This window comes from Porphyrobacter sp. MBR-49, from assembly GCF_053628655.1.
Window position 1 is genome coordinate 1 of sequence record NZ_JBRJGU010000001.1, and the last position, 57671, is coordinate 57671.

Consider the following 57671-nt stretch of genomic DNA (forward strand, 5'->3'; position numbering starts at 1 on the left):
AGAAAGTGATACCATCGCGCATCCTCCCTGAATCGCACGTCGGCAAGCCTCTGGGAATCCCTAAATGGACTCTTTCGTTCCGGTCAATCCACTAGTTAACATTCCATAGGATAAATGACATGACGTGTGGACAGCAAACCGCCATTATCGTTAGCGTAATTCTCTCCTGCTTTTTCGTGCATCTTGGCTTTCTGATTCAAACCAGCGCCCGTCAGGTAAGCGAATATCCACATTGCGTGGGTTGGTTCGGGGTCGAGGACGAACGTTGTAAAACAGATCAAGTCTTTGACAGACTCAGGTCTTCGGTTGGTCTGCCGTGAAGACCTTAAGCGGGGTTTCCTATGGCGCACTTTGCGGCTGGCCCGACCAAGCTGTGTTTCGTGCTTGATGCCTAGCTAACAGCCGTCCCCATGCTTCGCCTTTAGCTTTCGCAGCACCAGCGCGCTTTGCGCCCATTGCGGGGTTTTCCCCGGCACAAGTGCCCGCCCATTGGCAGGCACGGAAATGGCGGCTGGCGCGCCCGCTGTAGCCCGCGCTTCGAAGGCTTCCCGCGTTTCGTCCGGTTCGCGTGAGATAGAACCGCCGCCGATGATGAGCGTGCTCATAGGTTCGCCGGTTTCCCCATCGCAAAGGGAAATGACGCTAGGCACCTCGCAATAACGAATTAGATGAGGATCGCTAATCCTTCGACATAGGTCGGGAATTGCGGTCGCCATCGCAGCACCCGCCTGGCCTTGCCGTTGGCGACGCGGCGGTTCTCCATGTAGAATCCGCGCGCCATTTCCGAGAGGTTTGCGTTCGCCAGCGTCTCCAGCGGGGGGGGCGCCACGCCCATCAAACGGCAGGCGTGTTCGGTCACTTCATTGCCGCTGCACGGCAGATCGTCGCCAATATTATAGGCACCCGGCGGTGCGTCCTGTGTCAGCGCGGCGACGACGGCGCTGGCAATGTCATCAACATGGACGCGGCTGAACACCTGCCCCTGCAAATCGATCCGCCGCGCCTTACCCTCCTTCACTCGGTCGAGCGCGCTGCGCCCCGGCCCGTAGATCCCCGGCAGCCGGAACACCCGCGCGCTCATGTTCAGCCATGCGAGGTCAGCCTCGGCGCGGGCGTTCCTTCGGCCCTCTCCCGATTGCGCAATTGTGGGCGTCGCCTCGTCCACCCATGCGCCTTGTCTGTCGCCGTAAACACCGGTCGACGAGAGGTAACCTAACCACTGCCCCTCGAACTGGTCATAGTAGAAATCCAGCACCGGATCGATCCCGGATGACCGGTCTGGCGGAACCGAAGATAGGATATGCGTCGCCTTGTCCATGCGCTCAAGCACGGCAATGGCATCCATCCATTCGAGGTTGCCATTGCGGCCCGTAGCATCGACTCGCCACCCGCGCTCCCGCATCGCAGCGGCAATGCGCGTAGCTGTGTAGCCGAGGCCAAAGATCAGGAGATTGCTCATGCCTCTCACCTTGCCGTTCGCCCCGAGCAAAGTCGAGAGGTCGGGCGAATGTGTCTCGACTACGCTCAACACGAACGGGTAAAGGGCACGGCATGGATATCGCAACCACCCCCACCACCCCAGACGGCAACCCCGAACTCGCGGATGCCGCGCCGACCCCGCACGATCCCCCGGTGATCCGCCGCGAGGATTACCGACCATACCCGTGGCGCGTGCCGACGACGCATCTCGACTTCCAGCTGGGGCTTGAGGCGACGCAGGTCACGGCGACCCTGACGGTCGAACGCAACCCCGCCGCCGAACCCAGCCGCGAACTGCGCCTCAACGGCGACAGCCTTTCCGCGCTCAACGCCACCATCGACGGCGCGCCTGCGGATTGGCAGATGGACGGCCCCGATCTCGTTCTCACCTTGCCCGGCGACAAGCACACGGTCGCAATCGTCACCACCATCGACCCTGCCGCGAACACCCAGCTGATGGGCCTCTATGCCTCGAACGGGATGCTCTGCACCCAGTGCGAGGCCGAGGGCTTCCGCCGCATCACGTTCTTCCCCGACCGGCCCGATGTGCTGTCGACCTATACCGTGCGGATGGCGGGCGACGCATCGGCATTCCCGGTGCTGCTGTGCAACGGCAACCGCGTGGCCGAGGGTGTGAACGGCGATGGCACCCATTGGGCTGAATGGCACGATCCCTGGCCCAAGCCGTCCTATCTGTTCGCGCTGGTGGCGGGCGATCTGGTGGCCAATTCCAGACCCTTTACCACACAATCGGGCCGCGTAGTCGAATGCAACATCTGGGTGCGGGCCGATGACCTCGCGCGCACCGACCATGCGCTCGAATCGCTCCATCGAGCGATGAAGTGGGACGAGGACGTGTTCGGGCGCGAATATGACCTTGATCTCTACAACATCGTCGCCGTGTCCGATTTCAACATGGGAGCGATGGAGAACAAGGGGCTCAACGTCTTCAACACCAAATACGTGCTGGCCGACCCCGATACCGCGACAGATGGCGACTTTGACGCAGTCGAAGGCGTGATTGCGCACGAATATTTCCACAACTGGTCGGGCAACCGCGTGACCTGCCGCGACTGGTTCCAGCTTTCGCTGAAAGAAGGCTTCACCGTGCTGCGCGACCAATTGTTCTCGCAGGATATGCAGGGTGAGGCGGTCAAGCGGATCGAGGATGTGCGCATCCTGCGCGGCGCGCAGTTCCCCGAAGATGCCGGGCCGCTTGCCCACCCGATCCGGCCCGACTCTTACCGCGAAATCAGCAATTTCTACACCGCCACCGTCTATAACAAGGGTGCCGAAGTCATCCGCATGATGCGGACGATGGCGGGGTTGGAGCGGTTCCGCCAAGGCACCGATCTCTACTTCGATCGCCACGATGGCGAGGCGGCGACCTGTGAGGATTTCGTGCGTGCGATCGAAGACGGAGCGGGGCTTGATCTCACCCAGTTCCGCCGGTGGTATTCACAGGCCGGCACGCCGCGTGTGGTAGTGTCGCAGGCGCTGAATGGTGACACGCTGACACTGACGCTCAGGCAGACCGTGCCCCCCACCCCCGGCCAGCCCGACAAGGCGCCGATGCCAATCCCGCTGCGGGTGGTCGTGCATTCGCGGGGCGGCATGCTGGGGGCAGAACAGTTGATCGTGCTCACCGACGCGGAGCAGACCTTCACCCTCCCGCTCGCCGGGCCCGATCCGGTGGTGTCGATCAACCGCGGCTTCACCGCCCCGGTGGTGATTGATCGAGCTTTGGTGCGCGAAGACCTCGTGTTCCTCGCCGCGCAGGATGACGATCCCTTCGCCCGTTCCGAAGCCTTGCAGGAACTCGCTGTCAGTCACCTCGTCGGAATCGCGAGCGGCGAATTGTCGGTCGACGAAAAGGCCGCAGGCGAGGCGGCGATCATCGGCGCGTTCCGGTCGAGCATCGCTGACACCGCGCTCGATGATGCGATGCGCGGTGAATTGATGGTGCTGCCGTCAGAAAACTACCTGTTCGAAGTCATGGCCACAGGCGACCGGTTGGCCGACCCCGGCGCGATCCACGCTGCACGCGAAGGGTTGAAGGCGGCCATCGGCGTCGCGCTGGCAGATGATCTGCTGGCGCTTCACGCGCGCGCTTCGGCGGTCACGCTCGATGATCCGGCGGGACGGGGTGCGCGCAAGGTCAAGACTGCGGCGCTCGCGCTGATCGCGGCCGCCGATCCGGCGCGCGCCGCCACGCTTGCCGCGCAGCAATATGACGCGGCGGACAACATGACCGACCGGCAAGGCGCGCTGATGGTACTGTGCGGGCTCGATCATCCCGCGCGCGAAGAGAAGCTGGCGGCGTTCTATGATCGCTACCAGCACAACCCGTTGGTGGTGGACAAGTGGTTCACTTTGCAAGCGCTCTCGCTCCACCCCGATGTGATCGCGCAGGTCCGCAAGTTGGCCGAACACCCGGACTTCACCATGAAGAACCCCAACCGGGTGCGTTCTCTGCACATGGCGTTCGCGGGCAATCCCAAGGGCTTCCATGCAGCCAGCGGCGAAGGCTATCGGATGGTGGCGGACGTGATCCTCGCGCTGGATCCGATCAACCCGCAAACGGCGGCGCGGTTTGTCCCGTCACTCGGGCGCTGGCGGCGGATCGAGTCGGTGCGCGCGGCGTTAATGAAGGGCGAGCTTGAGCGGATCGCGGCGGCAGGAAACCTCTCGCGCGATACGTTTGAACAGGTCAGCCGCAGCCTCGATGGCTGAGATGCCCCCCTTTGCCATCGAGCGTTCAGTGCTGCTGGAAGGCATCCCGCACGGCTTTTTCGGCAGTGCAGGCGGCGCGCATCAATTCGGCTTTGGCGGGCCGGGCGATGCTGCGGATGTGCGAAAGCTGCGAGCGGAAGCGGCAGATGCGATACTGCCTGGCGGGCGGCTGGCCGCGCCGCATCAGGTGCATTCGCCCGATGTTGTGGTAGTGGATTATGCTTGGGATGATGCTGCCGAAGGTCGCCCGGTGGTCGATGCGGTTGTAACTGCCAAGCCCGGCATCGTGCTAGGCATCGTTACCGCTGATTGTGCGCCCATCTTGCTGGCTGACCGCGCGGCAGGGGTGATTGGCGCGGCCCATGCCGGGTGGCGCGGCGCGGTGGGCGGAGTGATTGCAAATACCGTCGCCGCGATGGAGCGCCTTGGCGCGCGGCGAAATGCAATCGCAGCAGTGATCGGGCCGACCATCGCGCAGGCCAGCTACGAAGTTGACGCCGCTTTCCGCGCGCAATTCGATGTCGCCGCGAACCGCTTTTTTGCGCCCGCACCGGAGCGTGAAGGCATTGTGCGCTGGTATTTTGATCTTCCAGGCCACATCGTCACAAAATTGACCGATGCTGGCATTGATAAAATTGCTGATATCGGCCGAGATACGCTCTGCGACGTTGCGCATTACCATTCCTACCGCCGCGCGACCCAAGTGGGCGAAGGTAATTATGGAAGACAAATCAGCATGATAGCCCTTCCCTGATGCGAGTTTGCACACTGACGAACAGGCCTTGAATAAAACACAGTTGGATTTTTGAGCGATTGCCGTTAATTGCCCCCGCGAGTTCTGGGTGGGTTGGGTAGCAAACGCTCATGCTGTCCGGAGCAGGGACCAATTAAGCAGATCAAGCCGGAGGCGCCAGCTTTCGGATCTGGAACACCACGCTGCGCAAGGCATCACAACCGCGCGGCAACACGAGCAGGGTATTTGACGATGGCTGAAATGAGCGGTGCGACCACTCCCGCAGGTGCCTCGGAAATGACGGAAGGCGCAGATGGCATCCGCCGTCGCGACTGGATTCACATCGCTGCATTGAGCACAGCGGGCGTAGGCGGGGCATCGCTACTGTTTCCGCTGGTGAGCCAGATGAGCCCCTCGGCCGACGTGTTGGCGCAGGGCAGCACCGAAGTCGATGTGAGTGCGATCGAGGCGGGGCAGGCCATCAAGACGATGTTCCGCAAGCAGCCGCTGTTTGTTCGCCGCCTCACGGCGGAAGAGATAGACGAGGCCAACGCGGTTGATATTTCTACTCTGCGCGATCCGCAGAGCTTGGCTGAGCGAACCAAGGAAGGGCATGAAGACATGCTCATTACAATGGGCGTTTGCACCCATCTGGGCTGTGTGCCGTTGGGCGCAGGCGAAGGCGAGAACCGCGGCGAATATGGTGGCTACTTCTGCCCCTGCCATGGTTCGCATTACGACACCGCAGCGCGCATACGCAAAGGCCCGGCACCGCTCAATCTGGTAGTGCCTGAATACGAGTTCACGTCCGATACCGTAGTCCGCATCGGCTGATCCCGCATAACAGAATGACAATGAACACCTATCCGATCCGTAACATCGATCAATTCGAGAGAACGCTATGAGTTTCGCCTGGGCAAAGCAGTACGAGCCGCAATCCGCTTTCACCAAGTGGCTTGACGAGAAATTGCCGCTTCCGCGTCTCGTCTACAATGCGGTTGGCGCCGGTTATCCGGTGCCGCGCAATCTCAACTACATGTGGAATTTCGGCGTGCTCGCCGGGTTCTTCCTGGTAGTGCAGATTGTTACCGGGGTTGTTCTGGCGATGCATTATGCCGCCAATGCCGGGGTTGCTTTCAGCACGGTCGAACACATCATGCGCAACGTCAACTACGGCTGGATGCTGCGTTACGCCCACGCCAACGGTGCAAGCTTCTTCTTCATTGTGATCTATCTGCACATTTTCCGCGGGTTCTTCTATTCATCCTACAAGGCCCCGCGCGAGATGATCTGGCTGCTGGGCGTGGTGATCTTCCTGCTAATGATGGCAACCGCCTTCATGGGTTATGTGCTTCCGTGGGGCCAGATGAGCTTCTGGGGGGCGCAGGTGATCACCGGCCTGTTCAGCGCCATCCCGATCGTGGGTGAGCCGCTGCAGGTTTGGCTGCTGGGCGGGTTTGCTCCTGATAACGCAGCGCTCAACCGTTTCTTCTCGCTGCACTTCCTGCTGCCGTTTGTGATTGCTGGGGTTGTGATCTTGCACATCTGGGCGCTGCACATCCCCGGCTCGTCAAACCCGACCGGTGTGGAAGTGAAGCAGGAATCGGACACCGTGCCGTTCCACCCCTACTACACGGCGAAGGATGGTTTCGGGCTGGGCGTGATTCTCATCTTCTTCACGCTGATGGTATTTTTCCTGCCCAACGCACTCGGGCACCCGGACAATTATATCGAGGCCAACCCGCTCTCAACCCCGGCGTTGATCGTGCCGGAATGGTACTTCTACCCCTTCTACGCGATCTTGCGCGCCTTCACGGGCGATCTCACCATCCCGTTTACCGGCATTGTGTTGATCCCGGCGAAACTCCTCGGCGTGATCGCGATGTTCGGATCGATCCTGGTGTGGTTTATCCTGCCGTGGCTGGACAAGAGCCCGGTACGGTCGGGCCACTATCGCCCGCTGTTCCGCAAATTCTTCTGGTTCGGCTTGATCCCGACCATGGCAGCGCTGTTCTATCTTGGCGGTGCTCACGCGGAAGAGCCCTACATCATGTTCAGCCAGATATTCACGGCGTATTACTTCCTGCACTTCCTCGTGATCCTGCCGATTGTAAGCCAGATCGAAGTGCCTAAGCCGCTGCCCTTCTCGATCACCGAAGCGGTGACCGGCAAGGATAAGCCGGCCGAGTAATCGGTCGGGGCAGTTCTCACGCAATTTGATCCGATAACCAGAAAGAGTTCGGTCATGACTATTCGCCTCGGAGGTATCATCGCCGGCCTCGCCATCACTGCGGTGCTGGTGCTGTGGTCGCTGGTGCCAGGTTTCATGAACTTCGCATTCGGCCCTGCACCGGAACAGCAGCCTTCCTATGCCTTCTATGAACATGGCGTCGGGCCTGAAGACGGCTTCTCGTTTGACGGCCCGCTTGGCACTTGGGACGTTGCCCAACTGCAGCGCGGGTATCAGGTTTACAAAGAAGTCTGTTCGGCGTGCCACAGCCTGAAGTTCGTGGCGTTCCGCAACCTGCGGCAGCTCAGCTACACCGAAGCGGAAGTAGAAGCCGAAGCGAAAAGCTGGACGGTGCCGGGGATCGATCCGAACACTGGTGAAAACACCACCCGTCCGGGTAATCCGACCGATCATTTCCCGATGCCTTACCCCAATGCGATCGCCGCCGCAGCAGCCAACAACAATGCCATCCCGCCCGACCTTTCGCTGATTACCAAGGCCCGGCCTGACGGATCGAACTACGTCTATGACCTGTTGACCGGTTATGGAGAGCCTGATGCTGCAAAGGCCGCCAAGGTCGGTTTTGAAACCCCGGCTGGCCTGTATTTCAACAAGCACTTCCCCAACGTCAATATCGCGATGGCTCCGCCGCTCGCGATTGACGGCCAGGTAACCTATGCTGATGGAACCGAGGCGACCATTCCGCAGATGGCGACCGACGTTGCAGCGTTCCTGACCTGGACGGCAGAACCTTCGTTGGTCGAGCGCAAGCAGACCGGCTGGTTTGTGCTCGGCTTCCTGCTGTTCGCAACAGCGCTGGCATTCCTGTCGTACAAGCAGATCTGGGCCGGGATGAAGCCGAAGAAGAAGTAAGTCTTCCCGTTCAATGTAAACGCCAAGAACGCCCCATCGTCCCCTGCGGATGGTGGGGCGTTCTGCTTTTAACGTGCCGCAAAGGGGCCTTTTGACATGACACCTCCGCATCTCTCTCCCGCAGAGCTCAAGGCGCTGGTGCGCACGGTTCCCGATTTCCCCCAGCATGGCATCCAGTTCCGCGATATCACCCCGCTGATCGGCCACCCCCGGGGCATGGCGGCGAGCGTGCATCATCTTGCCGAGTGGGCTGATGTGGCAGGCGCGCACAAGATTGCGGGGATGGAAGCGCGCGGATTCATTTTCGGCGCGGCAGTGGCGGTGCAGCTTGGTGTCGGCTTCGTGCCTGTCCGAAAGCCGGGCAAACTGCCGATCGCGACCATCAGCATCGACTACGCGCTTGAATACGGCACCGATCGACTGGAAATGGACCCGGGCGCGATTGAGCCGGGGCAGAAAGTGGTGATTGTCGATGATCTGATCGCCACCGGAGGCACGGCGTTGGCCTCGGCGCAGCTGCTGCGCAAGGCGGGCGCGGTGATCGAAGCGGCGCTGTTCGTGATCGACCTGCCTGACCTTGGCGGTGCAGCGCGGCTACGCGATGCCGGGATAGCGGTCAGCGCGCTGATGGAATTCGAAGGCGATTGATCAGCTGAGCTTGGCGACTTCAGCCAGCACCTTCTGCGCCCATTCGGGGCGGCAGATCAACAGATCGGGCATGTAGGTATCGGCTTGATTGTAAACCGGCGGCGATCCGTCGATCCGCGAACAATGCAGCCCGTGTGCCAGCGCTACGGCAACCGGCGCGCAGCTGTCCCATTCGTACTGCCCGCCCGAATGCAGATAGACCTCGGCCTCGCCGCGCACCACCGCCATCGCCTTGGCCCCCGCGCTGCCCATCGGCACCAGCGTTCCGCCAAGCACATTAGCCACCGCCTCGGCTTCGCGCGCGGGCCGGGTGCGGCTGACGACAAAACGCGGTTGGGGGGCCATCGGAGCAAGCGGCGTCGGCGCGTCCGAGCGTAGCACCACCCCGCCATCCAGTCCGGGCAGCGCCACCGCACCCAGCACCGCGACCCCATCAACCGCAAGCGCGACATGGACCGCCCAATCGGCGCGGGCCTCGCCATATTCGCGGGTGCCGTCGACCGGATCGATAATCCACACCCGGCTTTGGGTCAGGCGTGCGGCGTTGTCCTTTTCCTCTTCCGACAGCAGGCCATCATCGGGCCGGGCGGCGCGGATCGCGTGGCACAAAAACTGGTTGGCCGTCGCATCGCCTGCCGCGCCAAGCGCTTTGCCGGCAAGCAGCCCGCTGTCCCGCACATCCACCAGCAAATGCCCCGCAGCCTGCGCCAACCGCGCTGCCAATTCGCCGTCGCTCAATCCTGCCCCACTGCTCATTTGAGCGGCAAGATCTGCTGAATGATGAACCGTGCCGCCTCCTCGGGTGTCATATCCACCGTATTGACCCGGATTTCGGGATTTTCGGGTGCTTCATAGGGACTGTCGATCCCGGTGAAGTTCTTGAGCTGCCCGGCGCGCGCTTTCTTGTAGAGGCCCTTCACATCGCGGCTTTCGGCCACTTCCAGCGGCGTATCGACGAAGATTTCGATGAACTCACCAGGCTCCAGCATGTCGCGCACCATCTGGCGTTCGGCGCGGAACGGCGAGATGAACGCGGTGAGCACAATCAGCCCAGCATCCGCCATTAACTTCGCCACTTCGCCCACGCGGCGGATATTTTCGATCCGGTCGGTCTCGGTAAAGCCCAGATCGCGGTTGAGACCATGGCGGACATTGTCGCCATCCAGAAGGAAGGTGTGGCGGTTCATCACGAACAGCTGTTTTTCGACTTCGTTGGCGATGGTCGATTTGCCGCTGCCCGAAAGCCCGGTGAACCACAGCACACGCGGCCGCTGGTTCTTCATGCTCGCGTGATCATCGCGGGTGATCGCGGTCGGCTGCCAATGGACATTATCGGCGCGGCGCAGGCTGAAGGCGATCATCCCCGCAGCGACGGTCGCGTTGGTGAACTTGTCGATCAGGATGAACCCACCCAGCTGGCGACTTTCCGCATAGGGCTCAAACACGATCGGGCGATCGGTGGCAAATTCAACCACGCCGATGGCGTTGAGGCCCAGCGTCTTGGCCGCCAGATGTTCGAGACTATTGACGTCTATCTCGTATTTGGGCGGCTGAACCGTCGCGGTGACGGTTTGCGTGCCAAGTTTGAGCCAATAGCCGCGTCCCGGCTTCAACGCCTCCTCGTCCATCCACACCAGAGTTGCGCTGAACTGATCGGATGCCTGCGGCGGATCGCCCGCAGCCGCGATCACATCGCCGCGGCTGCAATCGACCTCATCAGCCAGTGTCAGCGTGACCGACTGGCCCGCGACCGCTTCGTCCAGTTCGCCCGCAAAGGTGACGATTGATTTGACCGTGCTGGTCTTGCCCGACGGCACGATCCGCACCGCATCACCAGCGCGGATGGTTCCGCTGGCGATCAATCCGGCGAAACCGCGAAAATCGAGGTTGGGGCGGTTGACCCACTGCACCGGCATTCGGAACGTCTGACTTTGCGCGGCGGCGGCGTCCACCTCCACCGATTCAAGGTGCTCGATCAGCGCCGGGCCATCATACCATGGGGTGTTGGCCGAGGGCGAAGCCGTGATATTATCGCCCTTGAAACCCGAAATCGGGATCGCGGTGAAGGCGCCTATCCCGATGCTGGTCGCAAACGCTCGGTAATCAGCCACAATTGCGTCAAACACCGTCTGGTCATAGCTGACCAGATCCATCTTGTTCACCGCCAACACTACGTGCCGGATGCCGAGCAGGTGGACGAGAAAAGAGTGCCGCCGCGTTTGCTGCAACACCCCCTTGCGCGCATCGATCAGGATCACCGCAAGATCGGCGGTCGAAGCGCCGGTCACCATATTGCGAGTATATTGTTCATGCCCCGGCGTATCGGCGACGATGAACTTGCGCTTTTCGGTGGCGAAGAAGCGGTAGGCGACGTCGATGGTGATGCCCTGTTCGCGCTCCGCCGCAAGGCCATCGACCAGCAGCGCGAAGTCGATCTCTTCGCCTTGGGTACCGTGGCGTTTGCTGTCACTTTCGAGCGCGGCGAGCTGATCTTCGAAGATCATCTTGGAATCATACAGCAGACGCCCGATCAGGGTGGACTTGCCATCATCCACGCTGCCGCAGGTGATGAACCGCAGAAGGCTCTTGTTCTGATGCGCGGTGAGATAGGCGTCGATATCCTCTGCGATCAGTGCATCGGTCTGGAACGAAGAAGGCGTGGTCATCAGAAGTAGCCCTCCTGCTTTTTCTTCTCCATGCTGGCGTCGCCGCCGTCCTTGTCGATCACCCGGCCCTGGCGTTCGCTGGTGGTGGTGAGCAGCATTTCCTGCACGACTTCGGACAGGGTAGAGGCGGTGCTTTCAACCGCGCCGGTTAGCGGGAAGCAGCCGAGCGTGCGAAACCGGATGGATCGCGTGGTGATTTCGGGCTTGTGGCCCATCGCCTGCTCCAGCCGGGGCAGATCATCGGCCATGAACAGCCCGCCTTCATATTCGTAAGTCGGGCGCGGGGCGGCGAAATACAGCGGCACGATCTCGATATTTTCGGCCATGATATATTGCCAGATGTCGAGTTCGGTCCAGTTTGAGATCGGGAACACCCGGATGCTTTCGCCCTTCTTTTTGCGGGTGTTGTAAAGGTTCCAGAGTTCCGGGCGCTGATTTTTCGGATCCCAGCCGTGGTGTGCTGTGCGGAAACTGAACACGCGTTCTTTGGCGCGGCTTTTTTCCTCATCACGCCGCGCGCCGCCGAAGGCAACATCAAATCCGTGAAGGTCGAGCGCCTGTTTCAGCCCTTGCGTCTTCCACATATCCGTGTGCAGCGGGCCGTGTTCGAACGGGTTGATCCCGCGCGCTTTGGCTTCGGGGTTGTGATAGACCAGCAGCTCCATCCCGGCATCGCGCGCCGCCTTTTCGCGCAAGGCATACATGTCCTTGAACTTCCAGGTGGTGTCGACATGCAGCAGCGGAAACGGCGGAGGCGCTGGGTAGAACGCCTTTTTGGCTAGATGCAGCATCACCGCTGAATCCTTGCCTACCGAATAAAGCATAACCGGCTTTTCCGCCTCGGCCACGACTTCACGCAAGATATGGATGCTTTCGGCTTCGAGCCGTTCAAGATGGGTCAGGCTGCGCATAATTTGCAGCTACACGCAGAACCGCGCAAGACAAGCACAGTTTTGGTTGGGGCAGGCCAAGCGCAGGCATTGGATAGCGGGAACGCCAGAGGGCCGATAGGTGACAAACAAGATGGGTTGTCCTTGCGCCATGTTTGTCGCGGGGCTACGCGCATCAGACGCAATCGCGAACGCATTTTTCGGACGGAAGGACCACCGGGGCCGCCAATGGCGATACCATTGACGCTTATTACGCTGGTGGCGCTGCCGTTTCTTGCCGCGCTGGTGATTGCGCTGCTGCACGACGCTTCGCGCGCGGTGCATTCGGGCATTGCGGGCGGGGCCAGTGCGCTTGGCCTCGGCCTGTTGGTGATGCTGGCTGGGCCGGTGATCGGCGGCGATGTTCCGTCTGCATCGTGGCAATGGGTGCCTTCGCTGGGGCTGGATCTGACGCTGATGGTCGATCCGCTCGGCCTGCTGTTTGGCGGGTTGATCCTAGGCATTGGCCTCCTGGTGGTGATCTTCGCCCATTTCTATCTCTATGCGGGAGAGGCGACCGGTCGGTTCTTTGCCAGCCTAATGCTGTTCCAAGGCGCGATGCTGGGCATTGTGATCGCGGGCAATGTATTGTTGCTGCTGGTGTTCTGGGAACTAACCAGCCTGTCGTCGTTCCTGCTGATCGGGTTTTGGCAGCACAAAGCCGAAGCGCGGCAGGGCGCGCGCATGGCGCTGGCGATTACTGGCGGTGGGGGTTTGGCGCTGATTGGTGGCATGGTGCTGCTGGGGCTGATCGCGGGATCGTTTGATCTGGCAACAATCCTTGAGCGCGGCGATGTGGTGCGTGCTTCGCCACTTTACCCGGTGATGTTAGGGCTGATTTTGCTGGGCTGTTTCACCAAATCGGCGCAGTTCCCGTTTCATTTCTGGCTGCCCCACGCGATGGCAGCGCCCACCCCGGTCAGCGCTTACCTGCATTCTGCAACGATGGTGAAGGCAGGTGTGTTCCTGTTGGCGCGGTTGTGGCCGGTGCTGGCGGGGACCGAAGCTTTCACCGTGATCGTCAGTAGCGTCGGCCTCGCCACGATGGTGTTTGGCGCGGGCGTGGCGCTATTCCGGCATGATCTGAAAAGCATCCTTGCCTATTCCACCATCAGCCAATTGGGCCTGCTGGTGATGTTGCTGGGGTTCTCGCTGGAGATGGCGGCGATGGCTGCGGTATTGCACATCCTCAACCACGCCGCATTCAAAGCCGCGCTGTTCATGAGCGCCGGGATCGTCGAGCATGAAACCGGCACACGCAATATCCGGCGGCTGGGCGGACTCGCCAAGGTGATGCCGATTACCGCGCTGATCGCCACCCTTGCCGCCGCATCAATGGCCGGGCTGCCGCCGCTGGGCGGGTTCATATCGAAGGAGTTGATGCTGTATCAGACGCCCGATCTGGTGCTCCTAGGCCTGCCATGGCTGGTGCCGCTGCTGGCAACCATCGGGGCAACGCTTTCGGTCGGTTATTCACTGCGGTTGGCCGGACATCTGTTTTTCGGCCACCCACGCGAGGCCGAGCCTTACGCGCGCGCCCATGATCCGGGCTTTGGTATGTGGGCTGCACCTGCTGCCTTGACGCTGCTGGCAGTGCTGCTGGGGCTGGTCCCGATGTTGCTGGCCGGGCCGCTGGTGGGTGCAGTGACGGGCGCGGTGATCGGCGGCGCGGCGCCTGAATTTGATCTGGCGCTGTGGCATGGCGTCAACCTTGCGTTGATCCTCAGCCTCATCGCAGTGGCGGGCGGTGTGCTCCTGTTGTGGCAGCACGCGCGCCTGCTGGAAATGTGGGAACGCGCCCGCCTGCCCGATGCCAAGCGCATATTCGAAGCCACGCTAGACTTTGCCAACATCTGGGTGCGCAAGGCCATTGTCACGACGCACACACCTTCGTTGCAGCGGATGCTGCTGGCGATTTTCGTCGTGATTATCGCGCTGGTGATCGATGGGGCGATGGCCGGGGGCGGGGTGTTCACTGGCACGCGCCTAGGCCTGCCCGCCTCGGCCCCGGCAATCATTGCCTGGGTGCTGTTGATCGCGGCGACGGCCGCGGTGGTGAACGATTCGCGCAACCGTTTCCGGGTGTTGATCTACATCAGCGTGATCGGCCTGATCGTCAGCCTTGCCTTCGTGCGGTTTTCCGCGCCTGATCTCGCGCTGACGCAGATTTCGGTCGAGGTCGTTACCATCCTGCTGTTGTTGCTGGCGCTCAACCTGTTGCCCAAAGATCCGCCACTATTGTCGGCTGCGCCGCGCAAATGGCGCGATGGCGCATTGGCGATTGTGGGCGGTGTGCTGATCGGCGGGGTGGCATGGGCGATGCTGACCCGCGATCCGGGCGCGAGCATTGCGGCCTATCACCTCGCCAATGCCAAGCCCGGCGGGGGCGGCACCAATGTCGTCAACGTCATCCTTGTCGATTTCCGCGCGTTTGATACGCTGGGCGAGATCATTGTGCTCGGCATCGCTGGCTTGGGCATTTTTGCGCTTCTGGATACCACGGCAGTCGGCGCAGCAGGCGCGCGGTTGCGGCGCTGGCGCGAAGACATGCCGCATTCGCCCGAACGCCACCCGATGATGCTGCTCATGGCCAGCCGCATCGTCCTGCCTTTGACGCTGACGGTGGGGATATTCCTGTTCTTGCGTGGCCATAACCAGCCTGGCGGCGGCTTTATCGCGGCGCTGGTGGTGGCGATTGCGTTCCTGGTGCAATATCTTGCTGCCGGATTTGATTGGTCGGATGCACGGCGGCGGTTTAGCGAGCATCGCCTGATCGCGTGGGGCGTGCTGACTGCGATGGCGACCGGGTTGGGCGCAGTGGTGTTTGGAGCGAACTTCCTTACATCGACCTTCGATTATTTCACACTGCCGCTGATTGGCGAGTTTGAATTGGCCAGCGCGATGCTGTTTGATGTCGGCGTGTTCCTGACCGTATTCGGTGCGGTGATGCTGGCGCTCGCACAACTGAGCCATATCGCGCAGCGTGCCGCCCGGGCCCATGCCGCCACGTTGGCGGACGGAAAGGACGCGCCATGACCTATGAATTTCTGGTGGCGAGCGCGATTGGGGTGCTGGTGGCGGGTGGCATCTTTCTGGCTCTGCGTGCGCGCACGTTTCAGGTGGTGCTGGGCCTCACGCTGCTGTCCTATGCGGTCAACCTGTTCCTGTTTGCGTCAGGACGGCTGGTGCTGAACCGTCCACCGATCTGGGACAAGGCAGTGGCCGAATATACCGATCCGCTGCCACAAGCGCTGGCCCTAACCGCAATTGTCATAACCTTTGGCATGACCGCGTTCGTGGTGATCCTGGCGCTGCGCAGCTTCCTTGAAAGCGGCAGCGACCATGTTGATGGTGACACGGTGACAGGCGATGCGCAGGACGGCCTCGCCAGTGATGACACGCATGGGGAGCACCCGTGACGCTCGCCGATCATCTACCGATCCTGCCGGTTGCGATTCCAGCGCTTGCCGCGCCGTTCGCGCTGCTGGTGATGCGGCGGCGGCGATCGCTGGGCATCAACATTTCGCTGGTGTCGTGCATCGCCATGCTGGCATCCGCGATCGCCCTGATGACACAGGTCAGCGACGGGACCATCCTCGCCTACGAATTGGGCAATTGGCCCGCGCCGTTCGGCATTGTTCTGGTGGCAGACCGGCTGGCGGCGATGATGCTGGTGCTGGCGGCTACCCTCGCGCTGATCGCACTGCTGCACGCGGTGGTGACTCGCGCTGACCGTAAGGGCTGGCATTTCCACCCGCTATTCCAGTTCCAGCTGATGGGATTGAACGGCGCGTTCCTGACCGGCGACCTGTTCAACCTGTTTGTTTTTTTCGAAGTGCTGCTGATCGCCTCTTACGGGCTGATGTTGCACGGGCAAGGTCCGGCGCGGTTGAAGGCCGGGGTGCAATATGTGGTCGTCAACCTTGTCGGGTCATCGCTGTTCCTGATCGCGCTGGGGTTGCTCTATGCGCTGACCGGCACTCTCAACATGGCCGACATGGGGCTACGAGTGGCAGCACTGGCGCCCGAGGATCAGGGCCTGCTGCGCATTGCCGCGCTGCTACTGGTCAGCGTGTTTGCGCTGAAAGCGGCGGTCGCGCCGCTGCATCTGTGGCTGGTGCGGACCTACGCCGTATCTACCCCGGCGGTGGCGGCGCTGTTTGCGATTATGACCAAGGTCGGCGTCTATTCGCTGATCCGGGTTGTACCGCAGGTGTTTGGCGATGGCGCGGGCGCTGCGGCTTGGGTTCCGGCACCTTATCTGCTTCCGGCAGCGATGGTAAGCGCAGGTATCGGCTTTGCAGGCGTGTTCGTGGCCCGCAGCCTGTCCGAACAGGCTGCCTATCTGGTGATCGGATCAACCGGTACGTTATTGATCGCGGTGGCGGGCTGGCAGACGGCAACATTGGGAGCGGCGCTCTATTATCTCGTCCATTCGACAATCGCGGCGGCGGCGCTGTTTCTGGTAGCCGACGTGGTTGCGAGACGGCGAGGCGGGTTTGCTGATAATGCCAGTCCCGGCCCTGATTTTGCCGACCGTAGCGCAGTGGGCCTGATGTTCATGCTCGCTGCCATCGCGGCAACCGGTCTGCCGCCGTTATCAGGTTTCATCGGCAAACTGATGATCCTGAAATCGGTGACTGCCCTGCCCGATTGGGGTTGGGCGTGGGGGGTAATTCTGGTCACGACATTGTTCGGAATTATCGGCTTTGCCCGCGTGGGCAGCACGCTGTTCTGGAAACAGGGACAAAGTGGCGAGGCGACTGCGCCTGCCGCCACACGCGCCGATCTTGTCGCACCTGCGATTGCGCTGGCACTGCTGGCAGCGCTATCCGCCGGAGCGGGTTGGGCCAGCACCTATGCCAACGCCGCCGCGGCGCAGGCGCTCGACCCGGCATTATCCGCCCGCGCAGTGCTGGGTGAGGTTGCGCAATGAGCCGTCTGTTGCCGCATCCAGGCCTCAGCGTATTGCTGGTGGCGATGTGGATGGTGATGGTGGGCGACCTCACCTTTGGCGCATTGTTCCTGGGGTTGGTCCTGGGTTTTGTCATCCCGTTGTTCACCGCACCGTGGTGGCCGGGACGTCCCAAGGTGCGCTACCTGTCCGCACTTGTTTATTTCGGGCTTGTAGTGTGGGACATCATCATCGCCAATTTCGAGGTTGCGGCGATTATCCTGTTCAAACCCAATCGCGATTTGCGCCCGGCGTGGCTGGCGATACCGCTTGAACTGACCTCGCCTGAAGCGATTACAGTGTTCGCCGGGACGATCAGCCTCACCCCCGGAACGGTGTCGAGCGATGTGTCGGCTTGTGGCAAATATCTGCTCGTCCACGCGCTCCACGCGCCCGACCCGGCGAGCGAGATCACCAAGGTCAAATTGCGCTACGAGGCCCGGCTTATGAGGATCTTCGTATGATCGAATATGCCCTCGGCTTTGGTTTTGCGGCGCTCGGCCTGGCGCTGGCGCTGAACCTTTGGCGATTGCTCAAGGGGCCGGGCGTCACGGATCGCATCCTTGCGCTTGATACGATGGTGATCAACATCATCGGCATCATCGTGCTCGCCGGAATTGCAGGTGGCAGCGGCTCATCGTTCGAAGCCGCGCTGTTGCTGGCGATGGTCGGATTTGTCGGTACCGTCGCCTATGCCAAGTTTTTGCTGCGCGGGAATATCATCGAATGAGCGTGCCGCTGTCTCTCGCCGAGGTTATTGTCAGTTTGCTGATCGTAATCGGCGGCAGTTTTGCGTTGATTGGAAGCTGGGGGCTGGTGCGCCTGCCTTCGCTGATGGAGCGGCTGCACGGCCCGACCAAGGCGACAACTTTGGGCCTGGGCGGGATGCTGCTCGGTTCGGTGGCCTATTTCCAGTTGGTGCGCGGTGAGTGGACCACGCATGAATTTCTGGTTTCGGTATTCCTGTTCGTGACCGCGCCGATTTCAGCGAACTTGATCGCCAAGGTGCACCTCCACCGCCTGCGCTTGGGTGAAGCGTCCGAAGCGGCTGGCCCGGCCGGCCGGCCCGCACCACCGACAGCCGATACCGATTGGGCCACGCATGAAGCCCCCCATCTGGGCACGCCGGGTGATATGGCCGGGGATTGAGCTCGCTTATTTATACCGGCGCGCTGAGATGCTGACGCATCACGCGCTGGAATTGCTTAAGCGCCCGCAAATTGCCTTCGTCAATTCAGGGGGTCGATTGCCACTTCAGAGACTCTAACCTCGTAATGGAGGTGAGGGCCAGTTGACCGGCCCGTCGAACCGACAAATCCGATGATCTGCCCCTGCTTGACACTTTGACCCGGCGTTACTGACGTCGCTGAAAGGTGAGCATAGCGGGTCTGGATAGCTTTTCCGTGGTCGACCTGGATCGTCAGGCCATAGCCTCCCATCCAACCGGCCAACCCGACTATTCCGTCAGCCGTTGCGACCACCGGACTCCCCATCGGCGCAGCCAGATCAACCCCTGCATGGGGCTGATAACGTCCGGAAAGCGGATGGAACCGGTAGCCGAAACCGCTGGAAAGCCGACCATTGTTCAATGGGAGCCCTGCCGGATAGCCGATCAATGGCATTCCGCTGGCGTTCCGGCGCGGCCGAGTTCTTGAAAATGACACGACGCTTGCACCTGCCGCGGTACTCCTGGCCTCAAACCGTCGCTCACCCAGTTCGTCGCCAGCCTTTGCTAGGCTTATTTTCCCTACCGGTGTGGCAATGCTGATCGGTGAATAGGTTGGACTGATCGCGTCTGCTCGTTCGCTGTCGGCAGACGGCGCACTACTCACGGAGGCTGGAGCATCCTCTGCGGAAAGGTAAGCCGGGAACGACAGCGCGACGATCGCACCTGTCCGCGCCATCTGGCGCAATCCGTGAAAGAGGTGACGCTTTACCAAATCTGCTGCCCAAGCGCGACCAGCGCCCCCATGCCAATCGCAACGCCGTAGGGCACACCCTTTGTGTCCTTGCGAAACAGGCGCCCTCGGGATTTTATCAACATAACGATCAGCATTGCCAAACCAACCATCGAGATCGCGAAAATCAAATTGAAAAACAGGCTGATCGGGAACCATGCTGCGACCGCTGCATAGAACTTGCCGTCACCCCCGCCCCAGACACCCCCGGCAAACAGCGCTAGACCGATCGCCAAGGCGACGGCGAAATGCCCAAGATGGCTCAGGAAATCGGTAGGCGTTACGCCAATCGCGGCAAACACCAACCCGGCCACCAATGTCGCAAGGCTAAGCCAGTTGGAAAGGTGCCGGTTGGCAATATCAGTCCAGGCCCCAAACCCTGCGAGGCCGGCCAACAGCAGAAAGGCAAAGGTCTCGAAAGGAGGCACGGGTCAGCCGATCAACTTCAATTTTTGTTGAGGAAGATGCGGATTGGCAGCGATGCTGTGCCTTCGGTCTGCCGCGATGCGGCAGCAATCTTCCGGGTCGGCGTCACGTTGATCCGGATCGGATAATTGGATCGCGGCCTCGGCGCGGTTACCAAGATAGCTGATCTGACGATTGCGCCTTCCAGCTTCTTTTCCGGAACCTTGGCCCCCGAAGCCTGGCTGGCCGGGAGTGTGCGGATGAACACTTCCTTGGCCTTGGCCATTCTCAATGGGCGCGCCTGCGGCACATCATCTTCTTCCGCCGCCGCCGTAGCAGTTGGAGCAACCACCGTAGCTTCGACTGCGGGGGATACTGCTCGCGGAGTCTGCTTGGCCAGCATGATCCGCTCGTCCACCCGCGCAAGGTTCCGCCAATAGCGTTGATCGGTCGGGTCAAGCTCGGCCGCCCGTACAAAAAGATCCCGGGCGACATCGTCACGGCCCAGCGTGGAATAGGCCACTGCCATCCCATTGAATGCCTCGGGTGCCAGCGCATGATTGTAGGAAGCCTGCCGGAAGGCTTCGATCGCCTTGGTCGGGCGACCCGCCGCCAGATGGGCGCGGCCAACCTCAAGGCGTTCAGCAAAATATGCGCTCATATCGGTCTGCTGCGCGGTCTTGGATCGCGGGGTGAAATCGAGTGATGCACATCCCGCAGTTGCCAGACACAATGTCGCGCCGACTATAGCCCAAACTTTCATCGCTATCCTCCTGTCAATGCTGGAGCAAGTTCACGGACAACCCGTATGCCGGCGGGCAGCATCAGCACCCCGATCATCACCGGCAACATGAAAACCACCAGGGGTATTGAAATCAGAACTGGTAGCCGGTGCGCCTTTTCCTCGGCGCGCATTCTGCGCCTCTCGCGCATTTCTTCTGCATAGACGCGAAGTGTGCTGCCCAAGCTCGTACCGAGCTTGTCCGACTGAATCAGCAGCGTCGCAAACGACCGGATTTCATCCACGCCTGCGGTTTCGGAAAGGCTTCGGAAAGCCTCCGCGCGCGATGCCCCTGCGCGCAGCTGGAGCCCGGTGGCGGAAAGCAGTTCGGAAACCTGCGGATGCGCCTGCACGACCTCACGGCCAACGCGATCCATTGCCGCCTCAATCCCTAGCCCCGCCTCGACACAAACGAGCATCAGATCAAGGCAATCGGGAAAGCCATTCACAATGGCCTGTTTACGGCGATCGGCTTTGGCGCTGACGACGAGATTCGGCAGAAAAAGACCGACCAATCCCAATGCAGAACCAACTACATAAATTGCACCCAATCCTGGGCTTTCAACCGTGAAAAACATCACCGTCAGCACAATCGCGGGGAGCGCAAACACCAGTGTAAGCCGGATCAAGGTGAAGATACGGGGTGCCGAGGCGCTGCTATACCCTGCCTCCTTAAGCTTGGCGCTGAGGCGGTCATCCTTGGAGTCAGCGAGGCTCAGCCCGGCTTGTTCGATCCTCTGGGCCATGCGTGCCCAAGCACTGGTGTTCCGGTCGCTCCGCAGACTACCGGAAAAGCCCTGATCCGGCCGCACGGCAACCAGTTTTTCAAGGGCAATCCGCTCATCGCGCCGGCGGAGCGCGAGATTCAAACCGACAAAGGCAAAAAATGCAATGACCGCAAAGATGCCGAACAATACGGCAGTCTTTATGACGGGGCTGCTTGCTATAAGATCAATCATCGCCGTCAGACCTTGATGTTGATCATTATGCGGATCGTCGCAAACCCAATGGCATACATCACAATAAGGCCAACAAAGCCGATGATAAAGGCCGGGTCATCTGCAACATCGAGGTAGAAGGCTGGGTTTACAACAAATAACGACAGGAAAGCTCCGACCGGAAGGATCGTCAATATCCACCCTGTCATCCTGCCTTCCGAACTTAACGCACGAACCTTGAGGAACAGGCTGGCGCGGGCGCGAATGACAGACGCAAGATTTTCAAGGATTTCAGCCAGATTACCGCCGGTCTCATTCTGCACCGACAGTGAGACGACGAACATTCGTATATCTTCAAGCCCCCACCTTTCCGCCATATTCGAGAGTGAGTCAGCAAGCTCGGCTCCGTAGGACACCTCATCCGCCACCAGGCCATATTCACTGCCTATCGGATCGGGCATTTCCCGGGTGAGGAGATCGATGGCCGAAGCCACTGGGTGGCCTGCACGCAGCGCGCGGATGAAAACATCAAGGCTGATCGGGAACTGTTCTTCCATCCGCTTGCGACGCCTTTGCGCCAAGGCGTTCACCACCAGCACGGGCAGCAGCACGGCAGCACAAAAGGACAGCGTGACGATCAGCAGAACTGTGCCCGCCGACATGGTGAAACCGCTCATCGCCGCCGCGATTCCGATCACGGCAACCAGCAGTCCGAAAGCAACCGCCATTGCAAAAACGACCAGACTGGTTGCAAATGGCACTCCGGCGGCACGCAACGAACGTTCCAGCGCCGCCAACAAACTGGCCAACGGCTGCGGGAAAGCGGAAAAATCGCTACCTGTGTTCTTCCGAAGAACCGATATGATCTCGTCTCGGCTGCGGCCTTCACTGATCAACTTCAAGCGCTGATTGATGGTATTCAACCGCGAACGGCGGGCCCAGGCCACATTGAGAACCGCCTGCACCACGATAAAGGTTGTCGCGAACAGCGCGAGCAGGATTCCCAATCTCAGAAAGGCATCTGTCATGCTGTCTCTGCCCCGTGTTCAGGGCGGAACAGATCGGCGCTGAGGTTGATCCCGGCAGTCGCCGCATCGGCGGCAAACTTAGGCCTGATGCCAGTCGCTTCGAACCGACCCAGAACGTCGCCATTCTCGGTCCGCCCCGTCATCTTGAAGCGATAGATTTCCTGCATCGTGATGGTGTCGCCTTCCATGCCGGTCACTTCCGAGACACTCATCACCTTGCGCCGACCATCCGACAGGCGGCCGACCTGAACCACCACATCGACTGCCGATGCGATCTGTGCGCGGGCCGACCGGGCCGGCATGTCGATACCGCTCATGCCAATCATCTGCTCAACACGCGCCAGCGCATCGCGGGGTGTGTTGGCATGGACAGTGGTCATCGATCCATCATGGCCGGTGTTCATGGCCTGAAGCATATCGAATGCTTCGCCAGCCCGGACTTCGCCGACCACGATCCGGTCTGGGCGCATACGCAGCGCATTCTTCACGAGATCGCGCTGGGATATCTCACCCTTACCCTCGATATTGGAGGGTCGGGTTTCCAGCCTTGCCACATGTTCTTGCTGCAACTGCAGTTCGGCACTGTCTTCGATGGTGACGATGCGTTCGCTGCCATCAATGAATGATGACAGCGCATTGAGCAGGGTGGTCTTGCCCGAACCGGTGCCGCCGCTGATCAGGACATTACGGCGCATGGCGACCACCGCGCGCAGGATATCCGCCATTGCCGGGGTAAGGCTTCCGAATTCGACCAGGCGATCCATGCCGATCCGCTTCTTCGCGAACTTGCGGATGGAAAGCAGCGACCCATCAACCGCAAGCGGAGCGACAATCGCATTTACACGCGATCCGTCTGCCAGCCGGGCATCGACGAATGGCGAGGATTCATCGATCCGGCGACCGACCGCGCTGACGATTTTCTGGATGATCCGCATGAGATGGCGTTCATCCTGAAACATCGTCGCGGCGCGCTCCAGCTTGCCGAAACGCTCGACAAACACGGTCTTGGGGCCGTTCACCAGAATATCGGTGATCGATTCGTCCTGAAGCAGTGGTTCAAGCGGGCCAAGGCCAAGCAGTTCGTCCAGCACATCATCGACCAACGCTTCACGTTCGGCGCGGTTCAGCTTTTCCTTTTGATCGGCCAGAATCTCGCCAATGATTTCGGCGACTTCTGCGCGGATGGTCGGGCGCGGTAGCTTGTCCAGCGCGGAAAGGTTGATCTTGTCGAGCAGCGAACGGTGGATCGAAATCTTCAGCTCAAGCAAGGCGGCCTGCGCCTCATCGTGGAACAGCGCGGCCTCAGTAACCGGGGCGACATAAGGCTGTTCCGGATCAATCGGCTGTTCGGTCTGAATGCCAGTCTTCTTGACGGACCATTTCATGACTGTTCACCGTCCGAAAAATCAGTTTCGGCCAGCTGGGCAAAGGCTTTGGCAAAGGCGCTGCGGGGCTCCTCTTCGCTGAACAGGAAGCCGCGAACCTGCGCTTCTTGCAGGCCGGTTTTCACCAGCGGAATGACGGCGGCGATCTCCCGATCTAGCGTGTCACCGACGGCCTGCGCGCCGATAACCTGAAACAGGCGTTTTTCAGCGCAATTGACCACCAGTGTGACATTGCCTGGGGCGACATCCACGCTGTCGAGCAGCGCGATGGTCTTGCTTGCCCGGCTGATGCTGCGCACCGATTGATCCACGACCAGCAGCAGGCGGTTGCATGCACATGCGGCCGACAGACCGGCGTTCGTCCACCCGGCCGGGAAATCGAGCAGCACGTGATCGTAATTCTGCCGCAGCATCGTCAGCAGCCTGAGCAACTGGTCGGCATCGATCGTTTCCGGCGGCGGAATGTCGCGCGGGGCGGCCAGCAGGTCGATCCTGGGCCGGACGTTGGTCACGGCATTGGCAATGATGTCCCAATCGAGCCGGTCGCCGGCATCAAGGCAATCAACCACACTCGTGCTGGGCGAGACGCCGAACAGGCTGGCCTGCTCACCAAATTGGCAATCGAGATCGACAATGCAGCAGCGCGCGTCTTCGTTCTGTTCGGTTATCGCGGCCGCGAGATGCGAAACGACCGTGCTGGCCCCAATCCCTCCGGACGAGTGAACCACTGCCTGCATCGGGGCAAGACCGGCCGACTGATTAGCAAACTGGGTGCTAAGGTCGATGATGACCGGAAGCAGTTCATCGGCGTTGAAGGGCAGCGCGACCACATCCTTGATGCCCAGCCGCATCAGCGTGCGAACCTTACTGAGATCAAGGCTTTCGACCGCGGCGATGATCGGCAGGTCGGGATATCGGGAGCGCGCCCGTTCGATACGCCCGATCGAGCCGGGCAGCCCCGGATTGACCTCGATCACCAGAACGGTGCTTTGCGTTACGGGAAGCGCGGGGAGCGCAGCGTTGGTTGGCAAGGCAACGCTGGTGAAAATCTGCCGGAACTGTTCGGGGAATTGGCTTTCCAGATGCGCCAACTCATCCTCTGACGCCACCACGCAAGCGCACATTCGCGTTGGCAGGCGACGGAACAGGGTGAGAGTTTCAGACTTGGTCATGTGGTTATCCATTTCAGCTCTAGACGGGAGGGTCACCCTCTCCATCTTCGAGCGTCAAAGTATAGGAGAAGTCCGGTAAAGGAACTGTGGTGCCGAAAGGCGACAAGCTGATGGGCGTGTACGTCGCATCTACGATTCGTACGGTGACAAGCGGGGCAATTTCAGGCTTGTTGGGATCCCCTGCAAAACCCAGCCCTGATCCCTGATATACGACACGCACCGACCCTGGTGTTATGTCGGGTTGAATGGCCTGCATACGTGTAACCAGAGCGGTGAATGCGGCTGAATCAACAGCAAGGTTGCCCGGACAGTTGCCAACGCACTGGCACCCAGTGCTGCTGCATTCGAGCGCGCCCAATGCTTCCCGGCAAATCCGGTCGCCAGCCCGCAGGGGGAGGGTGCCGCAATACGGCTTACCGACATAGAGCTCGTCTCGAAGCCCCGGCGAAACCATATTGCTGACCACCGCATGACGGGTGCCCATCTGGGTCGCCTTTTCATACTCGTTGAGCGTCCATGCGTAATTGCCGACATCGATGATGCCGAACAGCAGCAGCAGCGCCACGGGCAGAACCAGCACGAATTCCGCTGCCGAGGCGGCTTGCCTGTCGCGCCACATGATCAAAAGGCGCTTCATATGCCCATCACCGCCGCGCTCGACCTGGCCGAGAGGTTGATCGTGTCATCGATAAAGCCCAGCCCGGAAAGGATCGAAGGATAGGCGACCGGGCCTGAATCGACAGTAACCATCGGGCCTCCCTCACCAAGATCGGCATAGATTCCGGTGTCAACGAATTCATCGCATTCTATAACAACTTGGACATCCGCTGACTCCCAGTCGGGGACTTTGGACGTGCCGCCTGTTGCGTATTGACCCGTTGCCGTGACGTTTTGAATTTCCGCCAGCAGCGTGGCATCGCCAGCGCACAGGCGTTCGACATCGAGCCGCGAGGCGAAGCGCGCGCCGTCGCGCACCGATTTGACGATTTTGTGCTGCGTCCAGAAAAAATGCCCGGCCTCCATCGATCCGAAAATCAGCGCCAGCATCAATGGCAACGTCAGCGCAAACTCGGTCGCGGCGGTTCCCACGCGGTTTCGGGTGAAACGGCGGATCATTGCACCAACACCGGTTTCTTGCGGCCAAAGTTCTGGAACCCGCTGCCACCGTCGGCGCGCCGTGCCGGGCCCATGATTTCCGCCTTGAGCTCTGACGAACCCGTTTGGCCAGTCATTGGGCCAAGCAAGAACATGTCCACAAATCTGAAGGTGTTGACATCAAACCGGCCACCTTGGCCTGCACAGTCGACCACCGCCACGGTCAGGATACGGCGATCCTTTTGCGTGGGCGAAGGCACAACCGGCGTTCCTTCGATCGGGCGCGGGGCAGAGCAATAGAGCGTGGTTCTGGTCGGCGATGTGGTGTTAACACGGGCCAGTTCACGCGGCGCGGTCCGCGACGCGACCTGGCGTTCCCACTGATAGACTTCAAAGCGCGAAATCTTCCCGTTCCCGTCCGCATCCAGACCGGGGATCGATGCCGATGTGGTGCCGTGGATATCGTTCAGATAGGTGTCCACCGGCCATGCACCATCCCCGAAACTGAGGCATCCGGCGAGGCCGAGCGTCTGGCACGTATCAAGCGGGAAGCCTTGCTTGGGCACAGCGCCGCCGGGGATATCTGTAAAGGGTATCAGATCGCCGCCAGCGGTATTCTCACAGGTCGCGTTGTTGCCATTGCCATTCACCGTCACCTGCCGCACCAAATCGTTGCGGGTCACGTCGCCGGGACAGAAATCCCCGTTGGCGCGACAAGCGAAGTTGTTGCCGTTCGGATATATGCCAAAGCGGGTGTTGATCGCAGTGTTCTGGGGAACGCGCCGGCCTGGCTCCGTTGTGATTTGCTCTCCGGTGCAACCGAGCAGATCCGAATTCAGCCCCAACGTCCGGTTTTGTTCGTTCTGTGACAGACTGTCATAGTCGATATCGAGAAGATCGAAGTTGCCGGGCGTGAAATTCTCAGCGTTTTGCGGGCCTTCGCGCATGTCGACCGCGCTGCCGATGTCACTGGCCGTCGGCCAGCCTGAATTGCCGGTAGGCGCGCAGACCATTAGCGGCGGGACGTTGCACGCGGAAGCTTCGAGCGTCGCCACCGCGCTGGCACCCATCAGGCCGGACGAAGCCAGCCCGCCAATCGCGGTCAGCGCGTAAAATGCCTCGCGTCCACCGACAGTCACCCTGACATAGCGCGCATTGGCATCGGTGGTCGCCGCCGGGCCGGGAACGTCGGTCGCGTGGTTCCAGCTCTGGAAAAATTCGAATGTCAGTCCTCCGACCGTCCGGCCACCTTCATCATTGGCCAGCTTGGTTTCGTTGGCCCAGGCGCTGCCCGCGGTGGCGAGGAAGTTTGTGGCAGCTGCCGTCGCATTGGCCCTAGCCCCCGTCACACCCGTCAGCTGCGTCGCAGCGGCCAGCGCGGCTTGATCTGCGGCGTTCTGCAGCTCGCTGTCCATCGTCGCCATGCGGCTATAGTCCCAGCCGACCCCGGCGATCATGATCAGCCCGAACAACGCGAGCGCATATAGCGGGGCAATCGCCGCATCGCGCGCCTTTGCAAAATCGATGAAGAGTCGCTTTGCAATCATGGACCTGCCCCTCTGCCTCATCCGCCTTCGGGAACTTCCGAAGTCGACAGGCGTTCGGGCAGCTTGACCGCATCTTCGCGATAACGATCAATCGCATCCGCCGCCTTTTCGCCGCTGTGGGTCGCGTCTTCGGTGTAAACCGGTTCGGGATTGACGACCATCGCGGCATAGGTCTGCCGGTTCGCCTCTCCAAACGCTTCGGGATCATAGGCCCCGTCAAGATTGCCGTAGGTCGCGCAGCCGGTCAGCAACACGCTGCCCGCGATGGCCAGAACAATGCGATCAGTATTCATAGCCGTCTCCCTGAGTGCGCGGTTGCCCCGCAGGCGCGCTTGGTGGCAGCGTCTGCGGCTTGTAATCCTGACCGAACAACAGCGTTTCAACCGCATCGGGATCGGCCACGCGATCGGTTGGCAGCCGCACCTGATCGGGGCGGATCGGCCGCACCAGACGCGGCGTGACCACGATCAGCAGTTCGGTTTCGCCCTTCTGGAACTGAGTTGACCGGAACAGCGAGCCGATGATCGGGATCGACCCGAGGATCGGCAGTTGCTGGACATTGGTCTGGAATTCGGTGCGCAGCAGCCCGCCAAGAACAAAGCTTTCCCCGTCGCGCAGTTCCAGCGTGGTCGACGCGCGCCGGGTTTGCAGGCCCGGAATGGTCAGGCCGTTGATCGTCACCGAAGCCGACGGGTCGAGCGAGCTGACTTCCGGCTCCACAATCAGGTTGATCAGATTGTCGCCCAGCACGGTCGGGGTGAAACCCAGACTGACGCCGAAGGATTTGAACTCCACCGTGATCGCCTGACCACCCGTGCCGCCGCCCCCGCCGCCGGAATTGCCGCCCTGCACAACCGGGATCGGGAATTCGCCGCCCGCAAGGAAGGATGCCTTTTCACCCGACAGCGCAACCAGTGTCGGTTCTGCCAGGGTTTTCGACATGCCCTGTTCTTCAAGCGCGTTGAGGAAGGCTTCGATATCGACATCGCCGATTGAAAACAGCGCGCTGAAAATGCCGAACTGGTCGAGGATCGGATCAATGCCGAGCTGATTGCCCCCCAACCCATCCGAGCGCGCAGAGGCACCGCCGCCGGTTACGCCGCGGAAACTGCCGCCGAGCGAGTTGGCAAAGCCGCTGACGCCGAGCTTTTCGCCGACCGTGCGGTTCACTTCGGCAAAGCGGACTTCCAGCATCACCTGCTGCGGGCTGCCGAGTGACAGCATATTGATCACGTCATCGCCCGCAAATGCGCTGGCAAGGCGGGCCACGCGGCTGGCGACGCCTGCATCCTTGACCGTGCCGGACAGCATCAGCTTGCCATTGGTCAGCCGCGCATCAATTGTCTGACCGGGAAACATTTGGCCCAACTGGTTGCGCAAGGCATCGACATCGGGGCCGACCGAGATATCCATCACCGCGATCACGCGATTGGCTTTGTCATACAGCGTCAGGCTGGTCGTGCCGACTGACTTGCCGAGGATATAGATTGACCGGTCGGACACCGGCAGGACATCGGCGATCGCTTCACTGCCGATCATTGCGCGATCAATCGCGCGGTCGGCGGTGACGATCTGGCTTTTATTGATCGCCACTTCGATTTCGCCGGCGTGAATGTCCGCGCCCGAAGATTGGGCCTGCGCAGGAACCGCGACCAGCGCGGCTGATGCCAGCAGGGCTGCTGCCAGAATATGCTTCATGATCCCTATCTCCCCCCCAGAAGGTTGACCGGGTAGGCCTGGCCTTCAACCCCGCGATAAATCGTCATGCTTGGCCCGCTGGGCATTGGCCGCGCCATCGGGCTGCCGGGCTGCGCCATCGCGGCGGGCCGGGCCATTGCCGATGCCTGCTGCGTCGGGCGTTTGCGGATATAAAGGCGTGAATTGCCGACATCGCGGTTGGTCAGGGTGCGGCCCTTGGCTTCTTCCAGCGATTCAACATTGCGCAGCGCCAGGCTTAACGTGCCCAGTTTGGTGCCGATGGCCAGTTGCTGGGCCTGCAGCGGATCGACTTCCAGCACGGCGGTTTTGCCCACCTGCGCTTCGGTTGCGCCTTCGTTGGCGATTTGATCGATGGCGAGCACTTTGACCCGTTCAAGGATGATGTCTGACATCAGATCGGCGGCCTCTGCCCCGTCACCGGGGATCTGGCGGGTCAGCAACACGTCCACCGTATCGCCGGGGCGCACGAATCCGGAAACCCCGGTCACGTCTGTTACCGGGATCGCGACAGCGCGCATGCCTTCGGGAAGTTTGGCGGCGAGCACGGCTCTGCCGCTGGCGCCGCTGACCTTGTCAGCCAGCACCGGTTCGCCCGGCACAATCGGGCGCAGCGCCACGCGGTTATCGGCGAGCGCGCCGCGGATGGTGGTAAACGCGCCCTGCGGCACCGAAGTGGCGGGGAAATTCTGGAGCCTGACATTTTCAGGCGTGAGCGGATCACCGAAATCGAGCGGCTGGGTCGCGACGACGATAGTCGTCAACTCCTGCGCCTCTGCCTGCTTTTCAACCCGCTGTTCAACGCCGGTCAGATAGGCATTGACCAGAAATACGGCAAAGGCGGCGATCACCAAAGCGCCGATGACGATAAAGATGTTCCGGTTTTGCAACTGCCGCCCCCCAATCAAAAAACAAATCGAATAAGGGTCCATGCAGCGGTTGCCGCATGGACCCTTATTTCATTATTCTCAGGGCGCAGGGGCTGCAGGGGGCTCTTTGATCAGCGTAGCAGCATCGTCCATTGCTTCGGCAATCGCATCCCCAAGGGTGACAGCGGCAAGAGCAATAGCACTGCCGACGATCGCCAGAATCAGAGCATATTCAGCAGCCGAAGCGCCGGCTTCGTCGTTAAGGAAATTCTTGATCAGGTTAGTCATGGTACAGTCCTTACGTATCAGTGGCCAACATGGCCGATTGAAAACACGCCAGACCGGTCTCGCCGGCGGGACGCCTGCCGAAGGAAACTTCCCGTTACGGGATACACGACCATTTTTTTGTTATGCAGGAGCACGTTGACCGTGATCCCGTGTGTTCAGTTCCCCCCGAACGCCCTTATAATGCTGCGGTTTGCGGCATGGGGTCAACGCTTTTTCAACCATAAAATGAAGTTGGTTAGTTAACAATAAGTTAACAAATCCCTTCGTTAACCCGCAAGGTTAATGTATCAATTAACCGTTCGGAAGGTGTTTCATTTTAAACCGGTTTTTGTCTCCCACCCCGAATCACCATCGGCCACCGCGCCGATTCGCGAATCGGGAACGGGGTGAAAAACCGGTCGGAGGAAACCTTGGCTAACGTGGACGCAATATCCCGTTCTTTTCGCAGCTGGTTTGCCGGGTGGAGCCACTCGCTCTATCAGCGCAGCATCGCCATCCCGCCGTTCCTGACGCGCAACATGGTGTGGCTCGCCGCCGGATGGGTGGCCTTTGCCGGCATCGCCGCCGCGCTGCGCATGACCTTTTCCGCCACCCCGGTGGATCACGCCGAAGACGCAGTGCCGATGCTGCTGGTCTATGGCGCGATCATCATCGCCCCGATTGCAGGCTATCTGATCGCCCGCAGCGCCTATTCCAGCGAATATGCGCGCCAACGGCCTGATTTCCACCTGTCCTTCATCGGCAAATGGCGGCGTGTCAGCCCGGCTGAAGCCAGCCAGCATCCGATGTTCGGCCCGGTCGGCTTCCTCGCATCGCTGCTGATCGGGTTGATGATCAACGTGGTGATCCGCAGCGGCGAATTTTTCTTCGCAATCCCCGCGATGAGCGCGCTGGCCCCCGATTGGGCGATGACGATGTTCGTGGTGATGGCGCTCGACGTGATCGTGATGAACTTCTTCTACATGGTCGCCTTTGTCATGGCGCTGCGCAACATCCCGCTGTTCCCGCGGATGCTGTTGTTCGTGTGGCTGACCGATATGGTCATGCAGATCATGATCGCGAACCAGATTTCGCAGATCGGGTCTTTGCCAGCGAATGTGGTGGAACCGCTGGTCAGCCTGTTAGAAGGCAACCTCCAGAAGGTGGCAATCAGCATCGCGGTGTGGATGCCCTTTATGCTGCTGTCCGATCGGGTAAACGTAACCTACCGCTGGCGCCTCGCCGCCTAGGGCGGGGGCGTATTTACCCCACAACCCCCGCGCCCGCCAGCACCGCCAGCGTCAGCACATCGGGCACAGTCGCGGTCATCGGCACGATCTGCACCGGCTTTTCCATGCCGATCATCATCGGGCCGATGGTGGCGTTGCTGCCCAGTTCGCGCAGCAGCTTGGCCGAAAGGTTGGCCGATTGCAGCCCCGGCATGATCAGCACATTGGCCGGGCCGGACAGGCGGCTGAACGGGTAGAGTTCCATCACCCTGGGGTTAAGCGCGGCATCGGGGGCCATTTCGCCTTCATATTCAAAGCCGGGCTCCTCACGATCAAGGATCGCCACCGCTTCACGGATATTGCCCAGCCATTGGCCCGACGGGTTGCCGAAGGTCGAATAGCTGAGGAACGCAACGCGCGGTTCATGCCCCATGCGCCGCGCAACCGCTGCGGTTTCGCGGGCGATATGGGCAAGTTCGGCTGCGTTGGGGCGTTCGTTGATGGTGGTATCGGCGAGGAAGGTGGTGTGGTTCTTGCCGATCATCATGTGAACGCCGAACGGCACCGCGCCGTCCTTGTGATCGAGCACCAGGTTCACCTCGCGCACGGTTTGCGCAAAGGTGCGGGTCATGCCGGTAATCATCCCGTCCCCGTGGCCCAGCGCCACCAGCAGCGAGGCAAACACGTTGCGTTCCTGATTGACCATCCGGCGCACGTCACGTTCGGTAAAGCCGCGCCGTTGCAGCCGCTTGTAGAGGAAATCGACCATCGCGGGCACGTGTTCGCTATCGGCCGAGTTCTGGATTTCAAAGCTGCCGGGATCGGACACCGAAAGCTGATGCAGCTTGTCGACCACCGCCTTGGTGCGGCCCACGAGGATCGGCGTGCCATAGCCGAAATCGCGGAACTGGATCGCGGCGCGCAGCACCACTTCTTCTTCCGCTTCGGCAAAAACCATGCGTTTGGGGTTGGCCTTGGCGACTTCGTAAACCCCGCTCAGCACCGAGGTGGTGGGGTTGAGGCGCGAACGCAGCTGGATGCGATAGGCGTCGAAATCGTCGATCCGCGCGCGGGCCACGCCCGAATCCATCGCTGCCTTGGCCACGGCGGACGACACGACTTCGATCAGGCGCGGGTCAAACGGGGCGGGGATGATGTAATCGGTGCCGAATTTCTGGTTCTTGCCATAGGCGGACGCGACCTCTTCGGGCACGCTGCGTCGGGCGAGTTCGGCAATCGCCTCGGCTGCAGCGACTTTCATCTCTTCGTTGATGGTGGTCGCCTGCACATCCAGCGCGCCGCGAAAGATGAACGGAAAGCCCAGCACATTATTGACCTGATTGGGAAAATCGCTGCGCCCGGTAGCGATGATCGCATCGGGGCGCACGGCCTTGGCAGCGTCAGGCATGATTTCGGGCACCGGGTTGGCCATCGCAAAGATGATCGGCCTGTCCGCCATCTTGCGCATCCATTCGGGCTTCAGCGCGTCGGCCGCTGACAGGCCGAGGAAGATGTCCGCGCCCACCAAGGCTTCTTCAAGGCTGGTGGCGGTGGTGGCGACCGCATGGGCGCTTTTCCACTGATCCACGTCTGCGCGGCCCGGCGTGATCGGGCCGGTGCGGTCACACATGATCACATTATCGTGGCGCACACCCATCGCCTTGATCAACGCGGTGCAGGCAATCGCCGCCGCGCCTGCACCATTGACCACCACCTTCACGTCCTTGAAGTCGCGCCCGGTCAGGTGGCAGGCATTAAGCAGGCCCGCCGCTGTGATGATCGCGGTGCCGTGCTGATCATCATGCATCACCGGGATCTTCATGCGTTCGCGCAGCGCGGCTTCGATGATGAAGCATTCGGGCGCTTTGATATCTTCAAGGTTGATGCCGCCAAAGGTCGGCTCCATCAGCGCGACCGCATTGACGAAGGCTTCGGGGTCTTCGGTATCGAGTTCGATGTCGATCGAATCCACATCGGCAAAGCGTTTGAACAACACCGCCTTGCCTTCCATCACCGGTTTGGCGGCAAGCGCGCCGAGATTGCCAAGGCCAAGGATCGCGGTGCCGTTGGTGATCACCGCGACCAGATTGGCCTTGGCGGTGTAGCGCGCGGCCAGCGCGGGATCGGCGGCGATGGCCTCAACCGGCGCAGCGACGCCCGGCGAATAGGCAAGGCTGAGATCGCGCTGCGAGGTCATCGGCTTGGTCGCGACGATCTCCAGCTTACCCGGCCGGATCGTCTCGTGATAGAACAATGCCTCGCGGGTGGTGAAGCCACCCTTGTTCTCTTCGGCCATGGTGCCTGATCCCTTTTTGTGTGCGCTTGGCGAAATCCGCGCCCCGCTTAGCGAGGAGGGCGGCACCGCGAAAGGGCGGAAATGACGCAACTCCGGGGACATCCGTAAGGGCAGACATTCCGAATCGCAACGCTGGTGTCTAGGCAATGCAGCTATGGCCGCGCCCACCGAATCCAAACCCACCCCGATGATGGCGCAATACCTCGCGCTGCGCGAGGACGCGGGCGACGCGCTGCTGTTCTACCGGATGGGCGATTTCTTCGAGCTGTTCTTCGAAGATGCGAAGGCCGCGGCGGCAATCCTCGATATCGCGCTGACCACGCGCGGCGAACATGATGGCCAGCCGATCCCGATGTGCGGCGTGCCGGTGCATTCGGCGGAAAGCTATCTTGCGCGGCTGATCCGGGCGGGTTGCCGGGTGGCGATTGCCGAACAGATCGAAACGCCCGACGAAGCCAAGGCGCGCGCCAAGCGCGAAGGCACGCCATCATCGAAGGTGCTGGTGGGCCGCGCGATTGTCAGGCTGGTGACAGCGGGCACGCTGACTGAAGAAGCCTTGCTCGAACCGCGCCGCGCCAATGTGCTGGTGGCGCTGACGGAACTGCGCGGATCAATCGGGATCGCCGCCTGCGATGTTTCAACCGGCGCAATGGTGCTGGAGGAATGCGCGCCCGAAATGCTCGGCGCGGCGCTGGCGCGGATTGGCCCAAGCGAAGTGGTGGTGCCCGAAGATTGGGCAAATGGGCCGGACGAGGCGATTTTCCGCCCGCGCGGCACCTTCGCCAGCGATGCCGGGGCAGATCGGCTCAAGGCGCTGCACGCGGTGGCGACGCTGGATGCCTTTGGAGACTTTTCGCGCGCGATGCTGGCGGCGGCAGGCGGATTGATCGCCTATCTCGACCATGTCGGGCGCGGGAACCTGCCCTTGCTGCTACCCCCGGTGCGGCGCACCGCCGAGGCTGGGATGGCGATGGATGAGGCGACGCGCGCCAGCCTCGAAATCCTCGAATCCACCTCGGGCGGGCGCAACGGCAGCCTGATCGGCGCGGTGGATCGCTGCGTTACCGGCGCAGGATCGCGCTTGCTGGCCGAAGACCTGTCCGCCCCGCTGCTCGACCATGCCGCGATCGAAGCGCGGCTGGCGCTGGTGCAATTCTGGCGTGATCGCCCGATTGAGCGCGCGCAATTGCGCGATGGCTTGCGCGCGATCCCCGATCTGGGCCGCGCGCTTGGCCGGGTGGTGGCGGGGCGCGGCTCCCCGCGCGATCTGGGTCAATTGCGCGATGGGCTGAGCGAGGCAATGCGGCTGCATCGCTGGCTTTCGGGCGCGCCTGATCGCCCCGCGCTGCTCGATGATATGCTCGCCCGCCTGACCGGCCACGGCGCTTTGACCGATTTGCTGGGCCGCGCGCTGGTGCCCTCGCCCCCGACCGAACGCAGCAATGGCGGCTATATCGCCGATGGCTATGACGCTGGGCTTGATGAATTGCGCGCCACATCGGGCGATGCGCGCCGCGCAATTGCCGCGATGGAGGCCCGCTACCGCGACGAAACCGGGATCGCCACGCTCAAGATTCGCCACAACGGCGTGCTCGGCTATTTCATCGAGGTTGCCGCGCGCCATGCCGACCGGTTGATGGCACCCGATAGCGGCTTCACCCATCGCCAGACGATGAAGGACGCAGTGCGGTTCAATTCATTGACATTGCACGAGGAAGCCGCACGCATCGCCGAAGCGGGCGGCCATGCGCTGGCTGCCGAAGAAGCGCATTTCGAAGCGCTGGTGGCCGAAATCACCGCTGCACGTGAAAGCATCGCCGCGACCGCTGCCGCACTCGCCCGGATCGATGTCGCTGCCGCCAATGCCGAACGCGCGGCCGAAAGCGACTGGTGCCGGCCGGAGATTGCCGAAGACACGGGCCTTACCATCACCGGCGGGCGGCATCCGGTGGTCGAAGCCGCGTTGGCGCAGGCGGGCGAGCGGTTTGTGGCCAACGACTGTGTTCTGGCTCAGGATAACCGCCTATGGCTGATCGGCGGGCCGAACATGGGCGGTAAATCAACCTTCCTGCGGCAGAACGCACTAATCGTGCTGCTGGCGCAGGCGGGGTGCTTTGTCCCGGCCACGGCGGCGCGCGTAGGGCTGGTCGACCGCCTGTTCAGCCGGGTTGGTGCGGCGGATAATCTGGCGCGCGGGCGATCCACCTTCATGGTCGAAATGGTCGAAACCGCCGCGATTCTGGCGCAGGCGACCCAGCGCAGTTTCGTGATCCTTGATGAAGTCGGGCGCGGCACATCGACCTATGATGGCCTGGCACTGGCATGGGCGGTGGCCGAAGCGGTGCATTCGCGCATCGCCTGCCGCTGCCTGTTCGCCACCCATTATCACGAACTCGCGCGGCTGGCGGAGACTTGTGAGGCGCTATCGCTGCACCATGTCCGCGCGCGTGAATGGCAGGGCGATCTGGTGTTGCTGCATGAACTTGCCGAAGGCCCTGCGGATCGTTCCTATGGCCTTGCGGTCGCACGGCTGGCCGGGGTGCCCGATGCTGTCGTGGAACGCGCCAAGGCGGTGCTTGAAAAGCTTGAGGCCACCCGCGAAGCCACCGGAGGGATTGCCGCCGGGCTGGGCGATCTGCCGCTGTTCGCCGCGCTGCGCCCCGAACCGCAGGCGTCGCCCGAACAACGGCTGGCAGAGCAATTGCGCGCCGCCGATCTGGATGCACTAACCCCGCGAGAGGCGCTCGACCTGCTGTATCAATGGAAGCGCGCACTGCCCGCCAACAAGCGCTGACCAAGCGCGGGCATCACCGCGTGGGAACCGGCGCCTCACCCGTGTAATCGTAAAACCCGCGCCCGGTCTTGCGGCCCAGCCATCCGGCTTCGACATATTTTACCAGCAGCGGCGCGGGGCGATATTTGGTGTCGCGGGTGGTCATGTAGAGCACGTTGATAATATCGAGGCAGGTGTCCAGGCCCACGAAATCCGCCAGTTGCAGCGGCCCCATCGGGTGGTTGAGGCCGAGCCGGCAGCCCTTGTCGATATCCTCGATCCCCGCGGTCGACTGGCCGAGCACAAACACTGCCTCGTTGATCATCGGCAGAAGGATGCGGTTGACGACGAAGCCGGGTTCATCCTGGCTCAGCACCACTTCCTTGCCCAGTTCGCGCGCGAATTCGGTCACGCGATCGGTGGTGGCCTGCGCAGTGGCAAGGCCGGGGATCACCTCGATCAGCCCCATCACCGGCACCGGGTTGAAGAAATGCAGCCCGATAAAGCGCGCCGGATCGGGCGAATGATTGGCCATACGGGTGATCGGGATCGATGATGTGTTCGATGCCATGATCGCATCGGCTGAAAGCACCTTGCCCGCCGCCTGAAAAATCGCGTTCTTGATTTCCTCGCGCTCGGTCGCGGCTTCGATGATCAGATCGGCCTCGGCCATCGGTGCGTAATCGGCAACCGGGGTGATGCGGGCGAGCAGCGCCTCGGCCTCGCCCGCTTCGATCTTGCCGCGCCCCATCAGCTTGACCAGCGCCTTTTCGACAGTGGCCTTGCCCGCTTCAGCGCGGGCGAGGTCAACGTCCGACAGCATGACTTTCATGCCTTGGGCGGCGACAGTCTGAGCGATGCCGGTTCCCATCTGACCGGCGCCGATGACGGCGATATTGCGCATGGTGTATTCCTTCGCAAGTGCAGCAAAGCGCTCGCCCTAGCGGGGAAGGTGCGGCCTGACTAGCTGCGTTCTCAATCGCGATTGGCGCCGGGAACCCACTTTATGTCCGCCTTACCATCATTATTGGCGGCGCGGCCCAACACGAACAGATAGTCCGAAAGCCGGTTGATATAACGCAGCGCCGCCGGATTGGTCGGCTCTGTTGCGGCCAGCGCGGTCATCGCGCGTTCGGCGCGGCGCGTCGCGGTGCGCGCCAGATGCAACCGCGCAGCCGCCTCTGTCCCGCCGGGGAGAATAAAGCTGGTGAGCGGCGCAAGCACTGCGGTGAGCGCGTCGATCCGTTCTTCAAGCCATGCAACCTGCGATGGCACAATCCGCAGCACCATGTCTGTTGGCGAAAAATCGTCATTTTCCGCAGGGGTCGCCAGATCGGCGCCCAGATCGAACAGATCGTTCTGGATGCGAAACACGCTATCGGCAGGCGCACCGCTCAATTTGCGCAAGGCGAAACCCAGCGCCGCATTCGCCTCGTCAACGGCGCCGATCGCTTCCATGCGCGCTGCATGTTTGGGCAGGCGCGATCCATCGACCAGCCCGGTCGTTCCATCATCCCCGGTGCGGGTGTAAATCTTGTTGAGCTTGACCATAGGCCTCAGCGCGCGACGGCAAGGATGATCACCACCACCACGATTGCCAGTGCCTGATATTTGATCCGCGCAAACATCGCCTTGTTCTGGGCGAGCTGCATATCAGTGGCGGTTTTACCCTCGCCGGTTTCAAGATCGATCCTGGTCGTCTTGAGGAAGGCAATGATCCCACGGATCAGCGAAAAGACGACAAGCCCCATCAGGACGAGCAGCACGGGCACAAGGACATAGTTCATGGGTGCATAATGGCCGTTTGCGCGTCAGGTTCCAAGCCGCAAATGCTGCAAGCGCAATTGCGCGGCAAGCACCAGCCCATCCTCGCCTGCCAACCGCCGTTCGGCCAAGGCTGGCGAACCGCGCCGCTTGGCGAGTTTCAGGCCCTCCCCGTCAGTCAACAGCGCATGGTGGTGCCAGCGCGGCACGGGCAGGCCGAGCAGCGCCTGAAGCGTGCGGTGGACGTGGCTCGCCGCGAACAGATCGGCCCCGCGCGTCACCAGCGTCACGCCGTCCGCCGCATCGTCGAGCGTGACGGCAAGGTGATAGCTGGCGGGCAGATCCTTGCGCACCAGCACCACGTCGCCCAGCCCGGACAGATCGACCGGGATTGTCCCGGCAAAATCATCCTCCCACACCAGCGCGCCGGTTTGCGCCAGCGCCCCGTCTGCATCGAGCCGCCACGCCGAAGGCAGCTCCGGGTCAGGCGGGTTATGCTTGCAGATTCCGGGATATATCAGGCCATCTGTCCCCGCCTGCGCCCCGGCATCGACGATCTGCTTGCGGGTGCAGGTGCAGCGATACAGCAGTCCGCGCGCGCGCAACGTTTCGGCGGCGGCGGCGTAGCTTTCCAGCCGGGTCGATTGCGCGGACACTTCTTCCCATTCCAGCCCCAGCCATGCCAGATCGCGGCGAAATTCCTCCGCCAGTTCAGGGCGTGAACGCGGCCCGTCAATATCCTCGATCCTGAGCAGGAACCGCCCGCCACTGGCCCTCGCCAGATCATGCGCGATGATCGCGGACAGCGCATGGCCCAGATGCAGCCGCCCATTGGGGCTTGGCGCAAACCGGGTCACCAAAGGGGCGCAATTCTGCATCGCGCCAGCCATGCCACAGGACATAACCTTGCGTCATCCACAGATTTGCCCACCGCCTGTCCACAGGAGGCCACTGTGGATAGTCATCCTGTCATGGGTTTGACTCTTTAGATTGGCACGCCATGATCCAGTCAATCAGGGAGGAACGCGCACCGTGTTCAATGCCGAACTGATCGAAAAGGCGGCCCAGTTCCGCAGCGCGGACGGCGATCCGGCGCGCAACCTGTCGGCGTGCCCGGCGCTGGTGCTGAATGCCGATTACACCCCGCTGTCCTATTACCCGCTCAGCCTGTGGCCGTGGCAGACGGCGATCAAGGCGGTGTTTCTCGACCGGGTGGATATTGTCGCCAGCTACGAACGCGAGGTGCATTCGCCCAACCTCGACATGAAAATCCCGAGCGTTATCGCGCTCAGACAATATGTGAAGCACAGCGAATTTCCCGCCTTCACGCGCTTCAACGTGTTCCTGCGTGATCGCTTTCAGTGCCAGTATTGCGGCAGCCACGATCATCTGACCTTTGATCACGTGATGCCGCGCCGATTGGGCGGGCGCACCACGTGGGAAAACATCATCACCGCCTGCGCGCCGTGCAACATGAAAAAGGGCGGGCGCACCCCGAAACAGGCGGCGATGCCCGTGCACCGCACCCCGATCCGCCCGACCAGCTGGCAATTGCAGCAGCACGGCAAGCTGTTCCCGCCCAATTACCTCCACGAAACCTGGCGCGACTGGTTGTATTGGGACATCGAGCTGGAGGCGTAATACCAGCGCGCTGAAATGCTTACGGAAAACGGCGCGGGAGTCGCCCCCCGCGCCGCTCTTTATTCTTGCTGAGAAACCCTTCCCTCAGAAAACTTCGAACAGGCCTGCCGCGCCCATGCCGCCGCCGATGCACATGGTGACGACGACATATTTCACACCGCGACGCTTGCCTTCGATCAGCGCGTGACCGGTGCAGCGTGCGCCAGTCATGCCATAGGGGTGGCCGATCGAGATCGAGCCGCCATTGACGTTGAGGATATCGTTATTGATGCCGAGCTTGTCGCGGCAATAGAGCACCTGCACCGCGAAGGCCTCGTTCAACTCCCACAGGCCGATGTCGTCCATTTTCAGGCCGGTGGCTTTCAACAGTTTGGGGATCGCGAAGACCGGGCCGATGCCCATTTCGTCAGGTTCGGTGCCCGCCACCGCCATGCCGACATAGCGGCCCAAGGGCTGAAGCCCCTTTTGTTCGGCCAGCTTGGCTTCCATCAGCACTGAGGCCGACGAACCATCCGACAATTGCGAGGCATTGCCTGCGGTAATGCACATCCCCGGCCCCATCACCGGCTGAAGCGATTGCAGCCCTTCGAGCGTGGTCGACGGGCGGTTGCCTTCGTCCTTGGTCAGGGTGAATTCGACATGGCTGACTTCGCCGGTTTCCTTGTCCTTCACCGCCATGGTGGTGGTGACGGGAACGACTTCAGCATCGAGATATCCGGCAGCCTGCGCGGCGGCCGTGCGCTGCTGCGATTGGAGCGCGTATTCGTCCTGCGATTCGCGGCTGATGCCGTAACGTTTGGCGACGGTTTCCGCCGTGCCAAGCATCGGCATATACACATCCTTGTGCATCGCGATCAGCGAACGGTCGGGCGACACCCGCATTTCCGGCGTCTGCACCATCGAGATCGAGTCCTGCCCGCCGCCGACGACGATATCCATGTTGTCGACGATGATCTGCTTGGCAGCCGTGGCAATCGCCATCAGGCCCGATGAACACTGGCGGTCGATGGTCTGGGCCGACACCGTCACCGGGCAACCGGCGCGCAGCGCGACCTGGCGGCCAATATTGCCCGCCTGCGTGCCCTGGGTCAGCACCGTGCCCCACACCACATCATCAATCGCGCCCGCTTCGATCCCGGCGCGTTCAATCGCGGGGGCGAGGCTGTAGGCGCCAAGCGTGGCGCCGGGCGTGGCATTGAAGGCGCCCTTGTATGCGCGGCCAATCGGCGTGCGGGCGGTGGAAACGATAACAGCTTCACGTGACATGGGAGGTATTCCTTTATTCTAGAGGGTGTGCCTCCGCGTGGGCGGAGGCCTCTGGCGTCTGCGCCGTCCCGAATGAAGTTCCCGCTCTCGCGGGAACACACATCGGGCTCACACAGGCCTTAAACGAAGAACTGCGTGATCCATTCGCAGATCAGCGCAGGCTTTTCCTCGCCTTCGATCTCGATGGTGATTTCGGCGGTCTGCTGCCACTGGCCGGGGCGCTTTTCGACCATTTCCAGAAGTTTCCAGTGGCCGCGAATGCGCTTGCCCGATCGCACAGGGGCGATGAAGCGGGTTTTGTTGCCGCCGTAATTCACACCCATCTTGATCCCGTCAATGCGCGGCATATCGCTGTTCGCGCTGAGGTAGGGGATCATCGACAGCGTGAGGAAGCCGTGGGCGATGGTGCCGCCGAACGGGGTCATCTTCGCCATGTCTTCGTTCACATGGATGAACTGGTGATCACCGGTCGCCTCGGCGAACTGGTTGATGCGTTCCTGGCTCATTTCGGCCCATTGGCTGGTGCCGATATTCTCGCCAACCTTGGCGGCCAATTCCTGCGGGGTCATCGGGCTCCTCCTTCGCGTTTGCGCCGACGAGATCCCGTGCCCGCCGCGCTGCTTGTGCGGCAGTGTCATGGCGCATCATCGGGGGGAGCGCAACGGCGGCGATTATGCCGTTACGGCACCGCGCATCTTGCCGCCGGCCGCCTGCTTGCACGCGGTGCTGCGATCCAGCAACGCCCGCGCCGAATCGATCCGCTGGCAATAGGAATGCAGCCCGATCTGCAAACCGACCAGCATCAGCATCACCGGCTGATAGGCAATCCCCTGAAACAGCGCGCCGACAAGATAGATTACCGCGCCCATCTGCAAGGCCGCCGCAAACGGCGCGATCCAGCGTTCCGCCTCATCCTCACGCCCGCGCCAGCGGCGCTGGATGCGCTCCATCTGCCACAGCCCCAGCCCGTGCAGCGCCAGCCAGATAGCAAGCCCCGGCCAGCCCTGTTCGCCCAGCATCTCGAACACCGAAGAATGGAACGCGCGGCCTTCATCGACCACTTCCTTGTATTCCAAGGTGGTGGTGTTTCCGGCGACCTCTTTAACCGGCATGACATAGGAAAAGCGGTTGCCGCGATAGGCATCGAACCCGCCGCCAAATGGCTTTTCATCGACGTAATCGAGCGTCCATTGCCACACCGCCACGCGGGTCGATGCGCTTTCATCGCCGCCCGGCGCGGTGATGGTGGCCATGCGTTCGTAATAGCTTTGCGGCAGGAACGGCAGCGCGGTGAGGCCCAGCACCCCTGCCCCGGCGATGAACAGCAGGCGGTGGCGGGTATAACGCAGCATCAGCACACCCAGCGCGGCGATGCACAGCAATCCGGTGCGCGCTTCGGTTCCGATGGGCACCAGCAGGCAGGCAAAGGTCAGCGCCGCCGCGAACGCCGTCACCGCCCAGTGCGGGCGAAACACCGTCCCATGCCGCACAAACCACCAGATCATCGGGATCAGCCCGATCGCAACCGTCGCCAGGGTTGAGCTTTCATAGATGCCGCTATTGTCGTTGACGAAGAATTTGAGGTTTTCATACCCGCCCCCGCCCAGCACGGTCTTCATCCCCGTGCCGATCACGATGGTGGCAATCGCCAGCACCAGCACCAGCGCCAGCCCTTCGATCCGGGCGCGAGTGGTGAGCGTTAACGGCAGGAAGATCGCAAACAGCAAGGCCTTCCACACCCAATCCCACTTGGTTGCGGCCTCGGCGGGAAAATCGGCGTTTCCGGTGGTCCACCAGCAATAGGCGAGCAGCGCCAGCATCAGCCCCTGCCGGGTGGTAAAGCGCGCGCCTTGTTTGCGATCCAGCGCCAGCCATCCGCCAAACGCAGCGGCAAACGCGATCAGCGAAACCGGCAGGCTGGCAATGATCGAATAGCCGATCCGCTGCGGGGCGAGGATGTCGATATAGACATACAGAAGCACCCACAGAAACGGGCGCCGGATGCCGAGCACCAGCACATATCCAATGAAAGCAAGGAAGGCGAGGTCGAGCATGGGTTACGCGCTATCGCCGTGCTGCTGCGTCGCGGGGTCATCAGGCTTGCGCGCGCGGCGCGCGGCGTTGCGGGCCGTCCCGCTATTCGCCTTGCGATTGGCCTTGGTGTCGGATGTCATCTGTTCGATCAGCGGATCGGTATCCAGCCCATCGCGCAGCACCAGCCGCAGCAACGCAATGGCAATCAGACCATGACCCAGCGCTAGCGCAAAATAATCGATCATCTCAGGTGGCTCCGGGCCGCGATACCCCTCATCCTTATACCGATGCAGTTGACGCGGCGTTAAGCACAGCTGCGGTAAGCGCTGGGGCCATGACCCGCGTGCTCCATGTCCTTGACCACTCGCTGCCGCTCCACAGCGGCTACACGTTCCGCACCCGCGCGATTTTGAAGGCGCAGCAAGGGCTGGGGCTGGAGGTGCGGGGGATTACCGGGCAGCGGCATAATCTTGAGGCTGCTGGCGGCGGATCGCCCGAGATTGCCGATGGCCTCACCTTCCATCGCACCGCAGGCCTTCCCGCAGGCCCGCCGGCACTGCGCGAGCTGGGCGAAATCAATGCGCTTGACCGCGCAATCCGCGCGTTGGCGGCAGACTGGCGGCCCGATATCATCCACGCCCATTCGCCCGCGCTATGCGGCGCGGCGGCGCAACGTGCTGCGCGCGCGCTGGGGATCCCGTTCGTCTATGAAATCCGCGCCTTCTGGGAAGATGCCGCGGTCGGCAACCTGACCGGCAGCGAAGGCAGCATCAAATACCGCCTCACCCGCGCGCTGGAAACGCGGGTGGCGAAAACCGCCGATGCGCTGTTCACCATCTGCGAAGGGTTGAAAGATGATCTGGCGCGGCGCGGCATTGCGCCGGGCAAGATCACAGTGATGCGCAACGGCGTTGACCTGTCGCTGTTCGGCCAGCCAATTCCGCACGACAATGCGCTGGCCGGGACGCTCGAACTTGACCCGGAAGCCCCGGTGATCGGCTATATAGGCAGCTTTTATGCCTATGAAGGCGTCGATGATCTGATCGCCGCGATGCCGCTGCTCAGGCAATCGCACCCGCAGGCCCGGTTGCTGCTGGTGGGCGCGGGGCCGATGGACGCCGCGTGGCGCGCGGCGGCGGCGGCCCTGCCCGATCCACAAGTGGTAATCTTCACCGGACGCGTTCCGCATGGTGAGGTGGAACGCTATTATTCGCTGGTGGATGTGCTCGCCTATCCGAGGAAGGCGCAGCGGCTGACCGATCTGGTCACCCCGTTAAAGCCATTGGAAGCGATGGCGCAGCGGCGGCTGGTGGCCGCATCAAGCGTGGGGGGGCACCGCGAATTGATCAACGATGGCGATACCGGCACCTTGTTCGCGCCCGATGATCCCGCCGCCTGCGCTGCGGCGCTCGCAGGCCTGCTGGATGCGCGCGAAGGATGGGACGCAATGCGCAATCGCGCCGAGGCCCATGTGCGCGCTCACCATGATTGGGCCGCCAATGCGCATAATTATCTTTCTGTTTACCATCTTTTGTTAGCCCGGAGCCTAAACAACAGCACGTCCGGCGCACGCGCCGCATCGCAAGCAGCGGGATGACACGCAAATGACCACGGGGCAGCAGGATCAACCGACGCAGCGCAGGCCGCGCAAGCTGTCGTCGCATCCGGCCTTTGCACCAATGCTTGGTGTCTGGGGGGCGGCGCTGGCCGGACTTTCGATTATGGTCATGCCCCCTGTCCTGATCGCACAGTTCAGCAAAGGCACTGTTCTGATGCTGCTTGGACAGCAGGCGCAGATCGTGCTGGCTATCGGCGGCGCATTGCTGCTTGGCGGCGCGCTGTTCATGATTGCCAGCCGCGCCAGCCGTGCGGAACGGGCCGGCGCCGATGCGCCCTCGCTCGTCGCGCGCGCGGCAAGCCATGTCCGCGCGATTGATCCCAAGCACGAACTTGGCAGCGCCAGCCTGGACGAACCGCTGGAGACCATGCCCTTTGCCCCGCCTGTGCCTGCGCCCTCTCCTGTCGCAGACGCGCCGGTGTTAGCACTGCCGCCGCCGCGCGCGCTTGATCTGGCGGAATTCGCGCAACTGCCGGGCCGTAACGCGGTGTGGGTTGAAGAATCGCCCGCACCGATCGCGGATGACGCGGCCACGCTTGCACCCCACGTCGAAACGGAACCTGTCCAGCCCTCACCCAAGTCGGAGGTGGCCACACTCCCATCTCCAGCCGCGAACCCCGGCACCACCGCGCTAACGCGTCTGCGCGCGATGCCAGTGCAGGAATTGAGCGTTATCCAGATGGTTGAACGCTTTGCTGGCGCACTGCACGAACACCGCACCACTGCCCCCGGCACAGCGGGCAACCGCCACGACATCGCCGCCCGCGAAGCCGCATTGGCCGAAGCGATGAAGGCGCTGGCGGCGCTGAGCGGGGAGCGCGGCGCGGCCCCTGAGGGTGAGCCGCTGCGCGATGCTATCGCCCGGCTGCAAGGACTGCGCGGCGCGGCCTGAACCGGGTAATAGGCGCAAAAGCTGCAAGCAATCCGGCGAGCTGATGCAGGTTACGCAATCTAATGATAGTTTGAATACCTCTGCGAGAAATAATACTTCACGCAAAGCCATTGCCAAACCCGCTTCGCGTCGGCATGAGAAGCCCGAAATCGGGTGAGGTAGGCCGCCTGCGGTAAATCTTGTCCGGAATAATCGTCGCCAAGCGTGCGTCAGGCGTTTCGCCACCATACGCACCTGTCGACATCTGACAGATCGGACTTTGCCATGGGATACCCCTCCTCCCAGGGTCTCTATGACCCCGCCAACGAACATGACGCCTGCGGCGTCGGCATGGTTGCGCATATCAAGGGCGAAAAAAGTCAGGCCATCATCGCGCAGGCGCTGGAGATTCTCGAAAAGCTCGATCATCGCGGCGCGGTGGGCGCCGATCCGCTGCTGGGGGACGGCGCGGGGCTGCTGATCCAGATTCCCGATCCGCTGATTCGCAAATGGGCCGACGCGCAGGGACACGATCTGCCCGCGCCGGGCGAATACGGGATCGCCATGTGCTTCCTGCCGCAGGACGATGCGGCGCGCGCCTTCGTCAAGGCGCGGATGGAAACCTTCACCGCCAAGGAAGGCCAGCGCTTTGTCGGCTGGCGCGCTGTGCCAACCACGATAGATGGCCTCGGCGCGGCGGTGATCGCATCAATGCCGGTGATCGAAATGGCGGTGATCGCACGCGGGCCGGACTGTGCCGATCAGGACGCCATTGAACGCAAGCTGCTGACCATCCGCAAACAGGTGCAGAACCCGCTCGCCCAGCTCGCCGAAAAGCACGGCCTGCCCGGTCTGACCGATACCTATCTCCCCAGCTGTTCCACCCGCACGGTGGTGTACAAGGGCCTGCTGCTGGCAACGCAGGTCGGCAGTTTCTACGATGATCTGCGCGATCCAGATTGCGTATCGGCGCTGGGGCTGGTGCATCAGCGGTTCAGCACCAACACCTTCCCCAGCTGGCGGTTGGCCCACCCGTATAGGTTCATCGCCCATAATGGCGAAATCAACACCGTGCGCGGCAACGTCAACTGGATGAACGCGCGCCGCCGCACGATGGAAAGCGACCTGCTCGGCCCCGATCTCGACAAAATGTGGCCGATCATCCCGCACGGGCAATCCGACACGGCCTGCCTCGATAATGCGCTCGAACTGCTGATCGCGGGCGGATATTCGCTTGCCCACGCGATGATGATGCTGATCCCCGAAGCGTGGAGCGGCAACGCATTGATGACGCCTGCGCGCCGGGCGTTCTACGAATATCACGCCGCGCTGATGGAACCATGGGACGGCCCGGCCGCAGTATGCTTTACCGATGGCCGCCAGATCGGCGCGACGCTGGATCGCAACGGCCTTCGGCCTGCGCGGTTCTGCGTGACCAAGGATGACATCGTCTGCCTCGCATCGGAAAGCGGCGTGTTGCCATTTGCTGAAGAAGACATCGTGCGCAAATGGCGGCTGCAACCCGGCAAGATGCTGCTGATCGATCTGGAACAGGGCCGCATCATCGAAGATGACGAGCTGAAGGCCGACCTCGCCAATGCCCAGCCCTATGCCAAGTGGCTGGCACAGGCGCAGTACAAGCTGGAAGACATCACCGATATCGTCCCCGAACTTGCCGCCATCCCACCCGAAGAAACGACGCTGATGGAGCGCCAGCAGGCGTTCGGCTACACGCAGGAAGACATCAGCCGCTTCCTTGAGCCGATGGCGGTGAACGGCGATGATCCGATTGGGTCAATGGGCACCGACACGCCGATCGCGGTGCTGTCGAACCGTGCGCGCTTGCTGTATGATTATTTCAAGCAGAACTTTGCGCAAGTCACCAACCCGCCGATCGATCCGATCCGTGAAGAACTGGTGACCAGCCTCACCAGCATGATCGGCCCGCGCCCCAATCTGCTAGGCCGCGACGCCGGGACGCATAAGCGGCTGGAGGTCGATCAACCGATCCTCACCAACGAAGATCTGGCCAAGATCCGCTCGGTCGAAGAGGCGCTCGACGGCGCGTTCCGCTGCGCCACCATCGACATCACCTGGGATGCCGCGAGCGGGGCTGATGGCCTCGAACTGGCGATCAAGGAAATGTGCTGGGCCGCGACAGAAGCGGTGCTGCAGGATCACAATATCCTGGTGCTGTCCGACCGCGCGCAGAGCGAGGCCCGCGTGCCGATGCCCGCATTGCTGGCAACCGCAGCGGTGCATCATCACTTGGTGCGCCAAGGCCTGCGGATGCAGACCGGGCTGGTGGTCGAAACCGGCGAAGCGCGCGAAGTGCATCATTTCTGCGTGCTGGCAGGCTACGGCGCGGAAGCGATCAACCCCTACCTCGCCTTTGAAACGCTCGAAGCGCTGCGCGCCAAGCGGCACCCTGATCTGACGCCCGCCAAGGTGCAGCAGAACTACATCAAGGGCGTGGGCAAGGGCATCCGCAAGGTCATGTCCAAGATGGGCATTTCAACCTATCAGTCATATTGCGGGGCACAGATTTTCGATGCGGTGGGGCTGTCATCCGCCTTCATCGAAAAGTTCTTCACCGGCACCGCCACCACCATCGAAGGCATCGGCTTGGCCGAAGTCGCCGAAGAATCGCTGCGCCGCCATGCGCAGGCTTACGGCGACAACCCGCTGTATGACGGGATGCTCGATGCTGGCGGGATTTACCAATACCGCCTGCGCGGCGAAGAACACGCCTGGACCCCGCAAAACGTCGCGCAATTGCAGCATGCAGTGCGCGGCAATGACCCGAAAAATTACGCAGAATTTGCCGCCAGCATCAATGAACAATCCGAACGCCTGCTGACAATCCGCGGCTTGCTCGAATTCAAGAAAGCCGACCAGCCAATCCCGCTTGATGAGGTTGAACCGGCAGCTGAAATCGTCAAGCGCTTCGCCACCGGGGCGATGAGCTTCGGATCGATCAGCCACGAGGCGCATTCAACCCTTGCCATCGCGATGAACCGTATCGGCGGGCGCTCAAATACCGGCGAAGGCGGGGAGGAACCATTCCGCTTTACCCCGCTGGCCAATGGCGATTCGATGCGCAGCCGGATCAAGCAGGTCGCCTCTGGCCGGTTCGGCGTGACCACCGAATATCTCGTCAATTCGGACGATATCCAGATCAAGATGGCGCAGGGCGCAAAGCCCGGTGAAGGCGGGCAATTGCCCGGCCACAAGGTGGACAAGCGCATTGGCGCGGTGCGCCATTCGACCCCGGGCGTGGGCCTGATTTCGCCTCCGCCGCACCACGACATCTATTCGATCGAGGATCTGGCGCAGTTGATCCACGATCTGAAAAACGTGAACCCCGTCGCACGGATTTCGGTGAAGCTGGTGTCCGAAGTCGGCGTGGGAACGGTCGCGGCGGGCGTGTCAAAAGCGCGCGCGGATCATGTCACCATTTCGGGCTTTGACGGCGGGACGGGCGCATCGCCGCTGACCAGCCTGACCCACGCGGGCAGTCCGTGGGAAATCGGCCTTGCCGAAACCCAGCAAACGCTTCTGCTCAATGACCTGCGCAGCCGCATTGCGGTGCAGGTCGATGGGGGGCTGCGCACCGGCCGCGATGTCGCCATTGGCGCGCTGCTCGGCGCGGACGAGTTTGGCTTTGCCACCGCGCCGCTGATCGCCGCCGGGTGCATCATGATGCGCAAATGCCACCTCAACACCTGCCCGGTCGGCGTTGCCACGCAAGACCCGGTGCTGCGCGCGCGCTTTACCGGTCAGCCCGAACACGTGGTCAATTACATGTTCTTCGTCGCTGAAGAACTGCGCGCGATCATGGCCGAAATGGGGTTCCGCACGGTGGCCGAGATGGTGGGCCGGGTCGACCGGCTCGACACCAGCCGGATGCAGCGCCACTGGAAGGCGCGCGGGATCGACCTTAGCCGCATCCTCCACCAGGTGGAACTGAAGAACGGCGCGTCGCTGCGCAACGTGGCGACGCAGGATCACGGGCTGAAAGGCGCGCTCGATAATCAATTGATCGCCGATTGCCGCAGCGCGATTGATACCAAAACCCCGGTGCAGATCACCCGCACCGTGCGCAACGTCCACCGCACGGTTGGCGCAATGCTATCGGGCGAAATTGCCAAGGCATATGGCCATGAAGGCCTGCCGATCGACACCATCCGCATCAATCTGACCGGGGTGGCCGGGCAAAGCTTCGGCGCGTGGCTCGCCCACGGGGTAACGCTCGATCTGGTTGGCGATGCCAATGACTATGTTGGCAAGGGGCTATCGGGCGGACGCATCATCGTGCGCCAACCCGAAACCGCGCCGCGCGCCGCGCAGGACAACATCATCGTCGGCAACACAGTGCTTTATGGCGCGGTGGCAGGCGAGGCATATTTCAACGGCGTCGCGGGTGAACGTTTTGCCGTGCGCAATTCGGGCGCGCTGGCCGTGGTCGAAGGCGCAGGCGATCACGCCTGCGAATACATGACCGGCGGCGTGGTGGTTGTGCTGGGCAAGACCGGACGCAATTTCGCTGCGGGGATGAGCGGCGGGGTCGCCTATGTCTATGATCCGGACGGCGACTTCTCCAGCCTCGTCAATCACGCACAGGTCGATCTGCTGCCGATTTCGGCGGCTCCCGATGCCGAGGAAGGAACGGGCCGCCCCACGCAGCGTCCGCGCTCGGTCAATGATTTCGGCATGGGCGACATGCTGCGTCACGATGCCGAACGCCTGCGCATTCTGGTCGAGCGCCATCAACTCCACACCGGCAGCAAGCTGGCGGGTGAATTGCTGGCCAATTGGGATGCGGCGCTGACGCGCTTCGTCAAGGTCATGCCGCGCGACTATGCGGCAGCGCTGAAGCGGCTGGAAGCGGAACGCCACGAAGCCGCCAGCGTCGCGGCAGAATAGATTTCAGGAACGAGACATTACAATGGGCAAGGAAACCGGATTTCTCGAGCTGGACCGCCGCGAGCGGGATTATCTCGATCCGCAGGAGCGGTTGAAGAACTACCGCGAATTCATCATCCAGCCGGATGAAGGCACGCTGGCGGGCCAGGCCTCGCGCTGCATGAATTGCGGGATTCCTTATTGTCACAACGGCTGTCCGGTGAACAACCTGATCCCCGACTGGAACCACCTTGTTTACGAAGCGGACTGGAAGCGCGCGCTGGCGATGCTCCATTCTACCAACAATTTTCCCGAGTTTACCGGGCGCATCTGCCCCGCCCCGTGCGAGGCGGCCTGCACGCTCAACATCGTCGATCAGCCAGTGACGATCAAATCGATCGAATGCGCAATCATCGATCGCGGGTGGAAAGAAGGCTGGGTCAGCCCGCAGGTACCCGCGCACAAGACCGGCAAATCGGTGGCGGTGGTCGGCTCCGGCCCGGCGGGGCTGGCCTGTGCGCAGCAACTCGCGCGCGCCGGGCACAGCGTCACGGTGTTCGAAAAGAACGACCGCATCGGCGGCTTGCTGCGTTACGGCATCCCCGACTTCAAGATGGAAAAGCACCTCATCAACCGGCGGTGCCAGCAGATGGAAGCCGAGGGGGTGACGTTCAAAACCTCCAAGGAAGTCGGCGTCGACATCTCGTTCAAGAGCTTGCAGGAAAACTTTGATGCAGTGGTGCTGTCCGGCGGCGCGGAAGATGCGCGCCCGCTGACCATCCCCGGCGCGGAAATGACCGGCGTGCGGCTGGCGATGGAGTTCCTGACCCAGCAGAACAAGCGCGTTGCGGGCGACGATGAGCTGCGCGCTGCCCCGCGCGGAAGCCTGCTCGCCACTGGTAAGCACGTGGTGGTGCTGGGCGGCGGTGATACCGGGAGCGACTGTGTGGGCACATCAAACCGGCAGGGCGCCGCCAGCGTCACCCAGCTGGAAATCATGCCCAAGCCCCCGGAAAAGGAAGACAAGGCGCTGACCTGGCCCGATTGGCCAATGAAACTGCGCACCTCGTCAAGCCATCAGGAAGGCGTGGAGCGCGATTGGGCGGTGCTGGCCAAACGCGTGATCGGCGACGGCGAAGCGGTGACCGGGCTGGAATGCGTCCGCGTTGAATGGGCGGGCGGCCAGATGCAGGAAATTGCGGGTAGTGAATTCACGATTCCCGCCGATCTGATCCTGCTGGCGATGGGCTTCGTCGGGCCGAAGAAGGCCGGGCTGCTCGAACAGGCAGGCGTGGCGCTCAGCCCGCGCGGCAATGTCGATGCCGATACTGATAGCTATGCCACCAGCGTTCCCGGCGTCTTCGCCTGCGGCGATATGCGGCGCGGGCAAAGCCTGGTGGTATGGGCCATCCGCGAAGGCCGCCAATGCGCACGCAGCGTCGATGAAGCGTTGATGGGGGTCAGCGAACTGCCGCGCTGATGGAACGAAGGCAGCTTTCGTGATTTGAGCACCGAAAGCTGCCTTCGGGTGCTACCCCGTTGCGGAAATCGTGGAACAAGGTAAATTCGTGCGATGACACTCATCCGCGGTTACAACCTGGTGCTGGGCGTCACGCTGTGTCTTGCTGCGCTCCTCGCAATCGGTTCAATGGCGCATGGAATGAGCCGTTACGCCGAAGAGCCGGAAGATGTTTGGCTCTTGGCCTTCTGGGCTGCATTTCTCACGCCGCTCGCAGCCTTGTGTCTCGCGAACGGACTTTGTCGCAGGTTGGCTGGCTCGATCTGGCTTAGGGCCGGCAACCTGCTCGCCGTATCGGCAATCTGGTTGTTCGTAATTATCGGACAACCCGATCCTGTCATCGTTGTTGTGAGTGCTTTAGCTGTTCTCGGGCCGCTACCTGCTTTGTTTCTGTCACAAACTCGGGCTGCTGCTGAGCAAGGCAGCTAACCACCCTTTCCTGGTCATTCCAATCAACACGGCGCGATGCCAAAATCTGCTACCATCAGTCATCCCAGCGGAAGCTGGGTTCTCACGCGGCGAGCACTGTCACTTGCGGCCCTGGGCCCCAGCTTTCGCTGGGGTGACGATGACAGCTTCTCCCCAGCCCCGGTCAATCGCCAGCGGCGGGACGCAGTAGTCGCTGATTGCTTGGCGCGGCGGTGGTTTTCGATGTATTGATAGGGAAGGGAAAAACAGGGGCGGCGCAATGGTGGGCAGGATTGACGCTGATGAGACGCGGAACGGGCAGCGCCCGTCGGTTTTCGTCAGCTATTCGCGCGTCGATCTCGACCGGTCGCGTCCGGTCATCACGCTGCTTGAGGCTGCGGGTTTCGACGTGTGGTGGGATGGCAAGCTCGAAGGCGGCGAAAACTACCTTGTCACCACTGAAACGGCACTGGAATCCGCTGATTGCGTAGTGGTGCTGTGGTCGCAACAGTCGGTTGTCTCGCACTGGGTCCGCGACGAGGCCCAGCGCGGACGCGAGCGCGGATGCCTCGTGCCGCTATCGCTCGATGGCACCATGGCACCGCTGGGCTTTCGCCAGTTCCAATTGCTTGACATCGCGGGTTGGTCGGGCGATCCGGCGGCGCAAGAAGCGCAGCGTATCCTTGCGGCGGTGCGTTCCAAGGCAGGCCAAACCGCACCCGGCCCCGCGCCCGTATCCCCGCTGGCGGCCGCGGCCATTCCCGTCAGCGGCCCTGTGCTGTCGCGGCGGGCCGCACTGATCGGCGGAACGGGACTTGCCGGAGCGGCGGCAATCACCGCAGGTTGGGCCATAGGCCTGTTCACCCCGGCTGCGGCTGGCGCGGTGTCGATGGTGGTTCTGCCCTTTTCCAATCTGACCGGAGACAAGAGCAAGGCGTGGTTTTCCGACGGCCTGTCGAATGAACTGCGCGCGGTGCTGGTTCGCAACCCGCGGCTCAAGGTCGCTGCGCCAACGTCCTCCAGCGCGATCGCGGGCGAGGACGAATTCGCCATCGGCCGCAAACTGGGCGTCGATCACATCCTGCGCGGCAGCGTGCAGCGCGATTCGGAACAGATGCGCGTTTCGGCCGAGCTGGTCGAGATCAATGGCGGGCTGGTGCGCTGGGCCGAAAGCTATGACCGCGCGGTGGAGGATGTTTTCGCGCTCCAGTCGGAAATCGCCGAAACCGTGGCCACATCGCTGGTGGCAACGGTGGCTTCGGACGATGAACTGAAGACCAGTATCGCGGCCCAGCGCGATGTCGGCGGAACCGAGAATATTGCCGCTTTCGAAGCGTTCCTGCGGGGTCATGCACTTTATGATCTGTCTGCCGGGGCAGCGACCGACCGGGCGGCGCTGATCCAGTTCGAAGCGGCGATCGCCGAAGATCCAAACTTTGCCGCAGCCCACGCCATGCGATCGACGATGCTTGCGGCGATCGCCAATAATGCCGCCAGCGATGGCGAGGAATCGCGCAAGCTGTTTTCCGATGCCATTGCCGCGGCCGAACGGTCGCTTGCGCTCGAACAGCGCCTCGCGCGGGGGCATCTCGCGCTTGGCTTTGCGCTCGCCAATGGCCAGCTCAAACCGGGAGCGGCATTGCCGCACTATCAGGCCGCCCAGCGCCTTGCTCCCGGCGATGCCGATGTGCTGCGCTCAGCGGCGAGTTTTCATGCCTATGGCACCGACCGGGCGCTCGCCGTGCGGATGATCGCGCAGGTGCTCGAACTCGATCCCCTCAATGCGCGGGCGTTCCGCACGGCCGGGTATATTGCCCTGTTTGCACGCGATTATGCTAGCGTGATCAAGCATATGCAGGGCGCGGTCGAACTCAATCCCAGCATTGCAAGCGCGCAGTTCGCCATGGCCATCGCGCGCCTGTTGCAGGGCGATGCAGCGGGCGCGCTGGTCGCTGCGAAGGCGGAGCAGGGGAAGGCCTATGCTCTCACCGCTATCGCGATTGCCTCGCACCGGGTTGGCGATGCGGCAGGTTCGGACGCGGCGCTTGCATCGCTGGTGGCCGAATACGAGGACAGCCGATACCAGCGGGCGCAGGTGCATGCGCAGCGCGGTGAGGCGGATAAGGCGCTGGCGCTTCTGGAAAAAGCCTTGAGTGCGACCGATCCGGGTCTGTTGTGGGCACCGAACGACCCGCTGCTTGATCCACTGAGGGGAGAGCGACGGTTTGATGAATTGCTTTTGCAACTAACCTCGTGATAGCTCTCTGCCGCCCATCCGGGGCAATCGAGGGGGAAATACCATGAAGAAGATCATGACTGCCGCCGTTCTGGCCGGCGCGGCGTTGGGGCTGGCTGCATGCAACGGCGAAACGACCGAGCCCGTGTCCGAAGATGTGGCCGAAGAAACCGGCACGGCCGAAGGTGATGCCGTGACTGACGAAACCACGACAGACGAAGACGCTGCGGCGCTTGAGGCGGCGGCCGCTGCTGCCGAAGGAACCGAAACCAACAGCAATCCGATCGGCCCTGCCGCGTCATCGGCGGACGGTGCCGCTGAATAAGGTTCGACTTCGTGCGGCCTGGCGTGCTGCCGGGCCGCACAAGGCTACCGTCGCCGCGCGGGCGTGCGGCCTGCCATGACGTCAGCGATCCATTCGCTTACCTTTGCCACGCGGGTGTAACGGCTGGGAACCCCGGTCGATCCGCATTTCTCGCCGGCGCTGACCACCCCGATCACCGTGGGAATGCGGCGTTCGTCGTCATAAGAGATGAGCGGGCCGCCGCTGTCTCCGTCGCAGGCTTGCGAACGGTCGGGCGCTGCCGCGCACAGCACGGCATTGAGCAGTGATCCGCGGAACTCGGTGCGCTTCGTGCAGGCCTCGGGATCTTCCAGGTGCATCCTTGCGCCGCGCAGATGATCGCTCGATTGGCCCCTGAACTCGGTCAGCCCCCAGCCATAGGTATAGACCGGCATCCCGGCATTGATCTTGCGCTGGTCGAGCGGCAGCGGATCGATCCGGATGCGGGCGATGGCATTGGTCGCCGCGCCTTTCTCTCCCGCGCGCTGGTCGAACCGGATCAGCGCAATATCAAAGGCGCGGCTCGGCTGGTGATAGCGGGGATGCGCCACGGCGCGCAGGATCGGGTAGCTGACCCCCTCGTCGGCTTGTGGGTTATAGACCCCGAGCCGGATGCGGTGCCCTGATCCGATCAAGGACTTGCCGTCCTTGTCCGTGATGCAATGGGCTGCGGTGAGCACCCAGCCCTCAGCGATCAGCGACCCGCCGCAGGCCACCCGCTGCCCGGGTGCGAGGTTTTGCCCACCCATCTGGGCCGGGCGCCACAGCAACGCCTGCCATGGCGCCTGCCCTGGCCGAAGCTGATAACCTCTGCTGACCCGGCGCACTGTATCGCAGAGGGTATCGAGATAGACCGCGCCGCGGAAATTTACCGACGAATATCGGCAAGGATCGAAGCGAGCATTCTCCGCCTCGATTGCGAGCGATTCCGCCACCCGGCGGGCCTCTTCGGCCGGGTCGGTCGGCTCGGTCGGCGGGCCAAAGCGGTCGTCCGCTGCCAGCAGCGGCGCTTCGGGATCAGACCCGGCGCGCTTGTACAATTCGTCGCAGAGTCTGGGCAGGCCGCGTTCGCACGCGTCAACAAGCAAGGCGTAGCCGCGCGCACGATCTTCCGACAGGCGGTTTTCGTCTGTCAGGCGCAGGCCGAGAGTCACGCAATCGCCCTCAATGCCGCCATTGCAGCCGATGGCATACCACTGTTCCGCCCGGGCCGCAGCTTCGGGTGAGGGGTCGATGAGCGCCATGTGCGCCGCATCGCGGCAAACCTCGCTCTCGCCCCCCTCGCACGCCATCCCAAGAAGCCCCAATCCTTCGGCCGGCGAATGCAGCGGTGACCATTCCGCAGTGTAAATCCGTCCGAGTGCGGCGCAATCGGCCATGCCCCCGTTTGCGCAACCGGCGGACAAGGCGGGCCGGTCGCGGATCTGCTGCGCTATGGTACAAAAATCGCGATCGTTCGCGCAGGCCCGGTCGAACAGGGCCTGCGCCTCGACCCGGTGTTCTGGCAGCCCGCGACCCTCGGCGAATACCGCCCTGCCGAGCGTCTGGCAGGCAAAGGCCGCCCCCGCGTTGCAGCCGCGATTGAGCGTATCGCGCAGTTCAGGCGTCAAATCCTCTGTTTTGTCAGCGTAGCGCCCGCCCAACAGGTCGCAAGACTGGACGTCCCCCGCGCGGCAATCGTTTATGCGCGATTGCAGTTCTTCGACGCGTTCGTTCTCGGAGGCGATGATGCCTGCCAGCGCGTCACAGGCCTCAGACGCGCCGAGGGTGCAGCCGCGCCGCAGCGCGATCATGCCTTCGTCCTGCGCGCCGGTATTGTCGACCATTCGCAATTGCGCGCCCAGCGCAAAGCAGCCTTCTGCCTGGCCTCCGTCGCAGGCCTGACGGAACAGCAATTCGGCCACCGGGCGATTCTGCGGCCTGCCCGCACCATCCCGGTATGCCCGGCCCAACGCGGCGCATCCGGTAAGGTCGCCCGCATCGCAGGCAGCTTCGGCCCGCGCGGCTTCGGCCTCGTCGCGTGCGCGCTCAGCTTCCGGTCGGTCCGGATCAGCGCGGTACCAACCTTCACTGCTTGACGGATAATCGTGCGGCACCTGCGCCTGCGCCGCTGCGGGAACCGCCAGCGCCAGCAACGCGCCCATCACTATCGCAATCCGTCCTATCACCGCACGCCCCCCGATTCCCCAACGGAATAATGCGCCCTCCTGCGCGTCCCGTCAAACCGTGGGCAGGCGCGCATCGCCCCTTGTAAGCGTGCAAGACTACACGTTAAGGTTGCCCCATCCGGCCTGTCCGGCAAAGAAGGACAGACCGCCTATGCCCTCATCGCCTTTTGCAGATCCCGACGCCGAATGGCAGC

52 protein-coding genes (1 of these 52 running past the window's edge) are annotated in these 57671 nt (G+C 62.1%); 23 read left to right on the forward strand and 29 right to left on the reverse strand.

Translation table 11 applies throughout. The features are described from left to right. Positions 1-395: 395 nt before the first annotated feature. The gene (locus ACSSV3_RS00005; protein WP_354325293.1) at positions 396-605 is read right to left on the reverse strand and encodes a hypothetical protein; all 210 of its coding nucleotides are present in this window, start codon (positions 603-605) and stop codon (positions 396-398) included. A gap of 59 nt (positions 606-664) precedes the next feature. Further along, on the reverse strand, positions 665-1459 hold the full coding sequence (locus ACSSV3_RS00010) for an NAD-dependent epimerase/dehydratase family protein (protein ID WP_354325291.1): 795 nt from the start codon (positions 1457-1459) through the stop codon (positions 665-667). A gap of 92 nt (positions 1460-1551) precedes the next feature. Here ACSSV3_RS00010 and pepN point away from each other — a divergent pair, with 92 nt between their 5' ends. The 6 genes from pepN to ACSSV3_RS00040 all read left to right on the forward strand — a co-directional run bounded on the left by pepN (position 1552) and on the right by ACSSV3_RS00040 (position 8696). After that, a complete protein-coding gene (gene pepN / locus ACSSV3_RS00015) occupies positions 1552-4212 on the forward strand; it encodes an aminopeptidase N (protein ID WP_354325290.1) in 2661 nt (886 codons plus the stop codon). Beyond that, positions 4205-4966 (forward strand): peptidoglycan editing factor PgeF, encoded by a 762-nt coding sequence (gene pgeF, locus ACSSV3_RS00020; protein ID WP_354325288.1) that lies wholly within the window; start codon positions 4205-4207, stop codon positions 4964-4966. Before pepN ends, pgeF begins: the two co-directional genes overlap by 8 nt. 240 nt (positions 4967-5206) lie before the next feature. Next, entirely contained in the window at positions 5207-5779 is a 573-nt protein-coding gene (gene petA / locus ACSSV3_RS00025; RefSeq protein ID WP_354325320.1) for a ubiquinol-cytochrome c reductase iron-sulfur subunit, read from the forward strand. A 67-nt stretch (positions 5780-5846) separates the two neighbouring features. Beyond that, complete coding sequence (locus ACSSV3_RS00030; protein ID WP_354325286.1) at positions 5847-7136, forward strand: cytochrome b; 1290 nt, start codon at positions 5847-5849, stop codon at positions 7134-7136. A gap of 54 nt (positions 7137-7190) precedes the next feature. Continuing rightward, positions 7191-8048: a cytochrome c1 gene (locus ACSSV3_RS00035; RefSeq protein WP_354325285.1), complete on the forward strand. Its 858-nt coding sequence runs from the start codon at positions 7191-7193 to the stop codon at positions 8046-8048. Positions 8049-8144: 96 nt separating this feature from the next. Beyond that, on the forward strand, positions 8145-8696 hold the full coding sequence (locus ACSSV3_RS00040) for an adenine phosphoribosyltransferase (RefSeq protein WP_354325283.1): 552 nt from the start codon (positions 8145-8147) through the stop codon (positions 8694-8696). Here ACSSV3_RS00040 and ACSSV3_RS00045 read toward each other — a convergent pair whose 3' ends face one another. The 3 genes from ACSSV3_RS00045 to cysD are packed head-to-tail and all read right to left on the reverse strand — an operon-like array spanning position 8697 to position 12273. Next, a complete protein-coding gene (locus tag ACSSV3_RS00045) occupies positions 8697-9452 on the reverse strand; it encodes a 3'(2'),5'-bisphosphate nucleotidase CysQ (RefSeq protein WP_354325282.1) in 756 nt (251 codons plus the stop codon). Continuing rightward, on the reverse strand, positions 9449-11362 hold the full coding sequence (gene cysN, locus ACSSV3_RS00050) for a sulfate adenylyltransferase subunit CysN (RefSeq protein ID WP_354325279.1): 1914 nt from the start codon (positions 11360-11362) through the stop codon (positions 9449-9451). Before cysN ends, ACSSV3_RS00045 begins: the two co-directional genes overlap by 4 nt. Continuing rightward, a complete protein-coding gene (cysD, locus tag ACSSV3_RS00055) occupies positions 11362-12273 on the reverse strand; it encodes a sulfate adenylyltransferase subunit CysD (RefSeq protein WP_354325278.1) in 912 nt (303 codons plus the stop codon). The genes cysN and cysD overlap by 1 nt, the downstream gene beginning before the upstream one ends. Before the next feature lie 207 nt (positions 12274-12480). Between cysD and ACSSV3_RS00060 the strand changes: the two genes are divergently transcribed. From ACSSV3_RS00060 to ACSSV3_RS00085, 6 genes are read left to right on the forward strand one after another with little or no spacing between them, the layout of a single operon-like run. Next, complete coding sequence (locus ACSSV3_RS00060; RefSeq protein ID WP_354325276.1) at positions 12481-15327, forward strand: monovalent cation/H+ antiporter subunit A; 2847 nt, start codon at positions 12481-12483, stop codon at positions 15325-15327. After that, positions 15324-15710, forward strand: coding sequence for a Na+/H+ antiporter subunit C (locus tag ACSSV3_RS00065; RefSeq protein WP_354325275.1), 387 nt, complete (start codon positions 15324-15326; stop codon positions 15708-15710). Before ACSSV3_RS00060 ends, ACSSV3_RS00065 begins: the two co-directional genes overlap by 4 nt. Further along, a complete protein-coding gene (locus tag ACSSV3_RS00070) occupies positions 15707-17227 on the forward strand; it encodes a monovalent cation/H+ antiporter subunit D (RefSeq protein ID WP_354325273.1) in 1521 nt (506 codons plus the stop codon). Before ACSSV3_RS00065 ends, ACSSV3_RS00070 begins: the two co-directional genes overlap by 4 nt. After that, the gene (locus ACSSV3_RS00075; protein WP_354325271.1) at positions 17224-17709 is read left to right on the forward strand and encodes a Na+/H+ antiporter subunit E; all 486 of its coding nucleotides are present in this window, start codon (positions 17224-17226) and stop codon (positions 17707-17709) included. The genes ACSSV3_RS00070 and ACSSV3_RS00075 overlap by 4 nt, the downstream gene beginning before the upstream one ends. Further along, positions 17706-17975 (forward strand): K+/H+ antiporter subunit F, encoded by a 270-nt coding sequence (locus ACSSV3_RS00080; protein ID WP_354325269.1) that lies wholly within the window; start codon positions 17706-17708, stop codon positions 17973-17975. The genes ACSSV3_RS00075 and ACSSV3_RS00080 overlap by 4 nt, the downstream gene beginning before the upstream one ends. Then, positions 17972-18394 (forward strand): Na+/H+ antiporter subunit G, encoded by a 423-nt coding sequence (locus ACSSV3_RS00085; RefSeq protein WP_354325268.1) that lies wholly within the window; start codon positions 17972-17974, stop codon positions 18392-18394. Before ACSSV3_RS00080 ends, ACSSV3_RS00085 begins: the two co-directional genes overlap by 4 nt. 80 nt (positions 18395-18474) lie before the next feature. Here ACSSV3_RS00085 and ACSSV3_RS00090 read toward each other — a convergent pair whose 3' ends face one another. The 14 genes from ACSSV3_RS00090 to ACSSV3_RS00155 all read right to left on the reverse strand — a co-directional run bounded on the left by ACSSV3_RS00090 (position 18475) and on the right by ACSSV3_RS00155 (position 30427). Next, entirely contained in the window at positions 18475-18867 is a 393-nt protein-coding gene (locus ACSSV3_RS00090) for a M23 family metallopeptidase (RefSeq protein ID WP_354325267.1), read from the reverse strand. Between the two features lie 311 nt (positions 18868-19178). Next, positions 19179-19631: an A24 family peptidase gene (locus ACSSV3_RS00095; RefSeq protein ID WP_354325265.1), complete on the reverse strand. Its 453-nt coding sequence runs from the start codon at positions 19629-19631 to the stop codon at positions 19179-19181. A gap of 17 nt (positions 19632-19648) precedes the next feature. Next, entirely contained in the window at positions 19649-20371 is a 723-nt protein-coding gene (locus ACSSV3_RS00100) for a tetratricopeptide repeat protein (protein ID WP_354325263.1), read from the reverse strand. Positions 20372-20373: 2 nt separating this feature from the next. Next, a complete protein-coding gene (locus tag ACSSV3_RS00105) occupies positions 20374-21348 on the reverse strand; it encodes a type II secretion system F family protein (RefSeq protein WP_354325261.1) in 975 nt (324 codons plus the stop codon). Positions 21349-21353: 5 nt separating this feature from the next. Beyond that, the gene (locus ACSSV3_RS00110) at positions 21354-22355 is read right to left on the reverse strand and encodes a type II secretion system F family protein (protein ID WP_354325259.1); all 1002 of its coding nucleotides are present in this window, start codon (positions 22353-22355) and stop codon (positions 21354-21356) included. Continuing rightward, a complete protein-coding gene (locus ACSSV3_RS00115) occupies positions 22352-23740 on the reverse strand; it encodes a CpaF family protein (protein WP_354325257.1) in 1389 nt (462 codons plus the stop codon). The genes ACSSV3_RS00110 and ACSSV3_RS00115 overlap by 4 nt, the downstream gene beginning before the upstream one ends. Beyond that, complete coding sequence (locus ACSSV3_RS00120) at positions 23737-24912, reverse strand: AAA family ATPase (protein ID WP_354325256.1); 1176 nt, start codon at positions 24910-24912, stop codon at positions 23737-23739. The genes ACSSV3_RS00115 and ACSSV3_RS00120 overlap by 4 nt, the downstream gene beginning before the upstream one ends. Before the next feature lie 19 nt (positions 24913-24931). Next, entirely contained in the window at positions 24932-25549 is a 618-nt protein-coding gene (locus ACSSV3_RS00125) for a TadE/TadG family type IV pilus assembly protein (protein ID WP_354325255.1), read from the reverse strand. Continuing rightward, entirely contained in the window at positions 25546-26028 is a 483-nt protein-coding gene (locus ACSSV3_RS00130) for a TadE/TadG family type IV pilus assembly protein (RefSeq protein WP_354325254.1), read from the reverse strand. Before ACSSV3_RS00130 ends, ACSSV3_RS00125 begins: the two co-directional genes overlap by 4 nt. Then, positions 26025-27554, reverse strand: coding sequence for a pilus assembly protein TadG-related protein (locus tag ACSSV3_RS00135; protein WP_354325252.1), 1530 nt, complete (start codon positions 27552-27554; stop codon positions 26025-26027). Before ACSSV3_RS00135 ends, ACSSV3_RS00130 begins: the two co-directional genes overlap by 4 nt. A 17-nt stretch (positions 27555-27571) precedes the next feature. Beyond that, positions 27572-27847, reverse strand: a complete 276-nt coding sequence (locus ACSSV3_RS00140; protein WP_354325250.1) for a hypothetical protein — start codon at positions 27845-27847, stop codon at positions 27572-27574. After that, complete coding sequence (locus ACSSV3_RS00145) at positions 27837-29252, reverse strand: type II and III secretion system protein family protein (protein WP_354325248.1); 1416 nt, start codon at positions 29250-29252, stop codon at positions 27837-27839. Before ACSSV3_RS00145 ends, ACSSV3_RS00140 begins: the two co-directional genes overlap by 11 nt. Positions 29253-29257: 5 nt before the next feature. Then, a complete protein-coding gene (gene cpaB / locus ACSSV3_RS00150; protein ID WP_354325246.1) occupies positions 29258-30160 on the reverse strand; it encodes a Flp pilus assembly protein CpaB in 903 nt (300 codons plus the stop codon). A 78-nt stretch (positions 30161-30238) separates the two neighbouring features. Next, on the reverse strand, positions 30239-30427 hold the full coding sequence (locus ACSSV3_RS00155) for a Flp family type IVb pilin (RefSeq protein WP_354325245.1): 189 nt from the start codon (positions 30425-30427) through the stop codon (positions 30239-30241). 419 nt (positions 30428-30846) lie between these two features. Here ACSSV3_RS00155 and ACSSV3_RS00160 point away from each other — a divergent pair, with 419 nt between their 5' ends. Beyond that, positions 30847-31656 (forward strand): DUF2569 domain-containing protein, encoded by an 810-nt coding sequence (locus tag ACSSV3_RS00160; RefSeq protein ID WP_354325244.1) that lies wholly within the window; start codon positions 30847-30849, stop codon positions 31654-31656. A 13-nt stretch (positions 31657-31669) separates the two neighbouring features. On the opposite strand, the gene ACSSV3_RS00165 is transcribed toward ACSSV3_RS00160, so the two are convergent. Beyond that, positions 31670-33931 (reverse strand): NADP-dependent malic enzyme, encoded by a 2262-nt coding sequence (locus ACSSV3_RS00165; protein WP_354325242.1) that lies wholly within the window; start codon positions 33929-33931, stop codon positions 31670-31672. Between the two features lie 154 nt (positions 33932-34085). On the opposite strand from ACSSV3_RS00165, the gene mutS reads away from it, so the two are divergent. Next, the gene (mutS, locus tag ACSSV3_RS00170) at positions 34086-36725 is read left to right on the forward strand and encodes a DNA mismatch repair protein MutS (protein ID WP_454184724.1); all 2640 of its coding nucleotides are present in this window, start codon (positions 34086-34088) and stop codon (positions 36723-36725) included. Between the two features lie 13 nt (positions 36726-36738). On the opposite strand, the gene ACSSV3_RS00175 is transcribed toward mutS, so the two are convergent. The 4 genes from ACSSV3_RS00175 to gluQRS form a co-directional block, all read right to left on the reverse strand. After that, a complete protein-coding gene (locus tag ACSSV3_RS00175) occupies positions 36739-37608 on the reverse strand; it encodes a 3-hydroxyacyl-CoA dehydrogenase NAD-binding domain-containing protein (RefSeq protein WP_354325240.1) in 870 nt (289 codons plus the stop codon). A 71-nt stretch (positions 37609-37679) separates the two neighbouring features. Beyond that, complete coding sequence (locus ACSSV3_RS00180; RefSeq protein ID WP_354325238.1) at positions 37680-38255, reverse strand: cob(I)yrinic acid a,c-diamide adenosyltransferase; 576 nt, start codon at positions 38253-38255, stop codon at positions 37680-37682. A gap of 5 nt (positions 38256-38260) precedes the next feature. Continuing rightward, positions 38261-38491 (reverse strand): hypothetical protein, encoded by a 231-nt coding sequence (locus tag ACSSV3_RS00185; protein ID WP_354325237.1) that lies wholly within the window; start codon positions 38489-38491, stop codon positions 38261-38263. A 24-nt stretch (positions 38492-38515) separates the two neighbouring features. Continuing rightward, positions 38516-39358: a tRNA glutamyl-Q(34) synthetase GluQRS gene (gluQRS, locus tag ACSSV3_RS00190; protein WP_354325235.1), complete on the reverse strand. Its 843-nt coding sequence runs from the start codon at positions 39356-39358 to the stop codon at positions 38516-38518. Between the two features lie 142 nt (positions 39359-39500). Between gluQRS and ACSSV3_RS00195 the strand changes: the two genes are divergently transcribed. Beyond that, positions 39501-40109 carry an HNH endonuclease gene (locus ACSSV3_RS00195; protein WP_354325234.1) on the forward strand — a complete coding sequence of 203 codons (609 nt, stop codon included), beginning with the start codon at positions 39501-39503 and terminating at the stop codon, positions 40107-40109. 84 nt (positions 40110-40193) lie between these two features. Here the strand turns inward: ACSSV3_RS00195 and ACSSV3_RS00200 are convergent, their stop codons facing one another. From ACSSV3_RS00200 to ACSSV3_RS00215, 4 genes are all read right to left on the reverse strand, one after another. Then, positions 40194-41375, reverse strand: coding sequence for an acetyl-CoA C-acyltransferase (locus ACSSV3_RS00200; RefSeq protein ID WP_354325233.1), 1182 nt, complete (start codon positions 41373-41375; stop codon positions 40194-40196). A gap of 119 nt (positions 41376-41494) precedes the next feature. Next, on the reverse strand, positions 41495-41944 hold the full coding sequence (locus tag ACSSV3_RS00205; protein ID WP_354325231.1) for a MaoC family dehydratase: 450 nt from the start codon (positions 41942-41944) through the stop codon (positions 41495-41497). 102 nt (positions 41945-42046) lie between these two features. Continuing rightward, positions 42047-43429, reverse strand: coding sequence for a DUF5935 domain-containing protein (locus tag ACSSV3_RS00210; protein WP_354325230.1), 1383 nt, complete (start codon positions 43427-43429; stop codon positions 42047-42049). Between the two features lie 3 nt (positions 43430-43432). Continuing rightward, the gene (locus ACSSV3_RS00215) at positions 43433-43654 is read right to left on the reverse strand and encodes a hypothetical protein (protein ID WP_354325228.1); all 222 of its coding nucleotides are present in this window, start codon (positions 43652-43654) and stop codon (positions 43433-43435) included. Between the two features lie 89 nt (positions 43655-43743). Here ACSSV3_RS00215 and ACSSV3_RS00220 point away from each other — a divergent pair, with 89 nt between their 5' ends. The 7 genes from ACSSV3_RS00220 to ACSSV3_RS00250 all read left to right on the forward strand — a co-directional run bounded on the left by ACSSV3_RS00220 (position 43744) and on the right by ACSSV3_RS00250 (position 55291). Beyond that, positions 43744-45006, forward strand: coding sequence for a TIGR04063 family PEP-CTERM/XrtA system glycosyltransferase (locus ACSSV3_RS00220; RefSeq protein WP_354325226.1), 1263 nt, complete (start codon positions 43744-43746; stop codon positions 45004-45006). A 7-nt stretch (positions 45007-45013) separates the two neighbouring features. Further along, positions 45014-45919, forward strand: a complete 906-nt coding sequence (locus ACSSV3_RS00225; RefSeq protein WP_354325224.1) for a hypothetical protein — start codon at positions 45014-45016, stop codon at positions 45917-45919. 264 nt (positions 45920-46183) lie between these two features. Continuing rightward, positions 46184-50824 carry a glutamate synthase large subunit gene (gltB, locus tag ACSSV3_RS00230; protein WP_354325223.1) on the forward strand — a complete coding sequence of 1547 codons (4641 nt, stop codon included), beginning with the start codon at positions 46184-46186 and terminating at the stop codon, positions 50822-50824. A gap of 22 nt (positions 50825-50846) precedes the next feature. Next, positions 50847-52283 carry a glutamate synthase subunit beta gene (locus ACSSV3_RS00235; RefSeq protein WP_354325221.1) on the forward strand — a complete coding sequence of 479 codons (1437 nt, stop codon included), beginning with the start codon at positions 50847-50849 and terminating at the stop codon, positions 52281-52283. 93 nt (positions 52284-52376) lie between these two features. Beyond that, a complete protein-coding gene (locus tag ACSSV3_RS00240) occupies positions 52377-52751 on the forward strand; it encodes a hypothetical protein (RefSeq protein WP_354325220.1) in 375 nt (124 codons plus the stop codon). 259 nt (positions 52752-53010) lie between these two features. Beyond that, complete coding sequence (locus ACSSV3_RS00245; protein WP_354325218.1) at positions 53011-54987, forward strand: TIR domain-containing protein; 1977 nt, start codon at positions 53011-53013, stop codon at positions 54985-54987. A 43-nt stretch (positions 54988-55030) separates the two neighbouring features. After that, on the forward strand, positions 55031-55291 hold the full coding sequence (locus ACSSV3_RS00250) for a hypothetical protein (protein ID WP_354325216.1): 261 nt from the start codon (positions 55031-55033) through the stop codon (positions 55289-55291). Between the two features lie 44 nt (positions 55292-55335). Here ACSSV3_RS00250 and ACSSV3_RS00255 read toward each other — a convergent pair whose 3' ends face one another. Next, positions 55336-57453, reverse strand: a complete 2118-nt coding sequence (locus tag ACSSV3_RS00255; RefSeq protein ID WP_354325316.1) for a trypsin-like serine protease — start codon at positions 57451-57453, stop codon at positions 55336-55338. Between the two features lie 175 nt (positions 57454-57628). On the opposite strand from ACSSV3_RS00255, the gene ACSSV3_RS00260 reads away from it, so the two are divergent. Continuing rightward, a protein-coding gene (locus tag ACSSV3_RS00260; protein WP_354325214.1) for a hypothetical protein crosses the window boundary here: on the forward strand, positions 57629-57671 show its 5' portion. The gene runs 1937 nt beyond the window's last position; 43 of the gene's 1980 nt are visible here — the first part of the coding sequence; it begins with the start codon at positions 57629-57631; its stop codon lies beyond the right edge, outside the window.

Bases quoted from the DNA above. Each gene is read 5' to 3' on its own strand.
- ACSSV3_RS00005 (WP_354325293.1), bottom strand. From the start codon at position 605: ATGAGCACGCTCATCATCGGCGGCGGTTCTATCTCACGCGAACCGGAC.
- ACSSV3_RS00010 (WP_354325291.1), bottom strand. From the start codon at position 1,459: ATGAGCAATCTCCTGATCTTTGGCCTCGGCTACACAGCTACGCGCATT.
- pepN (WP_354325290.1), top strand. From the start codon at position 1,552: ATGGATATCGCAACCACCCCCACCACCCCAGACGGCAACCCCGAACTC.
- pgeF (WP_354325288.1), top strand. From the start codon at position 4,205: ATGGCTGAGATGCCCCCCTTTGCCATCGAGCGTTCAGTGCTGCTGGAA.
- petA (WP_354325320.1), top strand. From the start codon at position 5,207: ATGAGCGGTGCGACCACTCCCGCAGGTGCCTCGGAAATGACGGAAGGC.
- ACSSV3_RS00030 (WP_354325286.1), top strand. From the start codon at position 5,847: ATGAGTTTCGCCTGGGCAAAGCAGTACGAGCCGCAATCCGCTTTCACC.
- ACSSV3_RS00035 (WP_354325285.1), top strand. From the start codon at position 7,191: ATGACTATTCGCCTCGGAGGTATCATCGCCGGCCTCGCCATCACTGCG.
- ACSSV3_RS00040 (WP_354325283.1), top strand. From the start codon at position 8,145: ATGACACCTCCGCATCTCTCTCCCGCAGAGCTCAAGGCGCTGGTGCGC.
- ACSSV3_RS00045 (WP_354325282.1), bottom strand. From the start codon at position 9,452: ATGAGCAGTGGGGCAGGATTGAGCGACGGCGAATTGGCAGCGCGGTTG.
- cysN (WP_354325279.1), bottom strand. From the start codon at position 11,362: ATGACCACGCCTTCTTCGTTCCAGACCGATGCACTGATCGCAGAGGAT.
- cysD (WP_354325278.1), bottom strand. From the start codon at position 12,273: ATGCGCAGCCTGACCCATCTTGAACGGCTCGAAGCCGAAAGCATCCAT.
- ACSSV3_RS00060 (WP_354325276.1), top strand. From the start codon at position 12,481: ATGGCGATACCATTGACGCTTATTACGCTGGTGGCGCTGCCGTTTCTT.
- ACSSV3_RS00065 (WP_354325275.1), top strand. From the start codon at position 15,324: ATGACCTATGAATTTCTGGTGGCGAGCGCGATTGGGGTGCTGGTGGCG.
- ACSSV3_RS00075 (WP_354325271.1), top strand. From the start codon at position 17,224: ATGAGCCGTCTGTTGCCGCATCCAGGCCTCAGCGTATTGCTGGTGGCG.
- ACSSV3_RS00080 (WP_354325269.1), top strand. From the start codon at position 17,706: ATGATCGAATATGCCCTCGGCTTTGGTTTTGCGGCGCTCGGCCTGGCG.
- ACSSV3_RS00085 (WP_354325268.1), top strand. From the start codon at position 17,972: ATGAGCGTGCCGCTGTCTCTCGCCGAGGTTATTGTCAGTTTGCTGATC.
- ACSSV3_RS00090 (WP_354325267.1), bottom strand. From the start codon at position 18,867: ATGCCATTGATCGGCTATCCGGCAGGGCTCCCATTGAACAATGGTCGG.
- ACSSV3_RS00100 (WP_354325263.1), bottom strand. From the start codon at position 20,371: ATGAAAGTTTGGGCTATAGTCGGCGCGACATTGTGTCTGGCAACTGCG.
- ACSSV3_RS00105 (WP_354325261.1), bottom strand. From the start codon at position 21,348: ATGATTGATCTTATAGCAAGCAGCCCCGTCATAAAGACTGCCGTATTG.
- ACSSV3_RS00110 (WP_354325259.1), bottom strand. From the start codon at position 22,355: ATGACAGATGCCTTTCTGAGATTGGGAATCCTGCTCGCGCTGTTCGCG.
- ACSSV3_RS00115 (WP_354325257.1), bottom strand. From the start codon at position 23,740: ATGAAATGGTCCGTCAAGAAGACTGGCATTCAGACCGAACAGCCGATT.
- ACSSV3_RS00120 (WP_354325256.1), bottom strand. From the start codon at position 24,912: ATGACCAAGTCTGAAACTCTCACCCTGTTCCGTCGCCTGCCAACGCGA.
- ACSSV3_RS00125 (WP_354325255.1), bottom strand. From the start codon at position 25,549: ATGAAGCGCCTTTTGATCATGTGGCGCGACAGGCAAGCCGCCTCGGCA.
- ACSSV3_RS00130 (WP_354325254.1), bottom strand. From the start codon at position 26,028: ATGATCCGCCGTTTCACCCGAAACCGCGTGGGAACCGCCGCGACCGAG.
- ACSSV3_RS00135 (WP_354325252.1), bottom strand. From the start codon at position 27,554: ATGATTGCAAAGCGACTCTTCATCGATTTTGCAAAGGCGCGCGATGCG.
- ACSSV3_RS00140 (WP_354325250.1), bottom strand. From the start codon at position 27,847: ATGAATACTGATCGCATTGTTCTGGCCATCGCGGGCAGCGTGTTGCTG.
- ACSSV3_RS00145 (WP_354325248.1), bottom strand. From the start codon at position 29,252: ATGAAGCATATTCTGGCAGCAGCCCTGCTGGCATCAGCCGCGCTGGTC.
- ACSSV3_RS00155 (WP_354325245.1), bottom strand. From the start codon at position 30,427: ATGACTAACCTGATCAAGAATTTCCTTAACGACGAAGCCGGCGCTTCG.
- ACSSV3_RS00165 (WP_354325242.1), bottom strand. From the start codon at position 33,931: ATGGCCGAAGAGAACAAGGGTGGCTTCACCACCCGCGAGGCATTGTTC.
- mutS (WP_454184724.1), top strand. From the start codon at position 34,086: ATGGCCGCGCCCACCGAATCCAAACCCACCCCGATGATGGCGCAATAC.
- ACSSV3_RS00175 (WP_354325240.1), bottom strand. From the start codon at position 37,608: ATGCGCAATATCGCCGTCATCGGCGCCGGTCAGATGGGAACCGGCATC.
- ACSSV3_RS00180 (WP_354325238.1), bottom strand. From the start codon at position 38,255: ATGGTCAAGCTCAACAAGATTTACACCCGCACCGGGGATGATGGAACG.
- ACSSV3_RS00185 (WP_354325237.1), bottom strand. From the start codon at position 38,491: ATGAACTATGTCCTTGTGCCCGTGCTGCTCGTCCTGATGGGGCTTGTC.
- gluQRS (WP_354325235.1), bottom strand. From the start codon at position 39,358: ATGGCTGGCGCGATGCAGAATTGCGCCCCTTTGGTGACCCGGTTTGCG.
- ACSSV3_RS00200 (WP_354325233.1), bottom strand. From the start codon at position 41,375: ATGTCACGTGAAGCTGTTATCGTTTCCACCGCCCGCACGCCGATTGGC.
- ACSSV3_RS00205 (WP_354325231.1), bottom strand. From the start codon at position 41,944: ATGACCCCGCAGGAATTGGCCGCCAAGGTTGGCGAGAATATCGGCACC.
- ACSSV3_RS00210 (WP_354325230.1), bottom strand. From the start codon at position 43,429: ATGCTCGACCTCGCCTTCCTTGCTTTCATTGGATATGTGCTGGTGCTC.
- ACSSV3_RS00215 (WP_354325228.1), bottom strand. From the start codon at position 43,654: ATGATCGATTATTTTGCGCTAGCGCTGGGTCATGGTCTGATTGCCATT.
- ACSSV3_RS00220 (WP_354325226.1), top strand. From the start codon at position 43,744: ATGACCCGCGTGCTCCATGTCCTTGACCACTCGCTGCCGCTCCACAGC.
- ACSSV3_RS00225 (WP_354325224.1), top strand. From the start codon at position 45,014: ATGACCACGGGGCAGCAGGATCAACCGACGCAGCGCAGGCCGCGCAAG.
- gltB (WP_354325223.1), top strand. From the start codon at position 46,184: ATGGGATACCCCTCCTCCCAGGGTCTCTATGACCCCGCCAACGAACAT.
- ACSSV3_RS00235 (WP_354325221.1), top strand. From the start codon at position 50,847: ATGGGCAAGGAAACCGGATTTCTCGAGCTGGACCGCCGCGAGCGGGAT.
- ACSSV3_RS00240 (WP_354325220.1), top strand. From the start codon at position 52,377: ATGACACTCATCCGCGGTTACAACCTGGTGCTGGGCGTCACGCTGTGT.
- ACSSV3_RS00245 (WP_354325218.1), top strand. From the start codon at position 53,011: ATGGTGGGCAGGATTGACGCTGATGAGACGCGGAACGGGCAGCGCCCG.
- ACSSV3_RS00250 (WP_354325216.1), top strand. From the start codon at position 55,031: ATGAAGAAGATCATGACTGCCGCCGTTCTGGCCGGCGCGGCGTTGGGG.
- ACSSV3_RS00255 (WP_354325316.1), bottom strand. From the start codon at position 57,453: ATGGGCGCGTTGCTGGCGCTGGCGGTTCCCGCAGCGGCGCAGGCGCAG.